Below are 57,671 nucleotides of genomic sequence, written 5' to 3'. Positions count from 1 at the left end.
GGTCGGCGCAGAAGATCCCGGCGTGGTTGACGGTGGTCAGTCCCGAGACGGGGCCCACGTCGGCGGGCAGCTCGTAGCGGTACGGCCACGGGCTCGGCGTACGGGGCAGCCCGGGGTCCGGGGCGCAGAAGATCAGCCGCGCCTTGCGGACCGCGAGGGAGGTGCGGGTCGGGCCGATGATCCGCTCGAAGAGCTTCAGCGTGGAGGTGTGGATCTCCTTGACCATCCCGGTTCCGATGATCACGGTCCCGGCGTGGACGGCGGGGGCGATCCGGTGGAGCTGGTCCTCCAGGAAGGCCAGCGACTTGGGCACCCGGACGATCAGGACGTCGATCCGGTCCGGCGGGGTGTCACGGGAGGACAGCAGCCGCACCGCGTCCCGGTCGATGCCGTTGCGGGCGAGATTCGCGAGGGTGGCGCGCCGGGCCAGGTAGGAGTCGCTGATCTGGACGGGCCGGTGCGCGGCCAGCGCGGTGGCGAGGGCGCCCCAGCGGTCCCCCACGACGGCGACCGTCCCCGAGAGGTCGACGGGCCCCGCCTCGGGGTCCGCCAGCTGCCGGAGCAGGTACGCGTCTGCGGCGTCCCAGGCCCGGAAGGGGTCGCGCGGGTGTTCGGGGAAGCGGGCGAGGTCGAACGTGCCCTGGGGGATCGTCAAGCGGTTCATAGGGGAATCAGGCTAGCCGAGGAAGCCGGGGGCGCCCCACACGCTCCCCGGCTCACTCGGCCGCTGTGACCTCGGCGTACGGCTCCGCACATCCGGCCCCGGGCGCCCCCGCGGACGCCCCGGCGGGTGTCATGGCAGTTGTTTGTCGATGGCCGACCGCCCCTCGGCGGCCAGCTTGCGCCGGGCCCATTCCAGGGTCTGCGGAGTCAGGTCCCGCCCGGAGGCCAGCACCAGGTCCTCCGCGCTCGGCCGGTCGCTCGCGCCCGTGTGCAGGAGCCGGTCGGGCGTGACGCCCCCCGGCCCGGCCAGGGCCTCGGATACGGATTCGGACTCTTCGCTCATGCCGCCTCCTCGTCCTTGCGGCAATTCTCACCCTCCGGGGACCCGGCCGCATCCGAGGGGCACGCGCCCCCTACCCGGGAGGGTGAATAAGCCCTTGACGGGTCCGGGGAGTGGGCAGGGAACGGAGGTCGTTGCCCCACACTCCCGAGGCGGGTGCCCATGCTCCACGGTGTCGACGTCAGCGCCTATCAGCCCTCCTACGACACGGACGGTCTCGATTTCGTCCTCATCAAGTCCACCGAAGGCCGCACCTACGTCAATCCGCGCATGGAGGCCCAGGTGAAGCGGGCCAGGGACGCCGAGTGCGTCGTCGGGTTCTACCACTTCCTCTGGCCGGGGGACGTGGCGGACCAGGTGGCGTACTTCCTCGGCAGGACCCCCGAGCGGGCGGGCGATCTGCTCGCGGTCGACTGGGAGCAGACCGGCGGCGGGACGCGGGCGAGCACCGCGGACAAGGACCGGTTCATCCGCGCGGTCAAGAAGGAGCGGCCCGGTCACCGGGTCCTGCTGTACTGCAACCGCTCGTTCTGGCTCAGCCACGACACCAGCGGCTACGCGGGCGACGGGCTGTGGATCGCCGACTACGTCTCCGCGGGCCGGCCCCGCATCGAGGCGGACTGGCGCATCCACCAGTACACCGACGATCCGCTCGACAGGAACGTGGCCGACTTCGCCTCGGTGCGGGCGCTGCGCGACTGGGCGGCCGGATAGCACCGGGGCGTCGCCCCTCGTGGAAGGCCGTCCGCGAGGGGCGACGCCCAAGCAACTCTTGACCTGCACATGATAGATACAGGGCGTTCACACCTGGGCCACGGTGCGTGTGGAAGGCTCCCCGCTGACCACCCACCGCACGGCCGCCGCGCGAGCCCCCACCCAGGGCCTTGCCGCGGCGTCCGCCGTTCCGGAGAGGACACCCCACATGTCCCGTCGTCACTCACTCTACGCGCGTCCACTGCTGGCAGCGGCGGCCACCGTCACGGTGCTGGCCGGCACCGCGGCCGCGGCTCCCGCGGACTTCCCGCCCGACCGGTACAGCGCCACCGCCGCCCTCGACGACACCTACTACCAGGACGCCGTCGGCAAGACCGGCGCCGAGCTCAAGGCGGCCCTGCACACGATCATCAGCAACCAGACCAAGCTCTCCTACAGCCAGGTATGGAACGCACTGAAGGCGACCGACGAGGATCCCGCCAACTCCTCCAACGTCGTCCTGCTGTACACCGGACGCTCCCAGTCCAAGAACGACAACGGCGGCAACGTGGGCCAGTGGAACCGGGAGCACGTCTGGGCCAAGTCGCACGGGGACTTCGGTACGGCGACGGGTCCGGGCACCGACATCCACCACCTGCGGCCCACGGACGTCCAGGTCAACTCGGCCCGGGGCAACAAGGACTTCGACAACGGCGGCGGCGAACTCGGCTCCGCACCCGGCAACTTCACCGACAGTGATTCCTTCGAGCCGCGCGACGAGGTCAAGGGCGACGTCGCCCGCATGATCCTCTACATGGCTGTGCGCTACGAGGGCGGCGACTCCTTCGCCGACCTCGAACCCAACGACCAGGTGAACAACGGATCCGCGCCGAAGATGGGCAGGCTGTCCGTCCTGGAGCAGTGGAGCCGACAGGACCCGCCGGACACCTTCGAGAAGCGCCGCAACGACGTCATATTCGAGCAGTTCCAGCACAACAGGAACCCGTTCGTCGACCACCCCGAGTGGGTCGGCGCCATCTGGTAGACCCGGCTCAGCCCTCCCCGGCCAGGGCCCGCGCGCAGCCTTCCACCGCTTCCTCACGGGTGGCGTGGCGCGGCAGGTCCTGGCCGGTGCCCTCCCGGACGACGTCGGGCGGGCCCAGCAGGTCGCGGGGGTCGACGACGGCCGCGCGCCGCCCGTCGGACAGGAGCCGCGCGAGGCCGGTGTGCAGCATGGCCAGGGCCACGGAGTCGACGGCGGTGACGTCGTGCAGGTCGAGCACGACGGAACCGCCGTTCGGCCCCGACTCGTCCAGCGCGTACAGCACGCGTTCGGCGGCCGTGAAGTCGATGGACCCCTGGGCGGCGACGACGCCGACCTGTTCGTGGAGGACCCGTTCGTGCTCGGCGGACGGCGCCGACGGCAGATCGTCCGCGGTCGTGACCAGGGTGACGGTGGAGCCCGGCAGGGCCGGGTTCAGCATCAGGTGGAGTCCGTAGCGCTGCGACATCGCCTCCAGCGCGGCATGGCCGCGCACCGAACCGCCGGTGGCGTCCAGCGGCGGGCTGTACGTGGCGACCCCGAAGCGGGCGGGTCCCACCGCGATGAGACCGCCGGACACCCCGCTCTTGGCGGGCAGTCCGACGCGCAGCAGCCAGTCGCCGGATCCGTCGTACATCCCGCAGGTGGCCATGACGGCGAGGACCCGGGCGGCGACCTCGGCCGAGACGACCCGCTCGCCGGTGACCGGGTTCACGCCGCCGTAGGCGAGCGTCGCGGCCATCGTGGCGAGGTCGATCGCGGTGACGCGGACCGCGCACTGGCGGAAGTAGCGGTCGACGGCCAGGACCGGGTCGACGGGCATGGTGCCGGTGGAGCGGATCAGGTAGGCAAGCGCCCGGTTGCGGTCCCCGGTCACCGATTCGGAGCTGAACACCTCTTCGTCGACGTCCAGTTCCCGTCCGGCGAACCGGCCGAGGCAGCGCAGGATCCGGTCGAAGGCGGGCTCGTCGGCGGTGTCGGGGATCAGGGCGGTGGTCACGATCGCGCCGGCGTTGACCATGGCGTTGGCGGGCCGGCCGGTGCCGGGTTCGAGGCTGATGGCGTTGAACGCCTCGCCGCTCGGCTCCGCCCCCACCCAGCGGCTCACCTCGTCCAGGCCGAGCGCGGAGAGCGCGAGGGCGTAGACGAACGGTTTCGAGACGGACTGGAGGGTGAAGGCGGTGTCGGCCTCGCCCGCGCTGTAGCGGTGTCCGTCCATGCTGACCAGGGCGAGCCCGAAGGCGTCCGGGTCGGCCAGGGCCAGCTGGGGGATGTAGTCGGCCGGCTTCCCGTCCCGTACGGCGGCGAACCGGGCGCGCAGGGTCTCCAGCGAGTCGGTCACCGCGTCGGCGGCGCTCATGGACCGCGCCCTCCTCAGCCGCGCTCGGCCTGGGCCACCCGGGGGAAGGTCTTCACCCCGGCGGCCTCGCGGCTGTTGGCCTGGGCGTCGACCGTACGGTCCGGCGGAGCGTCCTCGATGCCGACGACGACGGTGTCCAGGACCTTGTCCTCGGCGTCGACGAACTCCACCTTCACGGCGTAGAACGCGGCCTCGTCGGTGGGGTTGGTGACCCGGACGCGCGCACTGCGGACCTCCTCGGAGCCGCTCAGCGGCAGCCCGGTGACCGAGACGTCGGCGACGGCGTTGCCCCGCCCCTCCACCTCGTCGAGGCGTTGCGTCGCCTCCTGCCGTACGCGTTCGGACTCGGCGGACACCGAGGCGGCGAAGCTCTCCTGGGTACGCGGGCTCGGGGACCCGCCCGGCGACTCCTCCGGCTCGGGCGTCAGGGTGTGGACGCCCCGGTCGGTGCCTTCGCTGCTGGTGTCGGAGTCGCAGGCCGCCGTACCGGCGAGCAGCAGGGCCGCGGCCGCGACGGGGGCCAGGGCGCGCGCGGTGCGGGCCCGGCGCGCGGGGTGGTTCGCTTTCACGGACGGTCCGTCCAATCCAAGAGGGGGCCTGCGTACGGAGGTCGGAGGGCGGGCGGGGGTGCGGGGTCAGGAGTCCGGGTCGTCGCCGAAGATGTTCCGGAGTTTCGCCTCGCGCTCGGTGTCGAGATTGCTGTGGAGGAGCTCGGCGCCGTCGCCGGGCAGCTGTGCGCCGATCCGCTCGGGCACCTCGTTCATGGTCAGCAGGAAGAGCGCGGAGGTTCCGGGCGTCACCTTCTCCTTGACCTCATTGATGAAGTCGTCGTCGATGCCGACGTCCGCGAGTTTCCCGCCGAGCGCCCCGGCGGCCGCTCCGATGGCCGCGCCCAGCAGCGGCATGAGGAAGATCAGCCCGAAGAGCATGCCCCAGAACGTGCCGCTGAGAGCCCCGGCGCCGACGAGGTTGAGCAGCTGCTTCGTACGCGGCTTGGCCCGGTCGGCGGGCCAGCTGACCACGGCGGCGTCGAGGATCCTGACCAGCCCTTCCTTCTGAAGGGACGTCAAGGCCTCCTCGACGTTCTCCGCGCCGTCGGCCGTCCGGAACTTCCACACCGTGAGCGTGGACATCGCGCGCCCTCCTGCACTCCCGCTCCTGAACTCCCAAGGAACAACTCGCCCATATTAGGATCAAAAGGTATGAATTGACTCGTCGAAGCATCCGCTTCATACGGGAGCGGGTCGAGCCCTGGGAGGGAACGATGGATACGGACGCCCTGACCGCCGACCTGTTGCGGGAGCTGCGGGCGACCCGGCCCTATCCGGCGCTGTCCCTGACCATGCCGACCCACCGCAGGGCCCCGGACAACGCCCAGGACCCGGTCCGGCTGCGGAACCTGGTGGCGGAGGCCGGGCACCGCCTGGACGCCGATCCGGAGGTCAGCCGTGAGGTCGCGGCCGCCCTGCGGGCCCAGGTGGAGCGGGCGGCGGACGAGGTGGACCCGCGCGGGGCGCTGGACTCCCTGGTGCTCCTGGTCACCACCGACGAGTACGGGATCTGGCAGCTGCCGCGCACCGCACCCGAACGGGTGGTCCTGAGCGACACCTTCCTCACCCGCAACCTCGTCGCGGCCAAGGCCCAGACGCGGCCGTTCCGGGTGCTGACCGTGGCCGCCGACCACGCCACGCTGTGGATCGGGACCGGTGACGGCATCCGGCCGGAGCAGACCGGCGGCTTCCCGCTGACCGCGCCGAAGGAGCCGCCGAACCCGCAGCGCGAGGAGCGGATCGGGGACACCCCGAGCACCTTCACCGACGAGGAGACCCGCACCTTCTTCCGTACGGTCGACGAGAAGCTGCGCACGGTGCTCGCCGACGATCCGCGCCCGCTGTATCTGATGGGACTGGCCCCCGCTCTCGCCCTGCTGGACGAGGTCGGTGAGAGCTCGCGGTCGGCGGCCGGCCGGGTCACCAAGGGGGCGCCGGCCGACCTGCCGCCGGCCGAGGTCCTCAGGGAACTGCGGCCCGCCCTGGAAGAGGGTGCGCAGCGGGCGGCGGCCGAGGTGGAGAACCGGCTGGACAACGCCCGCAGCGCCCACGCCTTCGCCGGCGGGCTCGACGAGGTGTGGGCCGCCGTCCGGGAGGGGCGGGCGGGTCTCGTCGCCGTCGAGGAGCACTTCCAGGCGACCGTGCGGGTGGCCGACGAGCATCTGGAGCCGGTGCCCGAGGGTACGGCGCAGAGCGCGGACGGCGCCATCCGCGAGGACATCGTCGACGAACTGGTCGAAGCGGCGCTGGACAGCGGCGCCGACGTCGTGTTCGTGGAGGACGACTCACTGGCGGAGCACGGCCGGATCGCCGCGGCCCTGCGCTACTGAGCGGCCCCGGCGGAGCCGGTCCGCCGTCAGCCCAGGCGGCGGACCGGCCGCCCGTCGAGGAACGCCCTGATGTCCTCCACCGCCTGGCCGTAGTACGTCTCGTAGTTGGCGCGCGACACATAGCCCAGGTGCGGGGTGGCCAGCAGACGCGGGGCCGTCCGCACCGGGTCGTCGGCCGGCAGCGGCTCGACGTCGAACACATCGATCGCCGCCCCGGCGATCTCGCCGTCGCGCAGGGCGGTCAGCAGGGCGGCCGTGTCGACGATGGCCGCCCTGGAGGTGTTGACCAGGTACGCGGTCGGGCGCATCAGGGCGAGTTCGGCCGCACCGATCAGCCCCCGGGTCCGCTCGCCGAGCGCCAGGTGCACGGAGACGAAGTCGCTGGAGGCCAGCAGGTCCTCCTTGGAGGCGGCCAGTTGCACCCCGGCCTCGTCGGCACGCTCCTTCGTGAGGTTCCGGCTCCAGGCCACCACGTCCATGCCGAAGGCCAGGCCCACCTGCGCCACCCGGGCGCCGATCTTCCCCAGGCCCAGCAGACCGAGCCGCCGCCCGTGCAGATCGGCCCCGAGGGTGGACTGCCAGGCCCCGCCCGTGCGCAGCGCCGTCGCCTCGGGGACGATCCCGCGCGCCAGGCCCAGCAGCAGGGCCCAGGTGAGCTCGACGGGCGGGGTGGAGGAGCTGGCGGTGCCGCAGACCTCCACGCCGTGCCGCCGGGCGGCGTCGAAGTCGATGACGGAGTTGCGCATGCCGGAGGCGACGAGCAGCCGCAACCGGGGCAGCCGGTCGAACAGTTCGGCCGGGAAGGGCACCCGCTCGCGCAGGGTGACCACGATGTCGAAGCCGTCGAGGGCGGCGGCCGCCTCGTCCACGGTCGCCAGGTGCCCGGTGAACGTGACGATCTCGACGTCGTCGGTGACGGGCGACCAGTCGACGACGGTGGTGGCCACGGACTGGAAGTCCTCGATGACGGCGCAGCGCAGCTTCATGACAGCCTCTCTCCGGCCGGGCAGGTCGCCGTCCATGATCGCGCATCACCCCGGCGGGCCGTACGGGGCCCCCGCGAACAGGCCGGTCAGCCACCCCACTTCCAGTCCGCGACCTCCGGCAGGTCCGTGCCGTGCTCGCGGATCCAGTCGTGGTGGCGGCCGCGGATGTCCCCCATCTCCTGGCGTACGGCGACGGCGCGGACGCCGAGGCCCGGGACCCGGTCGATGACGTCCATGACCAGCCGGTAGCGGTCGAGGTCGTTGCGGACGACCATGTCGAAGGGTGTGGTCGTGGTGCCTTCCTCCTTGTAGCCGCGCACATGGAGGTTGGCGTGGCCGGTGCGGCGGTAGGCGAGCCGGTGGATCAGCCAGGGATAGCCGTGGTAGGCGAAGATCACCGGCTTGTCGCGCGTGAACAGGGCGTCGAACTCGGAGTCCGGCATGCCGTGCGGGTGTTCCGCCTCCGGCAGCAGCCGGGCGATGTCGACGACGTTGACCACGCGTACCGCGAGCTCCGGCAGGTGGCGGCGGATCAGGTCGGCGGCGGCCAGGATCTCCTGGGTGGGTACGTCCCCGGCGCAGGCGAGGACCACGTCGGGTTCCCGGCTGCCGTCCTCGGTCCCGGCCCACTCCCAGGCCCCGGCCCCGCGCGCGCAGTGGGCGCGGGCCTCGTCCAGGGTGAGCCAGTCGAAGGTCGGCTGCTTCCCGGCGACGACGACGTTGACGTAGTCCCGGCTGCGCAGCGCGTGGTCGGCGACCGAGAGCAGGGTGTTGGCGTCCGGCGGGAGGTAGACGCGGACGACTTCGGGGCTCTTGTTGAGGATGTGGTCGACGAATCCGGGGTCCTGGTGGGAGAAGCCGTTGTGGTCCTGCCGCCAGACGTGCGAGGTCAGCAGGTAGTTGAGCGAGGCGATGGGACGCCGCCAGGGCAGCCGCCGCGAGGTGCGCAGCCACTTGATGTGCTGGTTGACCATGGAGTCGACGATGTGGGCGAACGCCTCGTAGCTGGAGAAGAGTCCGTGCCGGCCGGTGAGGAGATACCCCTCCAGCCAGCCCTGGCAGAGGTGTTCGGAGAGCACCTCCATCACCCGGCCGTCGTGGGCGAGGTGTTCGTCCGTGGCGAGGGTCTGCGCCTGCCAGGCCTTGCCGGTGGCACGGTAGAGCGCGTCGAGCCGGTTGGAGGCCGTCTCGTCGGGCCCGACCACCCGGAAGTCCCTGCGGTCCGCGGTGGCGGCCATGACGCTCTCCAGGAAGCCGCCGAGGACCTTGGTCGGCTCGTGGAGGGCGGTGCCGGGCTGGTCGACCCGTACGGCGTGGTCGGCGAGGTCGGGCAGCGGCAGGCCGCGCAGGAGCAGCCCGCCGTTGGCGTACGGGGTGGAGCCGAGGCGGGCCTCTCCCCCGGGCACGCAGGCGAGGACCTGTTCGGTGGGGCGGCCGTCGGCGTCGAAGAGTTCGGCGGGCCGGTAGGACATCAGCCAGTCCTCCAGCTGCCGGAGGTGGCGGGGGTTGTCCCGGACGCCGGAGAGCGGGACCTGGTGGGAGCGCCAGGTGTTCTCCACGGGCTGCCCGTCGACCTCTTCGGGGCCGGTCCACCCCTTGGGGGTGCGCAGCACGATCATGGGCCAGCCGGGGCGCTCGGTGACGCCGTCCTCGCGGGCCGCCCGCTGGTGGGCGGCGATGCGGTCGAGGGCGGTGTCCATGGCCGCGGCCAGGGCACGGTGTACGGCGGCCGGGTCGTCGCCGCCGACGAACAGCGGGTCGTGGCCGTAACCGCGCAGCAGTTGGTCGAGCTCCTCCTCGGGGATGCGGGCCAGGACCGTCGGGTTGGCGATCTTGTAGCCGTTGAGGTGGAGGATGGGCAGGACGGCCCCGTCGTGGACCGGGTCGAGGAACTTGTCGGCGTGCCAGGAGGCGGCGAGCGGACCCGTCTCGGCCTCGCCGTCGCCGACCACGCACGCCACGAGCAGACCGGGGTGATCGAAGGCGGCCCCGTAGGCGTGGCTGAGGGCGTAGCCGAGTTCGCCGCCCTCGTGGATGGAGCCGGGGGTCTCGGGGGCGACGTGGCTGGGCACGCCGCCGGGGAACGAGAACTGCCTGAACAGCGCGCCCATGCCCTCGGCGTTCCGGCCGACGTCCGGATAGGTGTCGGAGTAACTGCCCTCCAGCCAGGAGTTGGCGAGGACGGCGGGTCCGCCGTGGCCGGGCCCCCAGACGCACAGGGCGCTGAGGCCGCGGGCCTTGATCACCCGGTTGAGGTGGGTGTGGACGAGGTTGAGCCCCGGCGAGGTGCCCCAGTGGCCCAGCAGCCGGGGCTTGATGTCCTCGGGGACGAGCGGCCGGGTCAGCAGGGGGTTGGCCATCAGGTAGATCTGGCCGACGGCGAGGTAGTTGGCCGCGCGCCAGTGCGCGTCGAGCGCGGCGAGTTCGTCGTCGGTGAGGGCGGCGGGGCTGGGGGTTTCGCTCACGGGGCGGGTCTCCTCGTCGGGTGACGGCACACGGGCGATGGGCAGGCGTGTCAGGAGGCTTCGGGGCCGTACCAGAGCGTGGTGGTGTTGCAGAACTCGTGGATGCCGTGTCCGGCCAGCTCACGGCCGTAGCCGGAGCGCTTGACGCCGCCGAAGGGGAGGGCCGGGTGCGAGGCGGTCATCCCGTTGAAGAAGACGCCGCCCGCCTCCAGATCGCGGGCGCAGCGTTCCTGCTCGCCCGGGTCGCGGGTCCAGACGTTGGAGCTGAGGCCGAAGGGGGTGTCGTTGGCCAGGTGGATCGCCTCGTCGAGGTCGGCGACCCGGTAGAGAGTGGCGACCGGGCCGAAGGTCTCCTCGCGGTGGACGCGCATGGCGGTGGTGATACCGGCGAGCACGGTGGGTTCGTAGAACCAGCCGTTCTCCAGGCCGCCGCCGAGCCCCGCAGGACGGCGGCCGCCGCACAGCGCCTCGGCACCTCGCCCGACGGCGTCGTCGACGAGTTCCTCCAGGTCGGTGCGGCCCTGTTCGGTGGAGAGCGGCCCGATGTCGGTGGCTTCCTCCAGGGGGTCCCCGACGGTCAGGGCCCGCATGCCCGCGGTGAAGCGCTCGGCGAACGCCTCGTACACGTCGGCGTGGACGATGAAGCGCTTGGCGGCGATGCAGGACTGGCCGTTGTTCTGGACGCGCGCGGTGACGGCGGTGGCGGCGGCCTTCTCCACGTCCGCCGAGGGCAGGACGAGGTAGGGGTCGCTGCCGCCGAGTTCCAGCACGGTCTTCTTGATCTCGTCACCGGCGGTGGCGGCGACGGAGCGCCCGGCCGGTTCGCTGCCGGTGAGCGTGGCGGCGGCGACACGCGGGTCGCGCAGGACGGCCTCGACGGCGCCCGAGCCGATCAGCAGGGTACGGAAGCAGCCGGCCGGGAATCCGGCCCGGTGGAAGAGGTCCTCCAGGTAGAGGGCGGTCTGCGGGACGTTCGACGCGTGCTTGAGGAGCCCGGCGTTGCCCGCCATCAGGGCGGGTGCGGCGAAGCGCACCACCTGCCAGAGCGGGAAGTTCCACGGCATGACGGCGAGAACCACGCCGAGCGGCCGGTAGCGGACCAGCGCGCGGGAGGCGCCGGAGTCGCGCACGTCGGCGGGGTCCGGGTGTTCGTCGGCGAGCAGGCCCTCGGCGCGGTCGGCGTACCAGCGCATCGCCTTCGCGCACTTGGCCGCCTCCGCGCGGGCCGCGGTGACGGGCTTGCCCATTTCGAGGGTCATCGTGCGGGCGATGGTGTCGCGGTCCTCGTCGAGGAGGTCGGCGGCCCGCTTCAGCCAGGCGGCGCGCTGCTCGAAGGGGGTGGTGCGGTACTGGCGGAAGGTCTCCGCCGCGGCGGCGATCCGGCGTTCGGTCTCCTCTTCCCCGTGGGCGTCGAATGACCTGATCAGTTCGCCGTTCGCGGGGTTGACCGTCGCGATGGGCATGGCAGTGGCCTCCTTGCATCGGTAGTCCGACCGTGCCGCGCCGCACCGGTCCGCGCAACGCGGCCCTCCCCTCCCCCGCACGTACCCGGCCGACGCGGATCATGCGTGCCGGGGGGCACGACCCGCGTCGGCCGGTGTGCGGGCCGCCCGGTCCGGGGCGGTTACACGAGCGCCGCCACGGGGACGGCGCGGGCGGTGCGGACGCCGGGCAGCGGGGCGTACGGGAGCAGCCCCGAGGCCTTCGGCGCCTCTGCGTAGCGGGTGAACCAGACCACTTTGCCGTCCGTGGTCCGGCAGGTGCCCCAGCTGTCGCTGAGGGCCATGACCCGGCTCAGCCCGCCGCCGGCCGGCAGCAGCCGGGGCATGCGGGCGCTGTTGTCGGCGACGGACACGGTCACGTGCCGTCCGGTCCAGCGGAGTTCGAGGACGCAGGTGTTGCCGTCGCCGACATGCCGGTGGACGTTGGTCAGGAGCTCGTCCAGAGCCCGGCACACCGGCCGGACGTGCAGATCGAGACTCCAGTGGCGCAGGTGTGCGGCGACGATCCGCCGCAGCTGGGAAACGCGCTCTGCCGACACCTGCAGTTCGACCGCATAGCGCCGGTCGAGTGGAACGGTCATCGTCGAGGCTCCTCACCACGAGGCCCACGTGCTTCACCCCGTCGTACGAACGACCCCCGAACACGAAGCGTGAGCATCCATCACTTCTGGGTCACTCCTCAGGGTGAGGCCGGTACGCCGGACGCGCAACAGCTGGGCCGTCCGTGCTGGTGAGGGGGCGTGCCCGGTCACAGCAGGTAGGGCAGCACGGTGTCCGGGGTCAGGGGCAGTCCGCGCAGCCGGGCGCCGGTGGCGTGGCGGACCGCGTTGCCGATGGCGGCGGCGGTGCCGACGATCCCGATCTCGCCGATGCCCTTGCTGCCCATGGGGTTGAGGTGGCGGTCGTCCTCCTCGATCCAGTGGGCCTGGATGTCGGCGGTGTCGGCGCAGACGGGCACGTGGTACGAGGCGAGGTCCTTGGCGGTGAAGTCACCGAAGACCGGGTCGGTGCCGCAGCCCTCGGTGAGGGCCATGCCGATGCCCATCACCATGCCGCCGGTGAACTGGGAGCGGGCGGTGCGGGCGTTGAGGATGCGTCCGGCGGCGTACACCCCGAGGAGCCGGCGCACGCGCACCTCGCCGGTGACGGTGTCGACGGCCGTCTCGGCGAAGTGGGCGCCGAAGGCGTGCCGGGCGTACGGGGACTCCTCGGCGGTCTCCTGCTCGGTGTCGGCGGTGGTGGTGATCCCCTCGGCGGGAAGCGGCCCGGAATGTCCGGTGAGGCGGGCGGCGAGGCCGGCTGCGGCCTTGTGCACGGCCCAGCCCCAGGAGGCGGTGCCGGAGGAGCCCCCGGCCAGCGGGGCGGTCGGCAGGTCGGTGGAGCCGATGTCGATGTGGACGGCGGCGGGGTCGACGCCGAGCGCGTCGGCGGCGATCTGGGCCAGCACGGTGCGGGCCCCGGTGCCGATGTCGGTGGCGTTGACCCGGACGGTCAGGGAGCCGTCTGGGGCGGCGTGGGCACTGGCGGTGGACCGGGAGACGAGGACGGGGTAGGTCGCGGAGGCCACGCCCGTACCGATGAGCCACCGGCCCTCCTGGCGGGCGGCGGGGCGGGGGTCCCGGTCGTGCCAGCCGAAGCGTGCCGCCCCGTCGCGCAGGCAGGCGGCGAGGCCGCGGCTGCTGAAGGGGCGGCCGCTGTCCGGTTCGGTCGCGGGGTCGTTGCGCAGCCTCAGCTCCACGGGATCGAGGCCGAGCGCGGAGGCGAGTTCGTCCATGGCGGACTCCAGGGCGTACATCCCCGATGCCTCCCCCGGGGCGCGCATCCAGGAGGGGCTGGGCACGTCCAGAGCCACCACCCGGTGCCCGGTGCGGGAGTTCGGCGAGGCGTACATGACGCGGGCGGGCACGGCGGCCTGCTCGACGAACTCCTTCACGGTGGAGGTCCGGGTGACCACCTCGTGGTTGACGGCGGTGAGCACGCCGTCGAGGTCGGCGCCGAGCCGGACCCGCTGGATGGTGGGGGCCCGGTGGCCGACGACCTCCGCGAGCTGGGCCCGGGGGAGGACGAGCTTGACGGGGTGTCCGGTGTGCCGGGCGGCCATGGCGGCCAGGACTGCCTGGGGCCGGGTGGTGCCCTTGGAGCCGAAGCCGCCGCCGACGTGCTCGGAGACCACGGTGATCCGTTCCCGGTCCAGTCCGAACGCCAGGGCCAGGCTCTCGCGGACCTTGGTGGAGCCCTGGCTGGAGTCGTGGACGGTGAGGTGGCCGTCGGCCCACACGGCGGTGGCGGCGTGCGGCTCCATGGGGTGGTTGTGCTGCGCGTCCATCCGGTACGTCGCGTCGACCTGGACGGGTGAGGCGGCCAGGGCCCGCTCCACGTCGCCGCGGTCGCGGACGGCGGGGAACCCGCCGTTGGCCTCCTCGGGCGTGTACAGGCCGGGGTGGTCCTCGGTGAGGGTGACGTCGTGCGGGTCGCGTTCGTACTCGATGTGGAGTTCCCCGGCTCCGGTCCGGGCGGCTTCGAGGGAGTCGGCGATCACGAGGGCGACCGGCGTGCCGTGGTGCGGGACGCGGTCGTCCTGGAGCACGGCGAGGATCGGGTCGTCGGGCTCCCGGAGCCGGGGAGCGTTGTCGTGGGTGAGGACGCAGTGGACTCCGGGGACGGCGAGGGCGTCGACGGCCCGTACGGCGGTGACGCGTCCGGCCGCGATCGCGGCCGGGACGGTCCAGGCGTACAGGCAGCCGGCGGGGGTCCGGTCGGCCGCGTAGCGGGCGGCGCCGGTGACCTTGTCCCGGGCCTCTCTGCGGACGACGGGCGCTCCGGGGAACTGCGGGGCTTGCGCGGTCATGGCGGGGGTCCTCGGGGGTCGGTGGTGCGGGCGGGCGGACGGCCGCTGTGCCGAAGGGGCAGCCGGTGGGCAGGACGTGGCCGGTCGATGGGACGAGGCCAGCCGGGCGGGCGGGGGCCGGCCGGGCCGGGCGAGGTCACCGGGTCCGGCCGGCTCGACCGGTCCGGGAAGGGGCGGCCACGCCGGGCGGGTCGACCGGTCCGGGCGGGTTGGCCATGCCGGGCGGTCCGGGCGGGTCCACCGGCCCACGAGGGGGCGACCGGTCCGGGCGTGCTCACCGGGTCCGGCCGGCTCGACCGGCCCGTGCGGGGCCGGCCGTGCCGGGCGGGGTCAGCCGGTGCGGGCGGGCTGCCGCTCGGTGAGCTCGCCGAGTACGTCCAGGGCGAGGCGGCGGGCGAGGTCCACCTTGAAGGCGTTGTCGCGCAGCGGCCGCGCCTCGGCCAGTTCGGCGATCAGGGCGTGCTGGAAGGCGGCCGGGGTGGCCGGGGCGTCGCGCAGTTCGGCCTCGGCCCTGCGGGCCCGCCACGGCCGGTGGGCGACGCCGCCGAACGCCAGCGTCGCGTGCTCCACCCGGCCCGCCGCCACCCGGAGCGTGGCGGCGACGGAGACCAGGGCGAAGGCGTAACTGGCCCGGTCGCGGGCCTTGCGGTAGCGGGAGGCCGTGCCGGGCGCCGGCGGCGGGAGTACCACCTCGGTGATCAGCTCGCCCGGCCTGATCACGGTGTCCTGGTCGGGGTTCTCCCCCGGCAGCCGGTGGAATCCGGTGAGCGGCACGGTCCGTTCGCCCTCGGGTCCGACGAGGAGCACGGTCGCGTCCAGCGCGGCGAGGGCCACGGCCATGTCGGAGGGGTTGGTGGCCACGCACTCCGGCGAGTGGCCGAGGATCGCCAGGTCACGGTGGGTTCCCTCGCGCGCGGGGCAGCCGGAGCCGGGAAGCCGTTTGTTGCAGGGCTTGGAGACGTCCTGGAAGTAGCGGCACCGGGTGCGCTGGAGCAGGTTGCCGCCGGTGGTGGCGGCGTTGCGGAGCTGTCCGGAGGCTCCGGCCAGTACCGCCTGGGACAGAGCCGGGTAGTTCTCCGTGACGTCGGGGTGGGCGGCCAGGTCGCTGTTGCGCACGGTGGCGCCGATGCTCAGGCCGCCCTCCGGGGTCCGGGTCACCCGGTCCAGGGGCAGCCCGGAGACGTCGATGAGGATCCGGGGCGTCTCCACGCCGAGCTTCATCAGGTCCACCAGATTGGTGCCGCCGCCCAGGAAGCGGGCGCCGGGACCGGCCGCGCAGAGCCGGACGGCCTCGTCGGCGGAGGCGGGGCGCGCATAGCCGAACGGTTTCACTCGATCACGTCCTCGATGGCTTCGACGATGCGGGGATAGGCCCCGCACCGGCAGAGGTTGCCGCTCATGCGTTCGCGGATCTCGTCGGCGTCGAGGGCGGCCGGCCCGGCCGCGGTGTCCGGCCCGGTGACGTGCGAGGGGTGCCCGTCGGCGGCCTCGCGGAGCATGCCCACGGCCGAGCAGATCTGGCCCGGGGTGCAGAAGCCGCACTGGAGGGCGTCGCGCTCGACGAACGCCTGCTGCACCGGGTGCAGGCTCTCGCCGTCGGCGAGCCCTTCCACCGTGGTGACCGTGGCGCCGTCCTGGGCGACGGCGAGCAGCAGGCAGCTGTTGACCCGCCGCCCGTCGACGAGGACCGTGCAGGCTCCGCACTGGCCGTGGTCGCAGCCCTTCTTGGCCCCGGTGAGGCCGAAGCTCTCCCGGAGGGTCTCCAGGACCGTGGCGCGGTGGTCGACGGTCAGCGTCGTCTCCGCGCCGTTGACGGACAGGGTCACGGTGGAGTGTTCGTCGACGACCGGTTCCGGTTCGAGGTCCGCTCCGAGAGCGAGGGAATCCATGCGTGCGCCTTTCGCTTCGCCGCCGGGCGCATCCCGCCCCGGACGTCTTCCGGTTGTTCTCCCGGTGTGTTGCGGGTGGGTCCGGGGCGGGCCCTCGCCCGGCCGGTCAGCGGCTCCGCAGCCGCAGCCGGACCTCCTGCTCCTGGTCCCCGGCGGCCGTGCCGACCACGCTCACCGCGAAGGCTCCGGTGAGGTGGGCACGCAGCCGGTCGACGGCCCAGTAGCCGCCCTGGGCGTCCACCGTGACCGGTGCGGTGAGGTGGGCGGGGGCGGCGTCGGCCTTCGGTTCGGACACGTCGACGGTGGTGACCCAGACGGTCGGGCGGGGGCCGGAGGCCTGCTCGGGGGTCTCGCCCATCGGGTGGTCGGAGGCGAAGCCGGTGGCGAGCACGTCGAACACGGTCCGGGCGTCCTCGGTGTCGCAGCGGCTCAGCGAGACCACCACCTCCCGGCCCGTCGGGTGCTCCTGGCCGCTCTGCTCGGGGGTGCTGTTCACCGTGGTTCCTTCCGGGGGTCTGGACTGTCCGGGGGCGGGCAGGAGGGCTGTCCCGACTCGCGGTCTTGAAACGCGTTTCCCCTGAGATACCCATAAAACATGAATTGCTGTGAATAGCTGACTGTCACCCTTCTCCCGGGGTATGCCGAAGACATGGATGTTTTGAAGGCAGTCAATGCGGTCGACGCGCCCGCCGAGGTCCCGCTCGCGGACGGCACGGGGGCTCTCGGGATCTTCATGGGCGTCGTGGCGGTGGCCGTCGTGGCACTGCTGATCGGCGGCTTCCTCCTGACCAAGCGCAAGCACGACGCCGAACCGCCGCCGCCCCGGCCTCATGAGCAACCGCGAAAGCCCGAACGGCGCAGCCATATCGAGCAGACCGACCCGCATTCCTCCGACCGTTTTCCCGAGGACGGTCACGCCCTGTCGCCGTACGAGCTGAAGGACCACGGCAACCACCCGATGCCCCCGGACGAGGAACAGCCCCGCAGCTGACCTGCCCGTCCCCCGGAGGGCGTCACGCCGGCCCCCTCCGTCCAGGAGGTTGTGATGGCCGGCTCGCCCGCCGACCGGCGTACGCGCCTGACGGTCCTGGTCGCGCTCGCGGCGAACCTCGTGATCGCGGTGGCCAAGACCCTGGGCGGACTGGCCTCCGGATCGCCCGCCCTGCTGTCGGAGGCGGCCCACTCGGTCGCCGACAGCCTCAACGAGGTGTTCCTCCTCGCCGCGCTCCGGCGCAGCCGCCGGCCGCCGGACGCCCGTCATCCCTTCGGATACGGCAAGGAGCGCTTCTTCTGGGCGCTGCTGGCCGCTGTCGGAATCTTCGTGATGGGCGGCTGCTTCTCCTTCTACCAAGGGCTCTCCTCACTCCGCCGGGACGACCACGACTCGCCCGAGAGCTACACGGCGGGGCTGATCGTCCTCGGCGTCGCCTTCGTCGCCGAGGCCACCTCCCTCACCCGGGCCCTGCACCAGGCGCGCGGCGAGCAGCGCGGGTCCCTGGACCCGGCTTTGCGCACCGTCATCGCCGAGGACGGCACGGCGGTTCTCGGCGTGACGCTCGCGATGACGGGCATGGGACTGCGTCTCGCCACCGGGAGTGTGGTGTGGGAGTCGGCGGCCTCGCTGGGGATCGGGCTGCTGCTCGTGTACGTCGCCTTCCGCCTCGGCCGGGACGCCCGCGACCAGCTGATCGGCGAGGCTGTGGATCCGGAGCTGCGCCGGGAGCTGGTGGCCTTCCTGCTGCACCAGAGCGAGATCGACGACGTCGCCGAGCTGCTGACGATGCGCCTCGGCATGGACTCGGTCCTGGTGGCCGCCCGTGTCGACCTCGCCCCCGGCATCGACAGCGAGCGCGTCGAGGAGGTCTCGATGCGCATCAGGGAGGCGATGGCCGACCGGTGGCCGCAGGCCGACCAGGTCTTCCTCGACGTCACGAACGCCCCGCCGCGCGCCGGGCCGTGACCCGGTCCGGTGCACGGCCCGCGTTGCGGGACCGGTCGGGCCGGTCAAGGCTGGTTGCTGGACCGCAGCGGCCCGGCAGAACGCCGCTCCCCGACGAAGGCAGTGGACCATGACCGGAAGCGATCCCCGTACGGCCTCCTCGGCAGCACCCCTGACGGGGCCGACCGCACCGTGCTGGGTCACCCTCATGACACGGCACCGGGAGACCGCCGAGCGGTTCTACTCCCAGGTCCTGGGCTGGTCCTTCCGCCCCGGGCGGCTCGGGTCCGACTTCTCGGTCGCCTACCGCGGCCAGGTCCCCGTGGCGGGTCTCTTCGCCGTCTCCTCGGCGTACCAGGTCGCGGTGGCCTGGACGCCGTACTTCGCGGTGGAGGACGCGAACGTGGCCGCCGCCCGGGTCCGCGAGCGCAGCGGGACCGTGGCGGTGGGACCGCTGACGCTGGGCAAGGGGCGCGGGGTGCTGGCCTCGGACCGGGACGGGGCGGCGTTCGGCCTGTGGGAGCGCACCGAACCCTCCACGTCGCCGCCGGCCCCGGCCGACCACGCGCACTCCTGGCTGCGGCTGCGGACCCGGAACGCCTTCGACGCGGCGATCTTCTACGGCGAGGTGCTCGACTGGGCGAGCGGGCGGCCGGGGGGCTGCGACGTCGCGTACGAGGGCGACGAGGTCATCGTGCGGTGCGAGGGCCATCCGCTGGCCCGGATCAGCTCCGGGGCCGTCGAGGCGGCGGCCGATCCGCTGGTGCGCCCGCACTGGCAGGTCCAGTTCCCGGTGGCGGACCTCGCGGAGACGGTCTCCGCGGCCGAGCGGCACGGCGGCGCCCTCGTCGAGGACCGCACCGGTTTCGAAGGCACCGAGGTCACGCTGCGCGACCCGGACGGCGCGCTGTTCGCGGTGACCGATGTGCGCAGCCCCGCCTGACAGGCCCTACGCGGTGTCCGGGTCGTTCTCGCGGGGCCCGGAGCGCCCCTTGGCGATGGCCCACAGCGGGAAGACGAACCAGCAGGCCAGGAACCACAAGGCCATCCCGCCGACCAGCCACAGGGCCGTCGCGTCGTGCAGGGCCACCCGCAGGATCAGCAGCAGCGCCGAGCACATCGTGCAGAAGAGGAGCACGAGGCCGAGGACGGTCATCCGCGAGGCCCAGATCACCGTCTCGGGCTTCATCCGGCGGCCGGTGAGCAGCCGGTGGTACGAGACGGGGCCGATGAGCGTGGCGGCGGTCGCGGAGCCCAGCATCACGGTCACCACGTAGATGTCGCGGTCGACGTCCCCCAGGTCCTCGAACCGTGACTGGAAGACCACCGCGAGCAGGAAGCCGAACAGGATCTGTACCCCGGTCTGCGCGACGCGCAGTTCCTGGAGGAGTTCGGACCACTGCCGGTCCGCCCGCTCCTCCTGGGTCTCCTCCCGGCCTGTGCCGGTGGTCTGCGACATCGGTGCTCTCCTCGTCTCGACGCGACCTGAGGCGCGCATCCACCTGTGCGACGCGGGCTACAGGTGCCCCGCCGGCGCGGGCCCAACCCCTGCCCGGTCGACCTTGCCGTGCGACGCGTCTAAGATCGCCGCAGGGCATCGCGCGTCGGTCACCGGCCGGGTGAGGCGTGGAGGTGGCCCGTGAGATGCCCGTTGGAGGCATTCCACCGTGTCAGTCGAGTTGAACCACACCATCGTCCATTGCCGGGACAACCGCGAGTCCGCCGAATTCTTCGCGGATCTGCTGGATCTGACGGTCGGCGAGGAGTGGGGACCGTTCCTTCCCGTCGTCCTCGCGAACAGCGTCACGCTGGACTTCGCGACGGTTCCCGCCGCCTCGATCACCCCGCAGCACTACGCCTTCCTCGTTTCGGAGGCGGAGTTCGACTCCGCGTTCGCGAAGATCCGGGAGCGGGGAATCGAGTTCTACGCCGATCCCCAGCGGAAGCACCCCGGCGAGATCAACCGCAATGACGGCGGGCGGGGGGTGTACTTCCCCGATCCCGGCGGTCATTGGCTGGAGCTGATCACGCGCCCCTACGGCGGCTGACCAGCACGGACGGACATCACGTCAGGTGCCGGGGCCCGGCCGCACCCTGCGGCCGGGCCCCGGCCGTCGTTCCCGGTACGACGCGCGCCTCAGGGGCTGTCGACGGGGAGCAGGAGTTCGGGGCGGTCCCACATCACCGCCGGCGGGCGCGCCCGGACCGTGCCGACGGGTTCGGCGCCGATGCTCCGGTAGAAACCCTCGGCGGGCGGGTGGGAGACGATCCGGACGCCCGTGAGTCCGGCGCCGCGGGCCTCCTCGCGCAGATGTGCGGCGAGCAGTCGGCCGATGCCGAGCCCCTGGGCGGCGTCGGCGACGAACATCAGGTCCAGTTCGGGCGGGTCCAGGAGCAGCGCGTAGAAGCCGAGCACCTGGCCCGTGGCCCCGTCCGCGGCGACGAAGACCCGGTGCGCCTCGATGTAGTCCGGTCCGACCCGGTAGCCCGCGACCATCGGGGCGTACGGGCCCTCGTAGGCGCGTGACGTGCGGACCAGCCGGGTCAGCCGGGCGGCGTCGCGTGCCACGGCCCGGCGGATCACCGCTTCGGTACGCCGCGGGGCACGCCCCCGGCGTCCTGTGCTGCCTGGTTCCATAGACCGATTGTCCCGCACCGCCGCGGGCCGGCGGCTCTCAGGCGGGGCGCCGCTCCTCGCGCCAGTGGCGGACGGCCGCCTCGATGTCGAAGGGCTTCAGCTGCAGCGGCGGGCCCTCGGGGGGCATCCGGACGGCCTGCTCGATCTTCTCGTTCACCTCGGTCAGGATGCGCCGCACCTCGGCCTCGGTCCGGGCGGCGGCCACCGCGCCGGGGACGTCCTCCACCTCTTTGCGCAGGGCCAGGGCGGGCGGCAGCATCGACACGCCCTCCCGCTGCATCTTCTGCTTGATCCACCAGGCCTCGTCGTACGGGCGTTCCAGGCCGGCGATCGGTTTGCCGAAGCCGGGGAGCCGGGAGAAGTCGCCACGCTCCTGCGCCTCGTGGATCTGCCGGTCGACCCAGGACTCGAAACTGACTCCCGGTGGTTTGCGCTCCGTCATCGCATGTCCCTCCGACTCGCCGCCGATCCGACACGTTCACCCTACACAGGGCGCCGCGCGAAGCCTTCGGGCACGGGGCTGCCTTGAACAGCCATCCGGGGGTACACGGACTCCAGCACGCCGTCCGGCGATTGCCGCCGGGCCCGGACCGAGAGGGGTTGACCACTGTGGGACAGCAGAGCTGCGTACCGGCCGATGAACGGTGGGGGCGGTAGCCGTGACGACAGCGATCATCATCATCGCCGTGGTCGCCGTGGCGGCCATCGCCGCGTTCGTCCTGCTCCGTGGCCGCGTCGCCACCGGCGGCCGGGACCTGCGCAGCCGCTTCGGACCGGAGTACGACCGGGTGGTCGCCCGGCACGGCGGCGACCGGGAGGCGGCCGAACGCGAGCTCGACGACCGGGTGAAGCGGCACGGCGCCATCGAGCAGCGCCCGCTGACCGAGGAGGCCCGCGCGCGGTACGCCGCACGCTGGGCGAGCGCCCAGGAGCTGTTCGTCGAATCGCCCGAGCGCTCCCTCGACGAGGCCGACGCGCTGCTGGCCGATCTGTCGCGCGAGCGCGGCTTCCCGGACGGGGACGACTTCGAGGACCGTACGGACGCGCTCTCCGTCCACCACGCCGCGCACGTCGACGGATACCGCCGGGTGCACACCGCCCGGAGCGAGGACAGGAGCACCGAGGAGAGGCGGGAGGCGCTGATCGAGGGGCGCAAGCTCTTCGACGCCCTTCTCGCGGACGGCGGGGCGGGACGCGAACACGGCCATCGGCATCTGGTGAAGGGACGGGGTACATCATGACGCGCACACCGAACGAGGAAACGGGCACGGCCGCGGGCACCGGCCTCCCGAAGGGCGCCGGTCCCATCGACACGGGTACGCCCGTGCGGCGCCCGGGCACGCCCGCCCCGGAGACGAGGACGGTCACGGGCAAGGAGGCGGATCCGGTCCGGCCGCCCGCGCAGGCTCCGGGCACCGGCGGGCGCCCCGAGGAGGCTCCGGGGGACTTCGCCGGCGACCCCGCGCAGGCCCCGCACACCACCGCCGCGAGGCCCGCGGAGGCCCCGGGCGCCGCACCGGGTCCCACAGCCCCGGACCCGGCCCTCGACGCGCCCGAGGATCCTCGCGCCACGCACGGGCTTGCGGCCCCGGAGCACGGCTCCGCGGGTGCGGAGCGGTCCTCCGGGGACACCCCGGGTCTCGGCAAGCCGCTGTTCGCCCCCGCCGAACAGGACGCTTTCGCCGCCCGGATCCAGCAGGCGGTGACCGGATTCGTGGAGGATCCGCACCGGGCGGTACGGGACGCCGACGCCACGTTCGAGGAGGTCGTCGCGGACCTCGGCGCCGCCCTGGCGGAACGCGGACGGCGGCTGCGGTCGGGGAAGGACGCGGACGGCGCGGACTCCGGCCCGGACACCGAGGACCTGCGGATCGCCCTGCAGCACTACCGCGATCTGACGGAACGCCTCGTACGCCTGTGACCGGACCTCGTGGGACCGGGTGAGGGGGCCGGTGCGGCCGAAGGCTCTTCGGCCGCACCGGCCCCCTCACGCGTGGCGACGGCCTGGTCGTCCGCTTCAGCCGCGGACGACCAGGCCGTCGCGCAACCGCTCCACGACGGCGTCGGGCACGCGCAGTCCGTTGCGGACATAGCCGTCGAGGCCGCCCCACCGCTCGTCCATGGCGTCGAGCGCCATGTCGAGGTAGCGGGGGCGGACCTCGATGATCGCCGCGGCGACCGCGGGGTCGCCGCCCCCGTCGAGGAACTTGGCCACCTGCGGGGCGAAAGCGGCCCGGACGGCGGGGTTGACCGCGAGGAAGTCACAGCGCACGGTCGCGCGGGGCGCTCCGAGGATCATCAGCAGGACGGCCGCCGCCCAGCCGGTTCGGTCCTTGCCCGCCGTGCAGTGGAAGAGCACCGGCCGGGCGGAGGCGTCGGCCGCCGTCTCCAGGAAGGCCCGGTAGGCGGCTGCGGCGCCGGGCGAGAGGACCATCTTGCGGTAGGTCTCGGCGAAGAGTTCCTCGGCCCGGCCTCCCCCGAGTGTCCGCTCGGCCTCGCCCGGATCGGCGAGCAGGGAGCGGAGCCGGGCGGGAGCCACGCCCGGGTGGTCCCCCAGTACGTCGGCGACGAAAAGCCTGGCCCGGTCCGGCAGCCGGTCCGGGGACCACTGGCGCTCGTCCGCGGTGCGCAGGTCCACGACGGTGCGGATGCCGAGCGCGGCCACCGCGCGGTCGCGCGCGGGATCGAGTTCGCTCAGCTGCCCCGAGCGGAACAGGACCCCCTGCCGTACCCGGCGGTCACGCCCGAGGGCGATGCCTCCCAGGTCGCGCAGATTGACGACGGTGGCGGCCGGAACGGTCCGGGCGGTCTGCACGATGAACTGCCTCTTTCCCTGATGGGTTCCGGGAATGCCCCGTACCGGGATCGACGCCGCGTCACCGGGAGCGGCGTCGTGTGCGTCAGTCCGACAGGAGCCTGGTCTTCTGCTCCGCGAACTCGGCGTCGGTGAGGATGTCGCGCTTCCACAGTTCGCCGAGCCGCTCCAGCCGGTCGATGATGTCGTCGCCCGCGGCCTCGGCCGCCCCGGAACCGTCGGCGCCGAGGCGCTCGTGCGCGACGAACGTGCCGCCCGCCTCACGCGCCGTACGGGCGAGCTCCGTGGTCCACAGGTCCTCCCGGACGACGACGGCGACGACATCGCCCGCCGGCAGGCCCCGGTCGAGCCGGTCGATGTCCCGTGCGCTCAGCACCGCGGCCGCCCCGCCCTCCGCCGTATCGGCGGGGACCACTCCCCCGGGGTCCAGCTCCCGCAGGTCCACGGGGACCGGGGGGCCGCCTTCGGTACGCCGGACGAAGGCCAGGTCACCGGTGCGTACGGCACCGGACGACACGGCGGCGGCCAGGGCGGGGGCGACCGCCCCGGTGAAGCGACTGCCGGGGAAGGCGATGACGAGGTGTTCCACAGGTCCGACGGCCACGGTCGCGTCCTCTCCGTGTCCCGGCGGCCGCGGGGGCACCGGGGTGGATACGGCATTCCAGGGATGACAGAAGAAAGCAGGAAACTTCGCACATAATATGCATCAGTGTCCGTATTCATACCGATATCAGTGATCGCCGTGTTGCCCCGGGCACCCGGTCGCCGGGCCGATTACGCGACCGTATGTAAAGGATCAAGTGCATCCCCGCGAGGGCAAGGTCACAGCACGTGCCCCTGCTGCTCATTCCACGCACTGGCCTAGCATCTGAGCATGACGGTCCAGCCTGCTGACGGGCTCTCTCCGGCCGCCGCGTTCCCCGACCCTTCCCACGACCAGTGGCAGAGCCTCGTCGAAGGCGTACTGCGCAAGTCGGGCAAGGAAGTCTCGGGCCCGGCCGCCGAGGAAGCCCTGTCCACCACACTGGAGGACGGGCTCATCACCCGCCCCCTCTACACCGCGAGCGACGAGTCGCCGGACACCGGCTTCCCCGGCTTCGCCCCCTTCACCCGGGGCAGCAGGGCCGAGGGGAACGCGGCGGGCGGCTGGGACGTGCGCCAGCGCCACGCCCTGACCGACCCCGCCCGGCTCAACGAGGCGCTGCTCGGCGACCTGGAGAACGGGGTCACCTCGCTCTGGCTCACGGTGGGCGGCCCGGCGGGCGTCCCCGTCGACGGGCTCGCACGGGCGCTGGAGGGTGTGTACCTCGATCTCGCGCCCGTCGCCCTCGACGCCCCGTCCGGCCTGGACGCCGCCGCGACGGAGCTGCTGCGCCTGTACGCGGAGCGCGGCGTCGCCCGGGCGCGGCGCGCGGCACGCTGGGCGCCGACCCGCTCGGCCACGAGGCGCGGACGGGCGTCGAGGCGGACCTCGCCCCCGCCGTGCGCTGGGCCCGGCGGTGCGACGCCGACTACCCGGGGCTGCGGGCGATCGTCGTGGACGGTCTGCCGTACCACGAGGCGGGCGGTTCGGCCGGCGAGGAGCTGGGGCTCTCCCTGGCCACCGGTGTCGCCTACCTGCGGGCCCTGACCACTGCCGGAATGAGCGTGGAGGCGGCCTGCGGGCAGCTGGAGTTCCGTTACGCGGCCACCGCCGACCAGTTCCTGACCATCGCCAAGCTGCGCGCAGCGCGCAGGCTGTGGGCGCGGGTCGCCGAGGCGTCCGGCGCTCCCGCCGCCGGGGCGCAGCGGCAGCACGCCGTCACCTCGCCGGTGATGATGACGCGCCGCGACCCGTGGGTGAACATGCTGCGCACCACGCTCGCCACGCTGGGCGCGGGCGTGGGCGGCGCGGACTCCGTGACCGTGCTGCCGTTCGATCACGCACTGGGCCTGCCCGACGCGTTCGCGCGGCGGATCGCCCGCAACACCTCGACGATCCTGATGGAGGAGTCGCATCTGGCGCGGGTCATCGACCCGGCGGGCGGCTCCTGGTACGTGGAGCGGCTGACCGAGGACCTCGCGGCGGCCGCCTGGGCGTTCTTCCAGGAGACCGAGCGGGCGGGCGGTCTGCCCGCGGCCCTGCGTTCGGGGCAGGTCGCCCAGCGGCTCGCCGCCACCTGGGCGGCGCGGAGCGCGAAGCTGGCGCGCCGCAAGGAGCCGATCACCGGGGTCAGCGAGTTCCCGATGCCCGGCGAGCGTCCGGTGGAGCGCGAGCCCGCGCCCGACAGCTACGCCGGCGCCCCGGGCGGTCTGCCCCGGGTCCGCCGTGACGAGGCGTTCGAGGCGCTGCGTGCCCGGTCGGACGCCCACCTCGCGGCGACCGGAAGCCGGCCGAAGGTGTTCGTCGCGGCGCTGGGCCCGGCCGCCGCGCACACCGCACGGGCCTCCTTCGCCGTCAACCTCTTCGGGGCGGGCGGGATCGAGGCGGTGCACGACCCGGTGTCGGTCGACGCCGACACGGTCGCCGGAGCGCTGACGGCCTCCGGGGCACCGGTCGCCGTGCTGTGCTCCTCGGACGCGCTCTACGCCGAGCAGGCGGACGCGGTGGCCGGTGCGCTGAAGTCGGCGGGCGCCGCGCGGGTGTTCCTCGCGGGGCGCCCCGGGGACTACGCCGACGTGGACGATCATGTCTTCGCGGGCTGCGACGCGGTCGCCGTTCTCACCTCCGTTCTCGACCGCATGGGAGTGGCGTGATGCCGACCTCGCCCACGGACCGCACGTCCTCCGTACCCGACTTCTCCGACGTACCGCTCACGGCCCCCGCGTCCGCCGGCTCCGCCGCTTCGGCCGCTTCCGCCGGTGAGTGGCAGGCGGCCGTGGCGAAGGCCGCCGACGGCGCGGAGGCTCCGGCCTGGGAGACGCCCGAGGGGATCACGGTCAAGCCGCTCTACACCGGTGAGGACCTGGAGGGCCTGGACGCGCTGCACAGCTACCCGGGCATCGCCCCGTATCTGCGCGGCCCCTACCCGACGATGTACGTCAACCAGCCCTGGACGATCCGTCAGTACGCCGGGTTCTCCACGGCCGAGGAGTCGAACGCCTTCTACCGGCGCAACCTCGCGGCCGGCCAGAAGGGCCTCTCGGTCGCCTTCGACCTGCCGACCCACCGCGGGTACGACAGCGACCACCCCCGGGTGACGGGGGACGTCGGCATGGCCGGGGTGGCGATCGACTCCATCTACGACATGCGCCAGTTGTTCGACGGTATTCCGCTGGACCGGATGTCGGTGTCGATGACGATGAACGGCGCTGTGCTTCCCGTGCTGGCGCTCTACATCGTGGCCGCCGAGGAACAGGGCGTACCGCCCGAGAAGTTGGCGGGGACCATCCAGAACGACATTCTCAAGGAGTTCATGGTCCGCAACACCTACATCTATCCGCCGTCGCCCTCGATGCGGATCATCTCCGACATCTTCGCGTTCACCTCGCAGAAGATGCCGCGCTACAACTCCATCTCGATCTCGGGCTATCACATCCAGGAGGCCGGGGCGACGGCAGACCTGGAGCTGGCGTACACGCTCGCCGACGGCGTGGAGTACCTGCGCGCCGGACAGGAAGCGGGCCTGGACGTCGACGCGTTCGCGCCGCGCCTGTCGTTCTTCTGGGCGATCGGGATGAACTTCTTCATGGAGGTCGCCAAGTTGCGGGCGGCCCGGCTCCTGTGGGCCCGCCTGGTGAAGCAGTTCGACCCGAAGAACCCCAAGTCACTCTCGCTGCGCACCCATTCGCAGACCTCGGGGTGGTCGCTGACCGCGCAGGACGTGTTCAACAACGTGACGCGTACGTGCGTGGAGGCGATGGCCGCGACCCAGGGCCACACCCAGTCGCTGCACACCAACGCTCTCGACGAGGCCCTGGCGCTGCCCACCGACTTCTCGGCGCGGATCGCCCGCAACACGCAGCTGCTGCTCCAGCAGGAGTCCGGCACCTGCCGCGTCATCGACCCGTGGGGCGGCAGCGCGTACGTGGAGAAGCTGACGCGCGACCTCGCGGAGCGGGCCTGGCAGCACATCGAGGAGGTCGAGGCGGCCGGCGGCATGGCGAAGGCCATCGACGCGGGCATTCCCAAGCTCCGGGTGGAGGAGGCGGCCGCGCGGACACAGGCGCGGATCGACTCCGGGCGGCAGCCGGTGATCGGCGTGAACAAGTACCGGGTGGAGACCGACGAGCAGATCGACGTGCTCAAGGTCGACAACTCCTCGGTGCGCACGCAGCAGATCGAGAAGCTGCGCCGGCTGCGCGAGGAGCGCGACGAGGCGGCGTGCCAGGCGGCGCTGCGGGCGCTGACGGCCGCGGCCGGGCGCGACCCGGGTCCGGGCCTGGAGGGCAATCTGCTGGCGCTGGCGGTCGACGCGGCGCGCGCGATGGCCACGGTCGGGGAGATCTCGGACGCGCTGGAGAAGGTGTACGGCAGGCACGCGGGTCAGATCCGTACGATCTCCGGTGTGTACCGCAAAGAGGCAGGAGAGTCCCCTTCCGTGGACCGCACCCGCGCGCTGGTCGACGCGTTCGAGGAGGCGGAGGGGCGCCGGCCGCGCATCCTGGTCGCCAAGATGGGCCAGGACGGCCATGACCGGGGCCAGAAGGTGATCGCCACGGCCTTCGCCGACCTGGGCTTCGACGTGGACGTCGGCCCGCTGTTCCAGACGCCGGGCGAGGTGGCGCGGCAGGCGGTGGAGGCGGACGTGCACATCGTGGGCGTCTCCTCGCTGGCGGCGGGACACCTGACGCTGGTGCCCGCGCTGCGCGAGGAGCTGGCCGCCGAGGGCCGCGAGGACATCATGATCGTGGTGGGCGGCGTCATTCCGCCGCAGGACATCGAGGCCCTGCACGAGGCGGGCGCCGCCTCGGTCTTCCCGCCGGGGACGGTGATCCCGGACGCGGCCCACGACCTGGTCACACGGCTGGGCGCCGCGCTCGGCCACGAGCTGTGAGCCGCTGACCGGATGGCTGCGAAGATCGACATCGACGCGTATGTGCGCGGAGTGCTCGACGGGAAGCGGGCGTTCGTGGCGCGCGCGATCACCCTCGTCGAGTCGACGCGGGCCGAACACCGCGTGCTGGCACAGCAGTTGCTGAGCCGGTTGCTGCCGCACGCGGGGACGGCCCGGCGGATCGGGATCAGCGGGGTGCCGGGCGTGGGCAAGTCCACGTTCATCGACGCGCTCGGCACGATGCTCACCGGACTCGGCCATCGGGTGGCGGTGCTCGCGGTCGACCCGTCCTCCAGCCGTACCGGCGGTTCCATCCTGGGCGACAAGACCCGGATGGAGCGCCTCGCGGTGGACCCGGCCGCCTTCGTCCGCCCCTCCCCCACGGCGGGCACGCTGGGCGGGGTGGCCAAGGCGACCCGGGAGTCCATCGTGGTGATGGAGGCGGCGGGTTACGACGTGGTGCTGGTGGAGACGGTGGGTGTCGGGCAGTCGGAGACGGCGGTGGCCAACATGGTCGACACGTTCCTGCTGCTGACCCTGGCCCGTACCGGCGACCAGTTGCAGGGCATCAAGAAGGGTGTCCTGGAGCTGGCGGACGCCATCGCGGTGAACAAGGCGGACGGCCCGCACGAGCGCGACGCCCGCTCGGCGGCACGCGAACTGGCGGGCGCGCTGAGGCTGATGCATCCGGCGGACGCGGCCTGGACTCCCCCGGTGCTCACGTGCAGCGCGCGCGAGTCGACCGGGCTCGACACCCTGTGGGACCGGCTGGAGCAGCACCGCACGGTCCTGGAGTCCACGGGCAGGCTGGCGGCCAAGCGCCGCGACCAGCAGGTGGACTGGACCTGGGCCATGGTCCGGGACGAGCTGCTGGAGAGCCTGTACAGCCATCCGTCGGTGCGGAAGCTCGCTCCGGAACTCGAACAGCGGGTCCGGGAGGGCACGTTGACGGCGACGCTGGCAGCCGAGGAGATTCTCGGCGCGTTCCGGGGCGGCGCGCTTCCCGGGGGCGGGTCGCCGCCGGGCGAAGGCGGTACGGGAACGTCTGCCTGAACACGTCGGCGCGGGGCGCGGACGAGTCCGGCGACGGTGACCGCTTCACGGAGGGGCCCGGTGGACCGGCCTGCGGCAACCGGGCCGGCAGGCCGGTGCGGTGGGCGCCGCCGGGCCAGTCCGGCGCCGGGCCGGTCCGACGCCCGGCCGCCGGGCGGATTCCGCCCGGCGGCGCCGCGGCACCCGACGCGGCGACCGGGGCCGGCAGCCGGACGCCCGCCGGGCCGCGGCGCCCGGACTCAGGCGCCGCCCAGCGCTTCGGACACCAGCGCCCGGGCCTCCTCCTGGACCCGGGCGAGGTGGCCGGGACCCTGGAAGCTCTCCGCGTACACCTTGTAGACGTCCTCGGTGCCCGACGGGCGGGCCGCGAACCAGGCGCTGTCGGTGCAGACCTTGAGGCCGCCGATCGGGGCTCCGTTGCCGGGGGCCTCGGTCAGGACGGCGGTGACGGGCTCCCCGGCCAGGGTGTCGGCCTTGACCTGCTGCGGCGAGAGCCTGGCCAGGACGGCCTTCTCCTCCCGGGTCGCGGGGGCGTCAATACGGGCGTACGCCGGGTCGCCGAAGCGGCCGGTGAGGCGGGCGTAGTGCTCGGAGGGGGTGGAACCGGTGACGGCGGTGATCTCGGAGGCGAGGAGGGCCAGCAGGATGCCGTCCTTGTCCGTCGTCCAGACCCGGCCGTCGCGGCGCAGGAAGGAGGCGCCGGCGGACTCCTCGCCGCCGAAGCCGAGGCTCCCTCCGTAGAGGCCCTCCACGAACCACTTGAAGCCGACGGGGACCTCCACCAGCGTCCGGCCGAGGTCCTGGGCGACCCGGTCGATCATGGACGAGGAGACGAGGGTCTTGCCGATGCCGGTTCCGGCGGCCCAGGCGTCGCGGTGGGTGTAGAGGTAGTCGATGGCGACGGCCAGATAGTGGTTGGGGTTCATCAGCCCGCCGTCGGGGGTGACGATGCCGTGCCGGTCGGCGTCCGCGTCGTTGCCGGTGGCGATGGCGTACCTGTCGCGCTGTTCGATGAGCGAGGCCATGGCGTGCGGGGACGAGCAGTCCATGCGGATTCTGCCGTCCCAGTCGAGCGACATGAACCGCCAGGTGGGATCGGCCAGCGGGTTCACCACCGTGAGGTCGATCCGGTGGCGCTCGGCGATCCGTGCCCAGTAGGCGACGGACGCGCCGCCGAGCGGGTCGGCCCCGATGCGGATGCCCGCGTCCCGTACGGCGTCGAGGTCGAGGACGGAGGGCAGGTCGTCGACGTACGCGGTCAGGAAGTCGTGGCGGTGCGTGGTGTCGGCGGCCAGGGCGCGGGCGTACGGAATCCGGCGGACCTCCCCGAGTCCGGCCTCGATGAGGGCGTTCGCCCGGTCCTGGATCCAGGAGGTGGCGCCGGAGGCGGCCGGGCCCCCGTTCGGCGGGTTGTACTTGAAACCGCCGTCGGCGGGCGGGTTGTGCGACGGGGTGACCACGATGCCGTCGGCCTGATGCCCGGTGCGCCCCTCGTTGTGCGTGAGGATGGCGTGTGAGACGGCCGGTGTCGGGGTGTAGCCGTCCTCGCTGTCGATGAGGACGGTGGCCCCGTTGGCCGCGAGCACCTCCAGGGCGGTCACCCGGGCGGGTTCGGAGAGCGCGTGGGTGTCCGCGCCGAGGAACACGGGCCCGTCGGTGCCCTGGCGGGTGCGGTAGTCGCAGATCGCCTGGGTGGTGGCGGCGATGTGGTCGTCGTTGAACGCGGCGGCGAACGCGGAGCCCCGGTGGCCGGAGGTGCCGAAGGCGACGCGCTGGGCGGCGTCGGCCGGGTCGGGGTGGAGGGCGTAATAGGCCGTCACCAGCCGCGCCACGTCGACCAGGTCTGCGGGCTGTGCCGGGTGACCGGCCCGTTCGTGCGCCATCGGGTCTCCTCGTACGTCTTCGTCATCGGCCGGCCCGCGGGGAGACGGGCCCGTCGCACCGGGAACGATCACCCCGGTCCGTACCCGATTCTGCTCTCTCGACCGCCGCGGTGCGCGACCGGTTCACGCCTTCCTCGTGTCGCCCCCGGCCGGAGCGGTTCCGCGCCCCCGGCCATCGGCGGACCGGGGGCGCGGCATCCGTACGGACACGGGCCCTTCACGGGCGCGGCCCCATGACGGGGACGGGGGCCGTACGGGCGGGGAGACCGCAGGGGCACGGACTCGTACGGGCGGGGAGACCGTGCGGACACGGAGACCGTACGGGCGGGGTCAACGGCGCTGGAGTGCCTTGACGTTGTCGCCGAAGGTCCAGCCCTTCGAGCCGTCCCAGTTCAGCGACCAGGTCATCAGCCCCTTCAGTGAGCCGTTGTAGTGGTTCCAGGACTGCGAGACGAGCGAGGTGGACATGTGACCGCCGCCGGCGCCGGGCTGGGCGGGCAGGCCGGGGACCTGCTTGTCGTAGGGCACCCTGATGGTGGTGCCCTGGATGACGAGCCCCCTGTCGAGGCAGTCGGTCTGGGCGGTGAAGCCCGCGACGGTGCCGGCGGAGTAGGAGTCACCGGAGCAGCCGTACATGCTGCCGTTGTAGTACTGCATGTTCAGCCACCACAGGCGGCCGTTGTCGGCGTACTTCTTGATGACCGGGAGGTACGCGCCCCAGATCGAGCCGTAGACGACGCTGCCGCCGGTGACGTACGCCGTCTCGGGGGCCATGGTGAGACCGAAGTTCGACGGCATGGCGGCGAGCACGCCGTCGATGATGCGGATGAGGTTGGCCTGCGAGGGGGACGGCTGGTTGATGTTTCCGCTGCCGACGAGGCCGGTCTCGATGTCGATGTCGATGCCGTCGAAGTTGTACTTCTTCAGGATCGGGACGATCGTCTCGACGAACCGGTCGGCCACCGTCCTGGAGCTGAGGTCGATTCCGGCCGTCGCTCCGCCGATCGACATGAGGAGGGTCAGGCCGGAGGCCTTGGCCCGGCACATCTCGGCGGGGGTGGCGACCTTGACGGTGTTGTCCATGCCGTCCTCCCAGAGGACGGTGCCGTCGGAGCGGATGACGGGGAAGGCCGCGTTGACGACGTTGTAACCGTGCTGGGTGATGCGGGAGTCGGTGATCGGGATCCAGCCGAGCGGCGGGTGTACGCCGTTGGCCGCGCCGTCCCAGTTCTCCCAGTAGCCCTGGAGCACCTTGCCCGTGGGCTTCGACTTGACCGCACAGGTCTCGGCGGCCGCCCGGGTGTTCTGCGCGGGCTCCGGCGGCGCGGCCGCGGCGAGCATCGGTACGACGAGCGCCGCGGCCAGGCCGAGACCCAGCAGTCGTGTTGTACGCCCCATGATCCGGATGTCCTTCCTGCCCGGGTCAGTCGCCGTCGGTGCGAAGGGTTCGCCCCGACCCGCCCTATGTCGTGACCCCGTCAAAACGTAGAATGGTCCAGACCTTCGGTCAAGAGGTCTGGACCAGGCCGCCGGTCAGGAGCCGTCCGCCCTCATCCTCCGGATCTCCCGGCAGACGGCAGACGGCTCAAGGGATGCGCGGTCGCCCCCGAGTCCTTCGGGCACCCGGGACGGCAGGGGAACGGTGCCCCGGACGCCGGGGCGGGCCCACGACGAGGGCGCGCGGGGCCCTCGCCGCGGATCCGGAGTCTCAGTCGGCGGCCGGCCCCCTCCGGGGCGTGGAGGCCGCGCCGTCGCCGACCCACTGCGCCATGATCACGGGGGCGTTGTAGTGGCCGCCGCTGATCGTGTTGTGGTTGATCGCCACGCCGGGGCCGGCGTCCTGCCGCGGCGCCAGGTCGTCCAGGATGGCCCGAAGCTCCGCCTCGGCCTCGGGATCGTCGCGCAGGGCCCGGCGGATCCTGATCCGCCACTCGGCCGTGACGTCCGCGGCCCCGTCCTCGTCGCCGCTGCGGCGTGCGGCGATCAGCTCCTCGCGGGACTCCTCCAACTCGGCGTCGACCGCCTCGTCGTCCTCGCCCCGGCCCAGGAAGCGGGCCAGCCGCCCGCGCACCTGGGTCCACGCCTCCGTCGCCATCAGCCCCACGAAGGTCGTCGCACCCGATGCCGCCAGTGCCGTCAACTCGGCTTCCACCGAACCCCCCTCTGCCTCGTCCGTCGCCTCGTACGGGCACGAGAGCCCGTCACTGGTGCAACCGTAGAGAGCGAGCGGCACGTCCGGAAGGCGAACCGGAGGCTCGGGGCGCTTCCGGCCGCGCGGCAGCCGTCCGGGCCGGGCACGGCCTCCCGTGCGGTCGCGGGCGCGCCGGACACCCGATGGTGGATGATGGACGAGGGGCAGCGGTACGGCGACGCTCCGCAGACGTGGCCGGCGGCGCCCCGGAAGGGGCGGTCGCCATGTCCGCAACCGGAGTGAAGAACCGGGCCGCCGCGCTGTTCGCCGTGCTCGTGCTGGCCGTGACCGCCGCGTGCACGGGCGGCGGCGGTTCGTCGTCCTCGCCGAGCAGTTCCTCCGCCCGCACGGGAGGGGACCGGGACGTACTCGCGGTGAAGATCGACAATGTGGCGCCCGCACGCCCCCACACCGGGCTGGAGGAGGCCGACGTCGTCTATGTCGAGCAGGTGGAGGCGGGCCTGAGCCGCATCCTCGCCGTGTACTCCTCCGGCCTGCCGCCGGTCATCGGCCCGGTCCGCAGCGCGCGGGAGACCGATCTGGAGCTGCTGCGCCAGTTCGACCGGCCGACGCTCGCCTTCTCGGGGGCCCAGAGCAAGCTGCTGCCGGCCATCGAGCGGGCGCCGATCGACGCCGTACCGCCTTCGAAGGCGCCGCGGGCGTACTTCCGGGACCCGGACCGGCCCGCGCCGCACAACCTGTATCTGCGGCCCGAGCGGATCCCGTTCACGGCCTCCGGGGTGGATGCCGTGGCGGAGCTGGGGCTCCGTTTCGGCGCGCCGCCGCCCGGCGGGGAGCCGGAGGACAGCCGTACGGTCCGCTATCCCTCCGCGTCGGTGACGTTCACCTGGTCCGCCGGGGGCGAGCGATGGCTCGTCTCGCTGGACGGCGCCCCCGCCCGCACGGCCGGGGGCGATCGGATCGGGGCCGGTACGGTCGTCGTCCAGGACGTGGACGTACGGGAGTCGGACTTCCGTGACCGGTCGGGGAACAACAGCCCGTTCACCGAGACCGTGGGGGCGGGGGACGCGGTCGTCCTGCGGGACGGCCGGGCGTACGAGGCGCGGTGGTCCCGGAGCTCCGCCGGTGCGGACACGGTCTTCAGCACCCCCGACGGGCGCCGCGTCGATCTCGCCGAGGGGCCGCTGTGGATCCTGTACGCGCCGCGCGGCTGAAGCCCGCCCGGGCGTTCGCGCGGTGCGGTCCCCGCACCGCGCGAACGCCCGTTACCCGCGGGTTTCCTACTGCCAGACCTTGACGTAGTCGATGCTCATCTTCTGCGGGAAGCGGGTGGTGGCGTCGGGCGGGCCCGGCCAGTCACCGCCGACCGCGTTGTTGAGGATGAGGAAGAAGTCGTGGTCGAACACCCAGGGTCCGCGGGTGCTCTCCAGCTCCTCCCTGTCGACCGTGTGCGTGACGTTGCCGTCGACCCGGAACGTCATGCCCTCGCTGTTCCAGTCCACCGCGAAGGTGTGGAAGTCGTCGGCGAAGTCCGCCCCGCCCGGCAGGGAGTACGGGGCCCCGTATCCGGCCGCACCGTTGTACGCGGGTGCGTGCAGGGTGGAGTACGTGGTGTCCGGCTCCTTGCCGACGTGCTCCATGATGTCGATCTCACCGGTGTAGGGCCACGGGCGCCCCCGGTCGAAGTAGTCCGCGCCCAGCATCCAGAACGCCGGCCAGAGCCCCTGCCTACCGGAGACCTTGATGCGCGCCTCGACCCGGCCGTAGGTGAACTGGAACGTCCCGTAGGTGTTGAGCCGTGCCGAGGTGTACTGGCACGTGGTGCTGCCGCTCAGCGGATCGGGCGGGCAGGCGGAGCCGGGAGTCTCCTCGCGGCGGGCCTCCAGGACGAGGCTGCCGTTCCCGTCCTGCGCGGCGTTCTTGTTGTTCGTGTAGTACTCCAGCTCGTTGTTGGGTCCCGTGCCCGTTTCCGGGACCCACTTGGCCGGGTCGGGCGCCGCGCCGGCGGGGCCGTTGAACTCGTCGCTGAACACCAGCCGGTCGTACGTCGGGTCCGCCGGCAGCGGCGGCGCGGGGATCGGGGCACCGCCGGTGCCCCAGACCTGGAACTCCCAGAGCGAGTAGCCGTATTCACCGCTGCGCCGGGTGGCGTACAGACGCACGTGCCGGCCGGTGCCACTGACGTCCAGCGTCTCCTTGAAACCGGTGCCGGTGGTCGTGGAGTGGATCGTGGTCCAGTCGGTCCCGTTGTCGGAGACCTCGATGCGGTAGGCCCGGGCGTACGCCGGGTCCCACTGGAGGACCACCCGGTGGATCTCCGCCCTCGCGCCGAGGTCCACGGCGATCCAGCCCGGGTCGGTCCAGCCGCCCTCGGGACTGGTGGCCCAGCGGCTGGCGGGGTCGCGGTCGAACGCCTTGTCCGGGGAGCACTCCCAGCAGGTGCCGTCGTGCTGGGAGGTCGAGGCCGTTCCGGTCCTGCCGTAGGAGAGCAGGACGTCGCCGCCGGGGGCGGGGCCGCCGGTGGTGGAGTAGACCTGGAACTCGTGGAGGGAGTAGCCCCAGTCAGTGGCGCGCTCGACGCCGTGCATGCGGATGTAGCGGCCGGTCCCGGAGACCGTGAGGGTCTCGACGCCCCCGGAGCCGGTGGTGGTGGAGTGGACGGTCCGCCAGTCGGTTCCGTTGTCGGAGACCTCCAGACGGTAGCTCCTGGCGTACGCGGCCTCCCAGTCGAGGACGACCTGTCCGACGGAGGTGCTCGTGCCGAGGTCGATACGGATCCACTCGTCGTCGGTGAAGGCGCTGGACCAGCGGGTGGAGAGGTCGCCGTCGACGGCGGACGGGGCCGTGAAGGGGCCTTCCGTGCTGGAGGCGGTGGCCGGCTTTCCCTGGGAGACCGGAGCGGCCGCGGCTGCGGCGCGTTGCGGGGTGACGGCCACCGAGAGGGTGAACAGGAGGGCCACGGCGGCCACGACCGCCAGGGCGCCGCGCAACCGCGGTGTTCCACGGGCTTCCATGCGAACTCCTTGCTCTGTGAGGGGACAAGGCCGAGAGAGCGCTCCCCGCCGGGGAGCGTGGCGGGAGCGGGGTGAACCGTCAAGGGGTGCGGCCGGGTTGATTCCAGATGCCGATGCGAAAGCGTCCGACTTGTCACGCCGATTCCCGGTCAACTGCATCTGGTCTTACAGGAGATGAAACATCCGCCCCATCGGAGGCACCGAAGCGTCAATCCCGTGCACAACTCTTGACGCGACGGAAACACGGGAGAATCATTCCGGCTATCGAGAGAGCGCTCTCTCCCTCTGTAGGGAGCAGGCGCCCGCAGCTGAACCGCCCCCGCCCACCTGACCTTTCAGGAGATCAGACATGTCCGTTGCCCTCGTCAGACCGTCGCGGCCTCCGGCGGCCGCATCCCGTCGACGGCGCACGCCGGCCCTCGCGGTGATCGTCACCCTGGTCGCGACCCTGCTCGCGGCCATGCAGGCGGCTCCGGCACAGGCCGCGCCGGTCCTGCTCTCCCAGGGGAGCACGGTGACCGCCTCCAGTCAGGAGAACGGCGGCACCGCGGCGGGCAACGCCGTCGACGGGGACAGCGGGACCCGCTGGTCCAGCGCGTTCGCCGACCCTCAGTGGATCCGGATCGACCTCGGCTCCCCGGCCGCGCTCAGCCGGATCGAACTCGCCTGGGAGACCGCGCACGCCAAGAGCTACCGCATCGAACTCTCGACCGACGGCGACGCCTGGACGACCGCCTACAGCACCACCACGTCGGCAGGCGGCAACGAGACGCTGAACGTCTCGGGCGACGCCCGGTACGTGCGCCTGACCGGCACCGAGCGGGCGACCGGCTACGGTTACTCGCTGTGGGAGTTCAAGGTGTTCGGCACGCGTGACGGCGGCGGACCGCAGATCCCCGGCGGAGGCGACCTCGGACCGAACGTCCACGTCTTCGACCCGTCCACGCCGGACATCCAGGGCAAGGTCGACGCGATCTTCCAGCAGCAGGAGGAGGCCCAGTTCGGCAGCGGCCGGCACGCGCTCCTGTTCAAGCCGGGCACGTACGACGACATCAACGCGCAGATCGGCTTCTACACGCAGATCGCCGGCCTCGGCCTGAACCCGAACGACACCACGTTCAACGGTGATGTGACGGTCGACGCGGGCTGGTTCGACGGCAACGCGACCCAGAACTTCTGGCGTTCGGCGGAGAACCTGACGCTCAACCCGGTCTCCGGCACCAACCGCTGGGCGGTCTCCCAGGCGGCCCCCTTCCGCCGGATGCACGTCAAGGGCGGGCTGAACCTCGCCCCCGACGGCTACGGCTGGGCCAGCGGCGGCTACATCGCCGACTCCAAGATCGACGGCACGGTCGGCCCGTACTCCCAGCAGCAGTGGTACACCCGCGACAGCTCCGTCGGCGGCTGGACCAACGCCGTGTGGAACATGACGTTCTCCGGTGTCCAGGGCGCGCCCGCGGCGAGCTACCCGAACCCGCCGTACACCACGCTCGACACCACTCCGATCTCGCGCGAGAAGCCCTTCCTCTACCTCGACGGCAACGCGTACAAGGTCTTCGTCCCCGCGAAGCGCGAGAACGCGCGCGGCGTCTCGTGGGACGGCGGAACCCAGCCGGGCCAGTCCATCCCGCTGGACCGCTTCTACGTCGTCAAGGAGGGCGCCACGGCCGCGACGATCAACGCCGCCCTCGCGCAGGGCCTCAACCTGCTGTTCACGCCCGGAGTTTACCACATCGACCGCACGATCGACGTGAACCGGGCGAACACCGTCGTCCTGGGCCTCGGTCTGGCCACGATCATCCCGGACAACGGGGTGACGGCGATGAAGGTCGCCGATGTCGACGGGGTGAAGCTGGCGGGCTTCCTCATCGACGCCGGTCCGGTCAACTCGCCCACGCTGCTGGAGGTCGGGCCGCAGGGCGCGTCCGCCGACCACGCGGCCAACCCCACGTCGCTGCAGGACGTGTTCGTACGGATCGGCGGGGCGGGCCCCGGCAAGGCGACCACGAGCATCGTCGTGAACAGCGACGACACGATCATCGACCACACCTGGGTGTGGCGGGCGGACCACGGTGAGGGCTGGGGCTGGGAGACCAACCGGGCCGACTACGGAGTCCGCGTGAACGGCGACGACGTCCTCGCGACCGGGCTGTTCGTGGAGCACTTCAACAAGTACGACGTGGAGTGGTACGGCGAGCGCGGCCGCACCGTCTTCTTCCAGAACGAGAAGGCCTACGACGCGCCCGACCAGGCCGCCATCCAGAACGGCGACACGAAGGGCTACGCCGCCTACCGGGTCGACGACTCGGTCGAGCAGCACGAGGGCTGGGGCATGGGCAGCTACTGCTACTACAACGTCGACCCCACCATCGTGCAGGAACACGGCTTCAAGGCACCCGTGAAGCCCGGCGTGAAGTTCCACAACCTGCTGGTCGTCTCGCTCGGCGGCAACGGCCAGTACCAGCACGTCATCAACAACGTCGGCTCCCCCACGTCGGGAACGTCGACGGTCCCTTCGACAGTCACCAACTTCCCCTAGATCCGGTCCCCTTCGGACCGGACCCGGTGCCCCGGGAGCGGTGAGCAGGACCGGTGTCCGGCGGCCCGGGGCTGCCCGCCGTGCCCGGAGGGCTTCCTTCGGCGGACGTAACCGTCCGCCGGAGGAAGCCCGTTCGGCGCTGCCGGGGCCGGGAGCACCGGAGGTGCGTCCGGCCCGGCGGTCAGGAGCGGGACAGAGTCGCCCCGCCCGCGTAGCGCGCGGACTCGCCCAGCTCCTCCTCGATCCGGATCAGCTGGTTGTACTTGGCCGTGCGGTCGGAGCGGGAGAGTGAGCCGGTCTTGATCTGGCCGCACCCCGTCGCGACGGCGAGGTCCGCGATCGTGGTGTCCTCCGTCTCACCGGAGCGGTGGGACATCACGGCGCTCCAGCCGGCCCGACGCGCGGTGGCGACCGTGGCGAGCGCTTCGGTCAGGGTGCCGATCTGGTTGACCTTGACCAGGACCGAGTTGCCGACGCCGGCACGGATGCCCTCACGCACCTGCGCCTCGTCGGTGCAGAAGACGTCGTCGCCGGTGAGCTGGCAGCGGCGGCCGAGGCGGGCGGTCAGCTCCCGCCAGCCGTCCAGGTCGTCCTCGGCCATCGGGTCCTCGATGGAGACGACCGGATACGCGTCGATCAGCTTGGCCAGGTAGTCCACCTGCTCGGAGGGCGTGCGACGGACGCCCTCGCCCGCGTACACGTAAGCGCCGTCGCGGAAGAACTCCGACGACGCCGGGTCCATGATGAGGCCGATGTCCTCGCCGGGACGGTACCCGGTGCGTTCGACGGCGCTCAGGACGAAGTCGAGGGCCTCCTCGGCGGTGCGCAGGGCGGGGGCGAAGCCGCCTTCGTCGCCGACGCCCGTGGCGTGGCCGGCGGCGAGCAGGTCGCGGCGCAGGGTGTGGAAGACCTCGGAGCCCATGCGGACGGCTTCCGCGAAGGTCTTCGCCCCGACCGGCGCGATCATGAACTCCTGGAAGTCCAGCGGATTGTCGGCGTGGGCGCCGCCGTTGATGATGTTCATCATCGGCAGCGGGAGCAGCCGGGCGTCGGCGCCGCCGAGATAGCGGTAGAGCGGCTGCCGGTGGGCCGCCGCCGCGGCCTTCGCGGCGGCGAGCGAGACCCCGAGGACGGCGTTCGCGCCGAGCCGGGACTTGCCGGGCGTGCCGTCGAGCGCGACGAGCGCGGCGTCCAGGCCCGCCTGGTCGTCCGCGTCGCGGCCCACGACCGCCGCCGCGATCTCCCCGTTGACGTGGCCCACCGCGCGGTCGACCCCCTTGCCGTGCCACTGCCCGGCGTCCCCGTCACGCAGTTCCACGGCCTCCCGGGCGCCGGTGGAGGCGCCGGACGGGACCGCGGCGCGCCCGAGCGACCCGTCGGCGAGGCGGACGTCGGCCTCGACGGTGGGGTTGCCGCGACTGTCGATGATCCGGCGGGCGGTGACCGAGCGGATGGCGGTGGGCTCAGCTGTCGTGCGGGACATGCGAGGTCCTTCCGTAGGCGCTTGCCGCGGCACTGGTGCGGCAGCGCCGGCGCGAGCCGCGACGGCCAAACTCTACAGCAATGCTGTTCAGATGTGCTGTTTAGCTTGGCTGTGCAGTTGTGCTGCCGAGTCTCTTCGGGGCCCTCCGGGCCGGCCACCTGGGCGGACGTGCCCGCGAGTGCGGGTTAAAGTGCCCTATGCCCACCCCGGAACCCGCCGCCGTCGCCGCCGATCTGCGCACCGCCATGGGCAAGCTCGCGCGGCGGGTGAAGCACGAGGACCGGATTCCGCACGGCCAGGTCGCCGTGCTGGGCGTCCTGGACCGGGACGGCGCGATGACCACCAGCGACCTCGCCGCGGACCAGCGCGTACGCCCCCAGTCGATGGCCCGCGCGGTCGGCCTCCTGATGGAGCAGGGTCTCGTCGTCCGCCGCGCGCACCCGACGGACGGCCGCAAGTCGCTCGTCGGCCTCTCCGAGGCCGGCCGGGCGGCGCTGAAGGCGGAACGCGACCGGCGGGCCGACTGGCTGGCCCGGGCCATCGACCTCGAACTCACCGCCGAGGAGCAGCGGCAGCTCGCGCACAGCGTGGCCCTGCTGGAGCGGCTCGCCGCGTACTGACCCACGGCACCCGCACGCACCGAAGCACGGCCGTCGCCGAATCCGGCCACGAGCCGCCCTGGGGGCCGGATCGCCAACAGCCGCCCCCCGTCATTGAGTTAGGCTCCCCTTACACAGCCGGAGCCCGCCTCGGCGCGCCCCGGTCCTCACCCCTTCCCAGAAGGAGACGGTCATGCGTCCGGTGGACGCCGAGAGCCCCTTCGCCGCCTTCGGGCTGCCGGACCGCCCCGGCACCGAAGCGTTCTGGGCGGCGGCGCGCACACCCGCGCCGGTGGCCGCGGACGACGGCTGGCGGGTCCTGTTCCTGTGGCGCGGCTCCGAGGCCGTGCTCGACTTCGAGAGCTGGTCGCCGCCCGTGCCGTTGCGGCGCTGGGAGGACACCGACTGCTGGTACGCGGTGATGTCCATGCCCGCGCGGCTGCGGGTGACCTACCGCCTCCTCGTGGCGGGCGAGGCCCGTGCCGATCCGTTCAATCCGGCCGGCGCGGGGGCCGACCGCTCCGTCGCCGCGACGCCGGACGCCCCGCCCCAGCCGCACTGGCCCGCCCTCGGCCCGGACGATGTGCCGCCCGTCCCCCGTACCCGGATCCGCTGGAGCAGCGACCGGCTCGGCGGGCGGCGTACCGTGCGGGTCCATCCGGTGGGCGGTGGCGGCCCGGTGGTACTGCTGCTCGACGGGGACGACTGGCTGTATCTGCACCCGGCCGCGACCGCCTTCGACGCGGCCTTCGGGGCGGGCGACCTGCCCCCGGCCACCCTGGTGTTCCTGCCGGCCAAGGACCGCGAGGCCGAGTTCACCTGCCGCCCGGAGCTGTGGGAGGCGGTCCGGGACGAGGTGCTGCCGCTGGTGGCCGACTGCGGGGTGCCGGCCGACCTGGACCGGCTGGTGGTGGCGGGGCAGAGCCTGGGCGGGCTGAGCGCGCTGTACGCGGCGCTGGAGTTCCCGGAGCTGGTCTCACGGGTCGCCTGCCAGTCGGGGTCCTTCTGGTGGGCGCCCGGGGCGGCCGGCCTGCCGGATCCGCTGGGCGGGTCGGTCGGCGGCGCCCTCGTCGAGCGGCTGCGCCGGGGCGCCGACCTGTCGCGGCTGCGGTGCGCGTTCGACGTGGGGGAGCACGAGAGCCGGATGCTGCCTCACTGCGAGCTGACCGAGTCGCTCACCAAGCGGGCCGGTGCGACCGTACGGGTCTCGCGGTCCGCCTCGGACCACGACCGGGCGGGCTGGCGGCACGCCCTGCTCAGGGATGTCGCCTGGGCCCTGGGCTGAGCGACGAGCAGGGGGCGGCCGAGCCGCGAGCAGGGGCCGTCCGGTGGCCGAGCCCCCTGCGTCCGGCGGCCGAGCCGCCTTCCCTGGAGGTGGCTCACCGGGCCACGGCCAGGCAGTACGCCGCGTCCCCGGCGAGGAGGTTGCGGTGGGTGTCCTCGGCGGTGATGACGCCCCCGTCCAGCACGAGCACCCGGTCGGCCGCGTCCAGGAGCGCCGGGCTGCTGGTGAGGACGAGTGTGGTGCGGCCCCGGCGCAGCTTGGCGACGTTGCGCGCGATGAGCTGTTCGGTGACGGCGTCCACGGCCGTGGTGGGGTCGTGCAGGACGAGCACATCGGCCCCGGCGGCCAACGCGCGCGCCAGCGAGAGCCGTTGGCGCTGACCGCCCGAGAGGTTCGCCCCCCGGTCCCGTACCGGGTGGTCGAGCCCCTCGCGGTGGAGCGCGACGACGTCAGTGAGCATGGACGCCTCCACCGCCTCCGCGATCTCCCGCCCCCGGCCCGACGGGTCGATGTTCGTGCGGAGGGTGCCGGCGAAGATCTCCCCGTCGTAGGGGTTCACGAGCAGGTGTTCGCGGACCGCATCGATCGACAGGTCACCGATCTCCCGGCCGCCGACCCGGACCACTCCCCCGTACGCCCCGGGGGCGACGTTCACCGCGAGGACGGCGGCGAGCTCCGCCGCAGCCCGCGGCTGGTAGGCGGCGATCGCCACGAACTCCCCGGCGGCCACGGAGAAGGAGACCCCCTGGAGGGTCCCGTGACGGACGCCGTCGACCTCCAGGGCTCCGCCGGGTTCGGGGCGTTCGGGGCCCGGCGTCGACACCGGGGGCGCGTTCAGGACGAGGGCCATGCGCTCGGCCGAGGCGCGGGCCATCATCACGTACTTGGGCATCTCGGAGAACATCTTGAGCGGTTCCATGATGAACTGCGCGAGCCCCACGGCCATGACGAGCTCGCCGATGGTGATCCGGCCCTCGAACGCCAGCCAGCCGGCGGTCAGCGAGACGGCCGTGGCGAGGGCCGCGTTGAGGGCCAGCGCGGTGCCCGCGTAGGTGCCGTTCACCCGGGCGACGGTAATCGCCTGGCGCTTCGCGTCCGTGCTGACCTCGCGGTAGGCACCGAAGGCGGCGTGGTTGCCGCCGAAGCCGTGCAACGGGCGCAGCCCGATGATGAGGTCGGCGACCTTCGCTCCCGCCCGGGCCACCCTGGCCTGCTGTTCCTGTGTACCGGCCCCGATCCTCCTCGACATCACGGCCAGGACCGACAGGATCGCGGCGGTGCCGGCCACCACGAGCAGACCGAGCCGGAGGTCGGCGAGGCTCAGCGCGACGGCCGCGACGACGACCGCGACCAGGGAGCTGACCAGCAGCGGCACCACCTCGATGATGTCGGCGGTCTGGTCGGCGTCCTCGGTGGCGATGGTCAGGATCTCGCCGGACTTCAGTTCCGTGTCCCTGGCCACCGGCTGGAGCCCGCAGGCGGCCACCCGGACCCGCCAGCGGTGCGCCTCGGTCGTGTTGGCCTTCTGCAGCACGCGCATGCCGAACCGCCACGAGAGGGACACCGTCGTGATGATCACGGCGAGCGAGCCGATCGACACGCCGAGCGAACCGAGGGTGCGGTCGCGCATCGTGTGCTCGACGATGAGCCCGAGCGCGATGGGGAACGCGGTCTCCGCCGCCTGGTAGAGGCCCATCAGGACGGTGCCCGCGACCATGGCGCCGATGTTGCGGCGCAGTGCCGTCTTCAGGATGGCGGTCCCCTGGCGGGGACGCTCGGTGTCAGCAGTCTTCATCAGGGTCAGGAGTTCTCGTCGAGGTGGCGGGCCATCGCTTCGGGGGTGCGCAGCGTGAACAGATCGCGGATGGTGATGACAGGACCGTACTCGCGGCGCAGGAGTCCGATCAGCCGTACGGCCAGCATGGAGTGCCCGCCGAGCGACACGAAGTCGCTGACGGCGCTGACCTCGTCGTCGTCGAGGTCGAGCGCCTCGGCGTAGAAAGCGCAGACGACGCGCTCCGTGTCGGTCCGCGGGCCGCGCTCCCCCGCCGTGGTGAGGGCGCCGAGCGGCCTGGCCTCGGGCAGTGCCTTGGTGTCGGCCTTCCCGTTGACGGTCAGCGGGATGCCGTCGACCTGGGCGTAGTGCGTCGGGCGCAGGAAGTCCGGCAGCGCGGCACCCACCTCGTGCGCGACCTGGGCGAGGTCGGCGGGGTCCGTGAGGACGAGGTAGGCGGCCAATCGGTACGCGCCGTCCACCCCCGGGTCGGGCTGGGCGACGGCGGCGGCGAAGCGCACCGCCGGGTGCGCGGCGAAGACGGCCTCGACCTCGCCGAGTTCGACCCGGTGTCCGCGGATCTTGACCTGCTGGTCGGTGCGGCCGAGGTAGGCGATGTTCCCGTCGGGCCGGCGGATCACCAGGTCCCCGGTGCGGTACATGCGCTCCCCCGGTTCACCGAAGGGGCAGGCGACGAAGCGCAGCGCGGTCTGGGCGCTGCGGCCCAGGTAGCCGCGGGCGATGCCGATGCCGGACACGTACAGCTCGCCGGGGACGCCGTCGGGCAGCGGTCGCAGCCAGGGGTCCAGGACGTACACCTCGGTGTTGTCGATGGCGACGCCGACCACCGGGTCCTGGCACTCGAAGGTGCCGACGCCGAGGGTGTTGATGGTGTACTCGGTGGGCCCGTACAGGTTGTAGCCGACGGTGCCCTCGGTCTCGGCGAGGCGCCGCCACAGCGTCGGGGTGACGGCCTCGCCGCCCAGCAGGACGAGCGCGGGACGCCTCTGCGGGTCGTCCAGCAGCCCCTCGGCGGCCAACTGCTGGGCGTAGGTGGGGGTCACGTTGACGACGTCGATGCCGTACCTCAGGCAGTAGTCGACGAGCCGGGGCGCGTCGCGGCGCAACTCCTCGTCGCAGATGTGCACTTCATGGCCGTCGGCGAGCCACAGCAGCTCCTCCCACGACATGTCGAAGGCGAACGACACGGTGTGCGCGATGCGGAAGGTCCGGTGGCCGTGCTCGGCGAGGACCGGTTCGAAGATGCGACGCTGATGGTTGATCAGCATGTTGGTGAGACCGGCGTATTCGGTCACCACACCCTTGGGCTTTCCGGTCGAGCCGGAGGTGTAGATGGTGTACGCGGGATGGCGCAGCCGGTCCGGATCGTCCGGCGCGAACGTCGTGTACGGCTCGGCCCGGGGCAACGGCCTGTCCAGCTCGATGAGTTCGCCCTTCAGCCGGGGCGACACCGTACTCACGGTGAGGATCACCTCCGGCCGGGCGTCGTCGAGGATCGCGGTGATCCGCTCGTCGGGGTGGTCCAGCTCCAGCGGTACGTAGGCGGCCCCGACGCGCAGCACCGCGAACAGCGCGGCGATCCAGTCGAGGGAGCGCGGGATCGCCAGGCCCACCGTCGTCTCGGGCCCGATGCCCCGTGCGGCGAGGACGCCCGCCACGGCCCGGCTGCGCTCCTGGAGTTCGGCGAAGGTCAGGGTCGCGCGGCCGGCGACGAGCGCGGTCCGGTCCGGGGCGCGGTCGGCCGCGAGGTCGAAGCGGTCGACCACGGTGTCGGTGCCGACCTCGGTGCGGGCGGCGGGTGCGGGGTGGGGGCCGAGTCCGGGCAGCGCGCCCACCGGACCGGTGGTGCGGGCCAGGTCCTCCAGGACGCGCAGGTAGTCGTCGAGGAGGCGGCGGGCGCTCTCGGCGTCGCCGTGGCGGTGCTCCAGCTTGACCGTGAGCCGGTCGCCGGGCGTGACGACCCAGGTGTAGGGGTAGTGGGTGGAGTCGTCGGCCCGGACCTCGGTGATGCCGTGGCGGGCGTTCATCGCGTCGAACGCGTCCGCGTCCAGGAAGTTCTGCAGCACGAACAGGTTGTCGAACAGGGTGTCGTGTCCGGCGGCCCGCTGGATCTCGCCGAGGCCCAGGTGCTCGTGGTCCATCGCCGCGACGCGCGCCACCTGCACGGAGGCGAGGTAGGCGTCGACCGAGTCGGCGGGCCCGGCCCGCGTCCACAGGGGGACGGTGTTGAGCAGGACGCCGACGATGTCGCCGTGCCCCTCGCCCTCGCGCCCGGAGACGGTGACGCCGAACACGGCGTCGCTCCGGCCGGTGCGGGCCCCGAGGAAGAGGCCGAAGGCTCCGGTCAGCACCGAGTTGAGCGTCACGCCCCGGGCGCGGGCCGCTTCGCGCAGCAGCTCCGACAGCTCGGCGGAGAGGGTGTGCACGAGCGGCCGGGGCAGCTCCCCGGACAGGGCCGGGGCGGGCCCGGCGAGAAGTGTCGGCCCCGGCAGGCCCGCCAGGTGCTCCGCCCAGAAGCGCTCCGCACCGGCCGGGTCCTTGGCCGCGAGCTCGCGGGCGTACTCCTCGAAGCCCGGCACGGCGGGCGTCGCGTCCCACGGCTCGCCGGCGAGGACGGCCTCGTACGCGTCGAAGAGGTCGCGCAGCAGGATCTCGCGGGACCAGCCGTCCCAGAGCAGCAGGTGGTAGCTGAGCAGCAGGCCGTCGCGGCCGTCGGGCCGCCGGACCACGGTCATCCGCACGAGCGGCGGCTCCCCCGGGTCGAAGCCCTGCTCGCGGTCCCGGGTGCGCAGGGCCTCGGCCTCGGCGTCGGAGGCCAGGTCGAGGGTGCGGACGGGGACCCGGCGGCCCGCCGAGAGGACCTGGACGGGGTTTCCGTCCGCGTCGGTGGTGAAGCCCGCGCCGACGACGGGGTGGCGGCCGATGACGTACGCCATCGCCTCGGCCAGCGCGTCGGGGTCCAGGCGCCGGTCGAAGGCGAACCAGCTCTGCGCGACGTAGTGACCGGCCGTGGCCGCCCCTTCCACGCCCCCTGCCTCCGCGCTCGCCGCCCCCGTGCCTGTCAGCTGGGCCTGGAAGTACAGGCCGCGCTGGAGCGGGGTGACGGGTGCCGTGCGCTCGGCCGTCGCGCACGCGTCCGCGATCTGCTCCAGGGCGGTCAGCCAGTGGCCGGTGATCGCGTCGGGGACCGCGTCGGCGAGGGTGAAGGCCGCGTGGAGGGAGCCGGTGGCCACGTCGGTCCAGGCGTTGACCTCGACGGCGTACGGGCTGGGCCCCTGGTCGGCTCCGGTGATGCGCAGAGCTTCCGATTCGCTGCCGCGGCCGAGGTAGTTGAACAGGATCTGCGGCCGGGCGGTCAGCAGCGGGGCCGTCTGCGGGTTGAGGTAGCGGAGCCGGCCGTAGGCGATGTGGCCGTCCTCGTCCGGGCGGCGTGCGTCGGCCTCGCGGGCCGCGGCGACGGGGTCGGTGTGGGCGGTCAGCCGTACGGGAGCGATGGAGGTGAACCAGCCCACGGTGCGGGAGTAGTCGTGGTCGTCCCGGGCCGGGACGCGTCCGTGCCGCTCCAGGTCGACCGCGAGGTCGGCGGGTTCGGCCTGGATCCGGGTCAGCGCGGTGCGCAGGGCCCCGCACAGCAGCTCGGTGAGGCCGAGGCCGAGCGCGCCCGGCGCGTCGCGGGTCACCCGGTCACTGGCGCCGGGCGGCAGGACGACGGTGGCCTCCCGGGCGCCCCGGACCGTGGGCACGAGTGGCGGGGCGTTCAGGGTGGTGATCCAGTGGCCGAGGCCGTCGGCCGCCTCGGCGGACCGCAGGGCCAGCGCCTCGGCGTACGCGGCGTAGGAGGTGGTCGGCGGTGGCAGAGCGGCATCGCTGCTCAGGGCGGTGGTCAGGTCGTCGAGGAGGACGAGCCAGGACACCGCGTCCACGGCGATGTGGTGGACGGTGACGACCAGGGTGCGGGTCGCGGCGAGCCAGGAGAACGCGACGACGTCCCCGGTGGCCGGGTCGAGCCGTCCGGCCGCCTCGTTCGCCGCGGCGGTCGCGTCGGCGGTGTCCTCGGTGACGACACAGGCTTGACGGGCCGGTTCGGTGCGCAGGGACCAGACACCGTGCTCGACGTGCAGTCGCAGCCGCAGGGCCGGGTGGGCCGCCACGACGGCGTCGGCGGCGCGCCGGATGTCCGCGAGGCCGGCGCCCGCGGGCACGGTGAGGGCCCTGGCCTGGGCGAACCGGTCGAGCGGGCCGCCCAGTTCGCGTCGGCGCAGGATGATCGGGGTGAGGGGCAGGGGGCCGTCCTCGCGGGGGGAGGGCACCGGCGGCACGGGGTCCGGGGCGTGCGTCGCGAGGTGGGCGGCGAGGGCGCGCGGCGTCTTGAACAGGAACACGTCCCGGGGTGCGATCGGCAGGCCCAGTACCCGGGCGCGGTTGATCACGGTGATGGCGATGATGCTGTCGCCCCCGGCGCCGAAGAAGTCGGTGTCGGCGTCGACGGTGGCACCGGGCAGCGACTCGGCGAAGATGCCGGTCAGGGCGGTGAGCGCGGAGCCGTCGGAGCACGGTGGGGCCGCGTTCCCGGTGATGTCCGGCTGTGCGGCTCGCTCGGCCAGGGCCTTGCGGTCCAGCTTTCCGTTGACCGTCAGCGGCAGCGCGTCGAGCGGCAGGACCCGGCCCGGCACCATGTGTGCGGGAAGCTTGGCGGCGACGTGGGCCAGGAGGTCGGCGGGCGGCTCCCCGACGACATGGGCGACGAGGTGATCGCCGCCGTCCGCGACGGTGACGGCCGCGTCGACGACGCCCGGCACCTCCCTGACCGCACCCTCCACTTCACCCGGTTCGATACGGAAGCCCTTGAGCTGCACCTGGTCGTCGGCGCGGCCCGCGAACTCCAGCTCGCCGTCGAGTGTCCGGCGGGCGAGGTCGCCCGTGTGGTACATCCGGGAGCCGTCCGCGGCGAACGGGTTCGCCACGAAGCGCCCGGCGGTGAGCCCGGGGCGGCCCAGGTAGCCGAGGGAGACCTGGTCGCCCGCGACGTAGATCGCGCCCACCCGGCCCGGTGGCACCGGCCGCAGCCGGTCGTCGAGCAGATGCACGGTCAGGCCCGGGAGCGGACCGCCGATGGGGCCGGCGTCGCCGTCCCGGCCGACGTCCTCGCGGGTGAGCACCCGGTGGGTGACATGGACGGTGGTCTCGGTGATGCCGTACATGTTGACCAGCTCGGGCGTACGGGTGCCGTACCGCTCGACCCAGCCGCGCAGCCGCCCGGGGTCGAGCGCCTCGCCGCCGAAGACGATGCGGCGCAGCGCCGTGACCGGCTCATCGGCGTGCAGGTCGGCTTCGATGAACCGGTGGAAGGCGGAGGGGGTCTGGTTGAGGACGGTCACACCGCGTTCGCGGACCAGCCGGTGGAAGTCGACCGGTGAGCGGGTCAGTGCGTAGTCCGGTACGAGCAGTTCGCCTCCGTGGGCCAGTGCTCCCCACATCTCCCAGACGGCGAAGTCGAAGGAGAAGGAGTGGAACTGGACCCAGACGTCGTCGGGGCCGAAGTCCATGTCGGGCCGGGTGCCGGCGATCAGCGCCGTCACCGCGGAGTGCGGGACGACGACGCCCTTGGGCCGGCCGGTCGACCCCGAGGTGTAGATGACGTACGCCGGGTCCCCCGGGCGGACGCCGGGCGCGGCGGGTCCGTCGGCCCGCGGGAGGTCCTCGCCCTGGACGAGCACGCGGGCCGCCACCCCGGCCCTCTCCAGGAGCCGGGCGAACCGGCCCTGCTGGTCGCGGTCCACGAGGACGACCTGCGGGGCGGCGTCGGCGAGGACGTACTCCAGCCGCTCGTCCGGGTAGGCCAGGTCCAGCGGTACGTACGCGCCCCGGGCCGTGACGACGGCGACCAGGGCGACGACCTGCTCCAGGGAGCGCGGGACGGCGACGGCGACCCGCTGCCCGGCGCGGACCCCGGCCGCACGGAGGGCGGACGCCAGCCTGTCCTTCTCCGCCGCCAGTTCGCCGTAGGTGAGCGAGCGGGTGGTGCCGTCCATCGCGCACTGGGTGACGGCGGTGGCCGCCGGGTCGCGGTGCGCGGCGGCGTCGAACAGCTCGCCCAGGGTCGCCGGGACCTCCTGCGCCGGGGCCCTGCCGGGCGCGGGAAGCAGTGCGTCGACCGGAGCGTCCGGGCGGTCGAGCAGTTCGGTGAGGGTCCGGGTGAAGGTGTCGAGGATCGCCTCGGCACCCGCGGGGCGCAGGAGTTCAGTGTCGTGGATCAGGTGGAAGCGCGCCCGGCCGTTCGGTGCGCGTCCGACGACGAGCGTCAACGGGTAGTGCGGTGCCCCCTCGTTGACGATGTCGGTGATGACGAGGGTGTCGTCGGGTCCGCGCAGGGCGGTCACGTCGGTGGCGACGTCGAAGACGACCAAGGTGTCGAAGAGGGTGCCGGTGCCGCTCTGCCGGCCGGTCCGGGCCAGGGAGACGTGCTGGTGCGGCAGGACCGCGCCCTGGTGCCGCTTGACGGCGTCCAGCAGGTCGTACGCGGTGTCGGTGGCGGACCAACGGGCGCGGAGCGGGATGGTGTTGATGAAGAGGCCCACCATGTCGCGGATGCCGGGGACGTCGGCGTCGCGTCCGGAGACGGTGGAGCCGAAGACGACGTCCCTGCTGTGCAGCAGCCCGCCCAGGGTCGCCGCCCACGCGCTGTGCACGGCCACGCTCAGGGAGACCCCGGCGGTGCGTGCGGCCACCTCGATGTCCTCGTCGGGCTCCGCCGTGACGTCGGCGAAGTGCTCGGAGGGGGTGTGGCCCTCGGCGACCAGGGAGGGGCCGGGCAGTCCGGCGAGTTCCTCGCGCCATACCCGGTCGCTCTCGTCCCGGTCGCGTGCGGCGAGCCAGGCCAGGTAGGCGCGGTGGTCGCCGTGCGCGTACACCGATCCCGGTGCGTGGTACTCGGCGAGCAGGGTGCGGAGCATCGGCGGGACCGACCAGCCGTCCGCGATGATGTGGTGCACGGTCTGGACGAGGACCGAGCGGCCCGCGCCGGCGGGGATCAGCGTGTAGCGCATCAGGGGGCCGGTGGCGAGGTCGAACCCGGCCCGCCGGTCCTGCTCGGCGAGTTCGCGGATCTCCTCACCGGTCCGGGCGGGGCCGTCCAGGGTGGTGAAGGGCGGGCGGGCGCCGCTCTCGACGACGGAGACGACCCGGCCGTCCGCGAGGGCCGTGAAGCGCGCGGACAGGCTGGGGTGGAGGGTGAGCAGCCGGGTGGCCGCCGCCGCCAGCCGGTCGGTGTCGACGTCGCCGTCCAGCGTCATCACCTGCTGCTCGACGTAGCTTCCCGTGGCGTCGTCGTCGAACACGGAGTGGAAGTAGAGGCCCTCCTGCAGCGGGGTCAGCGGCAGGATGTCGTGCAGGGCCGGGCCGTCCAGGGCGTCGACGTCGGCCTGGGTCAGCGGCACGAGGGGGAAGTCGCTGGGCGTGTGGCCGCCGCTCTCGAGCGCGGCCAGGGCGGTGAGGGCGGCGCGGTAGTGGTCACCGAGGGTGGTGATGTCGTCCTCGGTGAACACTCCTTCGGGCCAGGAGATGGTGGTGGCCAGCTCGAAGGCCCCGGTGGTGCCGGGTTCGGCGATCGCGTTGAACTCCAGGGCGCGCGGCAGCCGCATGCGCGGGTCCCGCCTCTCGCCCAGCTGCCCGGACGTGCCCGCGAGCTGCCAGTCGTCCGCGCCGCCCGCGTCGAAGCGGCCCAGGTAGTTGAAGAGCACCTGGGGCGCGGGGCCCCCGGCCGGTGCGCCGTCGGCGAGGTAGCGCAGGGCCCCGTGGGAGAGGCCGCCCGCCGGTACGCGGGCGAGGTCCTCCTTCACCGCTTTGAGGGCGGCGGCGAGGTGGCCGGGTGCGGTGAGGTCGCTCGCCGTGCCGGGGTCCACGGTGACCGGGTAGAGAGTGGTGAACCATCCGACTGTACGCGACAGTTCGGGTTCGAATCCGGCCGAGGGCGCGACGAAGCGGCCTTCGCGGCCATGCCCTTCCAGTTCGATGTGGGCGAAGGTCTGCTCCTGGCCGCGGTCCCGTCGCCAGCGGGCGAGGGCGAGGGCGAGGGCGGTCAGCAGGACGTCGTTGACGCCCGCGTGGAACAGGGCGGGGATCTTCCCGAGCAGCGCGGCCGTGGTCGCGGGGCCGACCAGGACCGTCCGGGTCCGTTCGCGTGCCACGGTGTCGGCGGCGGTGAGGGCCCGCCTGCCGATCGGCGCGTCGGCGGCGGGGAGCGTGGCGGCGTGGTGCGTACGGTCCGCGTCGAACGGGGTACGGCTCAGGAGCTGGGTCCAGCGCCGGAACGATGTGCCCACCGGCGGCAGTTCGACGCTCTCGCCCGCGGAGTGCTGCCGCCAGGCGGTGGCGAGGTCGTCCATCAGGATGCGCCAGGACACGCCGTCGATGACCACGTGGTGGGCGACCAGCACGAGCTGGCGTGCCGCGCGGCGCCAGACGGCGCGCAGCATGATGCCGTGGTCCGGGTCGAGCGCGGCGGTCGCGCGGGCGACGCAGTCCTCGACCGGGGCGTCGCTCTGTTCCCAGCAGCGGGCGGTGGCGCCGGACTCGGGGATGTCGAAGCCCCAGCGCTCCCCGCGCACCAGCCGGGCGCGGAGCATGTCGTGGCGGTCGAGCACGGCGGTGAGGAGGTCGTCGAGGGCGTCGGGGGTCAGGCCGGCCGGTGCGGTGAGGACGATCGACTGCACGAAGCCGTCGATGGCGTCGGTGGTCTCGCCGAGCCACTGCACGATGGGCGATCCGACGACGGTGCCGGTCGGGACATCGCCGTGGTCCACGGTGGTGACGGATTCGCGGCTCGCCACCGCCGCCAGTGCTCCCACGACGGTATGGGTGAAGATCTGGCGTGCGCTGACATGGAGGCCGGCCTCGCGCAGGGCGCTGAGCAGGGAGATCGCCAGGATGCTGTCGCCGCCGAGCTGGAAGAAGTCCTGGTCCGTGCCGACGGCGTCCAGACGCAGCACCGTCGCGACGGCCTCGCACACCAGCCGTTCGTTCTCGGTGGCGGGCGCCTGGAGGGTGCCGGTGGCCGCGGTGGGCTCGGGCAGTGCGTTCCGGTCGACCTTGCCGTTCGCGGTGAGCGGGAACTCCGGCAGGACGACGACGTGGGTGGGCACCATGTGCTCCACCATGTTCGCCGCGGCCCACGCCTTGACGTCGTCGCCGCTCAGATCCTCGTCGCGGCCCGCGGGGATGACGTAGCCGACCAGGTACGTGCCGCCCGCCGTGTTCTTCTTCGCGACGACGCAGGTGTGCCGGACCCCGGGGTGCTCGGCGAGGGAGGCTTCGACGTCCTCCAGTTCCAGCCGCATGCCCCGGATCTTGATCTGGTGGTCGGCGCGGCCCAGGAAGTCCAGCGATCCGTCCGGGGCGTAGCGCGCCAGGTCTCCGGTGCGGTAGAGCCGGGACCCGTCGGTGGCGAAGGGGTTGGCGACGAAGCGGGTCGAGGTGAGACCGGGCGCGCCCACGTAGCCGCGTCCCAACAGGAGTCCGCCGACGTACAGTTCGCCGCCGACGCCGACCGGGACGGGGCGCAGTTCGTCGTCGAGGACGTAGAGCTGGGTGTTGGGGTTGGCCTTGCCGATCGACGTGGACAGACGCGTCGCCGCTCCCCGGTAGACGACGTGGGAGACGCCGATGGTCGTCTCGGCCGGGCCGTAGCCGTGGTACAGCGGGATGCCGAGGCGGGCGCGGAAGCGCTCGTACAGCTCCGGGGTGAGGACCTCGCCGCCGCACCACACGTGCCGCAGGGTGTCGAGCCGCCCGGAGTCGCCCGCCATCTCCAGGAGGACGTCCAGCATGGAGGAGACGAGGTAGGTGAAGGTGACGCGCTGTTCGGCGATGACGCCGAGGAGGTGCTGCGGGTCGCGTTCGCCGCCGGGCCGCAGGACGACGAGCCGGCCGCCGGTGGTGAGCGGCAGGAAGATCTCGTTGACGGAGATGTCGAAGGAGAGCGGGGCCTTGAAGAGGGAGGCGTCGTCGTGACCGAAGCCGAGGATCTCGCGGGACTGCCACAGCAGGCGCTCGCTGATCGCCTCGTGCCGGATCATGGCGCCCTTGGGCCGCCCGGTCGAGCCGGACGTGAAGATGACGTAGGCCAGCGCGTCGCCGGGGACGGTCGCGTCGGGCGCGTTGGCCGGACGGTCCGCGTACGTCCAGTCGGCGAGGTCGACGGCGACGGCGTCCGGTTCCCCGGCGTCGGCCTTGCCGGTGGCGTTGAGCTGGAGGACGATCCGGGCGTCCTCGGCGACGGCGGACCTGCGGGCGGCGGGCCACGCGGGGTCGAGCGGGACGAACGCGCCCCGGGCCTGGAGAACGGCGAGGAGGCCGACGACCATCTCGGCGGACCGGCCGAGGGAGATGCCGACGGTCTGCTCGGGTGCGAGGCCGCGCTCGATCAGATGGTGGGCCAACTGGGCGGACAGCTGGGCTGCTTCGCGGTACGTCAGCGACCGGTGCTCGTCGGTGATCGCGACGGCGTCCGGCCGCAGGCGCGCCTGCTCGGCGAACAGTTCCATGACGGTCGGGCGGGCCCGGTCGGCCCGGGTGCTGTTCCACCGGGCCAGTTCCTCGGCGCGCGTGCGGGGGTCCGACGGGCCGATGGTGCCGAGGGGCCGGTCGGGGAAGTCGGCCAGGTCGTCCAGGGCCCGCTGGGCTTCGGCCCGGTCGACGCCGGGCGGCACGGTGATACCGAGGGCCCGGACGTCGGTCTCCCATCCTCCGGCGCCGTTCACGGCGTCGACCCGGGCGAGGAGGTCGGGGAAGGAGGTGGCGGGGGTGAGGTCCATACCGTCGGGGACCGCACCGGTCGCCCAGTACGCGAGTGAGACGGCGCACGCCTCGACGACGGTCCGGTCGCTGTGGTCGCCGACCCGCCGGCGCACGGCGTCCAGCCGGGAGGGGGAGAGCAGTATGCGAGAAGCACCCGGTTGCGACATCGAGATCTCCGTTTCCTTTCGAGGCGTGCGATGTGGACGACCGTCGGCCTGGTTCTGCGCTAGCTCCCCTCGCGCCAGGCGTGCCACAGCCGGGCGTACTGCCCTCCCAGCTCGACCAGTTCGCTGTGCGTCCCTTCCTCCACCACCCGTCCCGCCGAGAGCACGGCGATCCGGTCCGCGGCCATCGCCTGGGTGAGCCGGTGGGCCACGAGGAGGGTGGTCCGGCCGGAGCAGGCGGCCAGCACGGCGCGTTCCAGCTCGGCGGCGCCCTCGCTGCCCGCCTCGGCGGTCGACTCGTCGAGCACGACGACCGGGGACCGGCCGAGCACCAGCCGGGCCAGGGCCAGTTGGGCGACCCTGGTGACGTCCAGGCGTTCGCCTCCCTCGCCCACGGGGGTGTCCAGGCCGCCGGGGAGGGAGCCGGCCCACTCACCGGCGCCGACCGTGCGCAGGGCGTCCATCAGCGCGTCGTCGCTCGCGAGGGGTGCGGCGAGCCGCAGGTCGTCGGCGAGCGGGCCGGCGAACACGTGGGTCTCCTGGGTGAGGATGCTCACCAGGGCACGGGCCCCGGCCTCGTCCATGCCCGCGAGGTCGTGGGTACCGATGTGCACCGAGCCGGCCTGTGGTCTGCCGATGCCGGCGACGAGTGCGGCCAGGGTCGACTTTCCCGCGCCGGTCGCCCCGACGAGGGCGAGGGAGCCGCCGGCCGGGATGGACAGGGAGACGTCCCGCAGCACCGGGTCCTCGGACCCGGGGTAGCTGAACGTCAGGTCCCGGACCGTGACCGGGCAGGGTGCTACGCCGACGTCCGGGGCGTCACCCACCAGGCGCGCCTCCGAGGGCTCCGAGAAGACGCCGACCAGGCGGGTGAGGCTCGCGCCCGACTTCTGGGCCTCGTCGAAGGTGAACATGATGGCGCCCAGCGGGGTGAACAGGCGGTGGAACATCAGCGGGGCCGCCGACACCTCGCCGAGGGTGGCGGCGTCCGCCTCCAGCAGGGCGTAACCGACGCCCAGGATCAGCACGAGTCCGATGAACTCGGCCCGGTTCTCCCGGCCGACGAACCGGCCGAAGAAGCGGAACACCTCGATACCGAGGTTGCGCACCCGCCAGGACTCGTCCGTGACCTTCTCGCGTACGGCGCCCTCCAGTCGGTAGGCCCGGACCGTGTCGATCCCGTTGAGCCCGCTGATCAGGGCCTGGGCGCGGTCGGCCTGGGCCGTCCGCTGCTCGCGGTAGAGGGGCGCGGAGCGGGGCAGGTACCAGCGCAGCGCCAGCGCGTACGCGGGCAGCGCGCAGGCCCCGGCCAGGCCGAGCCGCCAGTCGAGGCCGAACATGCCGATCGTCGCGATGGCGACGAGGACACCCGCCGAGAACACGGTGGGGACGGCCGTCCGGATGCCCTTGGAGATGACGGCCACGTCGTCTCCGACCCGGGAGAGCACGTCCCCCCGGCCGACCTCCTCGACCCGTTGGCTGGGCATGCCGAGCACGGCGCGTACGGCTTCCTCGCGGAGCCGGGCGAGCAGTTCGGCCCCGAGCTTCCCGATCAGGAAGGTGGAGGCCGCGGTGGCCGCCGCGCCGAACAGCGCGGCGGCGGCCATCAGGATGCCGACGGTGAGGAGTATCGAGCGGGACCCGCCCCAGACGACTCCGTCGACGACCCGGCCGAGCAGCAGCACCGGGAGGACTTGGAGCGCGGCACCGGCCACCGTGGTGAGGACGGTGGAGGCCGTGAGCCAGGGGGTCCGCCGGCAGTGCCGGGCCACCCAGCGGGCGGCTTCCCGCCCGGTCGCGGTGCGCAGGGCCGTCGGGGCGGCGGGGGTGTCGGTAACCGTCACGCGGGGACCGGTCCTCGCCGGGGGACGGGCCGTCGAGCCGGCCTCACTTGGCCGACTCGACGAGCTCGTCGATCGCGTACGGGAGGGAGAGCAGAGTGCCCTGGGACATGGCGGCGCCGACCGCGGGGCCTTCGCTGTCCAGGAGGTAGGAGACCTGGCCGTTCTTGACGGCCGGCAGGTTGGCGAACAACTCGGACTTCTTGAGCGCCTCCGTGTCGGCCTTGTCGTTGATGACGAAGATGCGGTCGACATCGATCAGGTCGATGCGCTCGGGCGAGAGCTCGGTGGAGAAGCCGCCGTCGGCGATCTCGTCGATCTCGCTCTGGTAGGTGAATCCGGTGCCCGTGACGAGCCGTCCGCGTACGTCGGTGGAGGTGAAGGCCGAGATGGAGTCCTTGTACCAGGAGAGGGCGACGGCCTTCTGCCCGCCGAAGCCGGGGTTGGCCTTCTTGGCGGCGTCCAGCCGGTTCTGGATGCCCTTGATCAGTTCGGCGCCCTCCTTCTCCTTGCCGAGTGCCTTGGCGATGTGC

General features: G+C 72.9%; 42 protein-coding genes and 1 pseudogene (2 of these 43 only partly in view). 16 read left to right on the top strand and 27 right to left on the bottom strand.

Going from position 1 to position 57,671, the window contains the following annotated elements:
- Positions 1–664: the 5' portion of a methyltransferase gene (locus KME66_RS33015; protein ID WP_216328815.1), read on the bottom strand. The gene continues 491 nt to the left of window position 1, outside the view; the window shows 664 of its 1,155 coding nt (coding positions 1–664); it begins with the start codon at positions 662–664; its stop codon lies beyond the left edge, outside the window.
- A 129-nt stretch (positions 665–793) separates the two neighbouring features.
- Positions 794–1,006 (bottom strand): hypothetical protein, encoded by a 213-nt coding sequence (locus KME66_RS33010; RefSeq protein WP_073223968.1) that lies wholly within the window; start codon positions 1,004–1,006, stop codon positions 794–796.
- A 159-nt stretch (positions 1,007–1,165) separates the two neighbouring features.
- Here KME66_RS33010 and KME66_RS33005 point away from each other — a divergent pair, with 159 nt between their 5' ends.
- Together KME66_RS33005 and KME66_RS33000 are read left to right on the top strand one after the other, a co-directional pair.
- Positions 1,166–1,717, top strand: a complete 552-nt coding sequence (locus KME66_RS33005; protein WP_073223969.1) for a GH25 family lysozyme — start codon at positions 1,166–1,168, stop codon at positions 1,715–1,717.
- A gap of 208 nt (positions 1,718–1,925) precedes the next feature.
- Positions 1,926–2,741: an endonuclease gene (locus KME66_RS33000; protein WP_073223970.1), complete on the top strand. Its 816-nt coding sequence runs from the start codon at positions 1,926–1,928 to the stop codon at positions 2,739–2,741.
- Between the two features lie 7 nt (positions 2,742–2,748).
- Here KME66_RS33000 and glsA read toward each other — a convergent pair whose 3' ends face one another.
- From glsA to KME66_RS32985, 3 genes are all read right to left on the bottom strand, one after another.
- Positions 2,749–4,098, bottom strand: a complete 1,350-nt coding sequence (glsA, locus tag KME66_RS32995) for a glutaminase A (protein ID WP_216328813.1) — start codon at positions 4,096–4,098, stop codon at positions 2,749–2,751.
- Between the two features lie 14 nt (positions 4,099–4,112).
- Complete coding sequence (locus KME66_RS32990; RefSeq protein WP_216328803.1) at positions 4,113–4,667, bottom strand: hypothetical protein; 555 nt, start codon at positions 4,665–4,667, stop codon at positions 4,113–4,115.
- 66 nt (positions 4,668–4,733) lie between these two features.
- The gene (locus KME66_RS32985) at positions 4,734–5,231 is read right to left on the bottom strand and encodes a DUF1269 domain-containing protein (RefSeq protein ID WP_073223973.1); all 498 of its coding nucleotides are present in this window, start codon (positions 5,229–5,231) and stop codon (positions 4,734–4,736) included.
- A gap of 131 nt (positions 5,232–5,362) precedes the next feature.
- Between KME66_RS32985 and KME66_RS32980 the strand changes: the two genes are divergently transcribed.
- On the top strand, positions 5,363–6,478 hold the full coding sequence (locus KME66_RS32980) for a chemotaxis protein (RefSeq protein ID WP_216328794.1): 1,116 nt from the start codon (positions 5,363–5,365) through the stop codon (positions 6,476–6,478).
- A 26-nt stretch (positions 6,479–6,504) separates the two neighbouring features.
- Here KME66_RS32980 and KME66_RS32975 read toward each other — a convergent pair whose 3' ends face one another.
- From KME66_RS32975 to KME66_RS32940, 8 genes are all read right to left on the bottom strand, one after another.
- Positions 6,505–7,464: a D-2-hydroxyacid dehydrogenase family protein gene (locus KME66_RS32975; protein WP_216328792.1), complete on the bottom strand. Its 960-nt coding sequence runs from the start codon at positions 7,462–7,464 to the stop codon at positions 6,505–6,507.
- Between the two features lie 86 nt (positions 7,465–7,550).
- Positions 7,551–9,929 carry a phosphoketolase gene (locus KME66_RS32970; RefSeq protein ID WP_216328790.1) on the bottom strand — a complete coding sequence of 793 codons (2,379 nt, stop codon included), beginning with the start codon at positions 9,927–9,929 and terminating at the stop codon, positions 7,551–7,553.
- A 50-nt stretch (positions 9,930–9,979) separates the two neighbouring features.
- Complete coding sequence (locus KME66_RS32965; protein WP_216328788.1) at positions 9,980–11,392, bottom strand: NADP-dependent succinic semialdehyde dehydrogenase; 1,413 nt, start codon at positions 11,390–11,392, stop codon at positions 9,980–9,982.
- 161 nt (positions 11,393–11,553) lie between these two features.
- Entirely contained in the window at positions 11,554–12,012 is a 459-nt protein-coding gene (locus tag KME66_RS32960; RefSeq protein ID WP_073223977.1) for an ATP-binding protein, read from the bottom strand.
- 167 nt (positions 12,013–12,179) lie between these two features.
- Positions 12,180–14,279 (bottom strand): xanthine dehydrogenase family protein molybdopterin-binding subunit, encoded by a 2,100-nt coding sequence (locus tag KME66_RS32955; protein WP_216328786.1) that lies wholly within the window; start codon positions 14,277–14,279, stop codon positions 12,180–12,182.
- 330 nt (positions 14,280–14,609) lie between these two features.
- Positions 14,610–15,611: a xanthine dehydrogenase family protein subunit M gene (locus KME66_RS32950; protein ID WP_073223979.1), complete on the bottom strand. Its 1,002-nt coding sequence runs from the start codon at positions 15,609–15,611 to the stop codon at positions 14,610–14,612.
- A complete protein-coding gene (locus KME66_RS32945) occupies positions 15,608–16,168 on the bottom strand; it encodes a 2Fe-2S iron-sulfur cluster-binding protein (RefSeq protein WP_073223980.1) in 561 nt (186 codons plus the stop codon). The genes KME66_RS32950 and KME66_RS32945 overlap by 4 nt, the downstream gene beginning before the upstream one ends.
- A 106-nt stretch (positions 16,169–16,274) precedes the next feature.
- A complete protein-coding gene (locus KME66_RS32940) occupies positions 16,275–16,664 on the bottom strand; it encodes a hypothetical protein (protein WP_216328784.1) in 390 nt (129 codons plus the stop codon).
- A gap of 153 nt (positions 16,665–16,817) precedes the next feature.
- Here KME66_RS32940 and KME66_RS32935 point away from each other — a divergent pair, with 153 nt between their 5' ends.
- From KME66_RS32935 to KME66_RS32925, 3 genes are all read left to right on the top strand, one after another.
- Positions 16,818–17,159, top strand: a complete 342-nt coding sequence (locus KME66_RS32935; RefSeq protein ID WP_073223982.1) for a DUF6479 family protein — start codon at positions 16,818–16,820, stop codon at positions 17,157–17,159.
- 54 nt (positions 17,160–17,213) lie between these two features.
- On the top strand, positions 17,214–18,128 hold the full coding sequence (locus tag KME66_RS32930) for a cation diffusion facilitator family transporter (RefSeq protein ID WP_073223983.1): 915 nt from the start codon (positions 17,214–17,216) through the stop codon (positions 18,126–18,128).
- A gap of 109 nt (positions 18,129–18,237) precedes the next feature.
- Positions 18,238–19,050 (top strand): VOC family protein, encoded by an 813-nt coding sequence (locus KME66_RS32925; RefSeq protein WP_073223984.1) that lies wholly within the window; start codon positions 18,238–18,240, stop codon positions 19,048–19,050.
- Positions 19,051–19,056: 6 nt separating this feature from the next.
- Here the strand turns inward: KME66_RS32925 and KME66_RS32920 are convergent, their stop codons facing one another.
- Entirely contained in the window at positions 19,057–19,566 is a 510-nt protein-coding gene (locus tag KME66_RS32920) for a DUF6328 family protein (RefSeq protein WP_216328782.1), read from the bottom strand.
- Positions 19,567–19,774: 208 nt separating this feature from the next.
- Here KME66_RS32920 and KME66_RS32915 point away from each other — a divergent pair, with 208 nt between their 5' ends.
- Complete coding sequence (locus KME66_RS32915; protein WP_216328780.1) at positions 19,775–20,155, top strand: VOC family protein; 381 nt, start codon at positions 19,775–19,777, stop codon at positions 20,153–20,155.
- A gap of 89 nt (positions 20,156–20,244) precedes the next feature.
- On the opposite strand, the gene KME66_RS32910 is transcribed toward KME66_RS32915, so the two are convergent.
- Entirely contained in the window at positions 20,245–20,745 is a 501-nt protein-coding gene (locus KME66_RS32910; protein WP_073223987.1) for a GNAT family N-acetyltransferase, read from the bottom strand.
- Between the two features lie 37 nt (positions 20,746–20,782).
- Complete coding sequence (locus KME66_RS32905; protein WP_216328778.1) at positions 20,783–21,187, bottom strand: DUF1992 domain-containing protein; 405 nt, start codon at positions 21,185–21,187, stop codon at positions 20,783–20,785.
- Positions 21,188–21,404: 217 nt separating this feature from the next.
- Between KME66_RS32905 and KME66_RS32900 the strand changes: the two genes are divergently transcribed.
- Positions 21,405–21,986 carry a hypothetical protein gene (locus KME66_RS32900; protein ID WP_216328776.1) on the top strand — a complete coding sequence of 194 codons (582 nt, stop codon included), beginning with the start codon at positions 21,405–21,407 and terminating at the stop codon, positions 21,984–21,986.
- Positions 21,983–22,666 carry a hypothetical protein gene (locus KME66_RS32895; protein ID WP_216328774.1) on the top strand — a complete coding sequence of 228 codons (684 nt, stop codon included), beginning with the start codon at positions 21,983–21,985 and terminating at the stop codon, positions 22,664–22,666. Before KME66_RS32900 ends, KME66_RS32895 begins: the two co-directional genes overlap by 4 nt.
- 96 nt (positions 22,667–22,762) lie before the next feature.
- Here KME66_RS32895 and KME66_RS32890 read toward each other — a convergent pair whose 3' ends face one another.
- Both KME66_RS32890 and KME66_RS32885 read right to left on the bottom strand, forming a co-directional pair.
- Entirely contained in the window at positions 22,763–23,560 is a 798-nt protein-coding gene (locus KME66_RS32890; protein WP_073223991.1) for a tyrosine-protein phosphatase, read from the bottom strand.
- Between the two features lie 85 nt (positions 23,561–23,645).
- Complete coding sequence (locus tag KME66_RS32885) at positions 23,646–24,164, bottom strand: SHOCT domain-containing protein (protein ID WP_216328772.1); 519 nt, start codon at positions 24,162–24,164, stop codon at positions 23,646–23,648.
- A gap of 270 nt (positions 24,165–24,434) precedes the next feature.
- On the opposite strand from KME66_RS32885, the pseudogene KME66_RS32880 reads away from it, so the two are divergent.
- From KME66_RS32880 to meaB, 3 genes and pseudogenes are all read left to right on the top strand, one after another.
- Positions 24,435–26,296: pseudogene (locus KME66_RS32880) on the top strand (methylmalonyl-CoA mutase family protein).
- A complete protein-coding gene (scpA, locus tag KME66_RS32875; protein ID WP_216328770.1) occupies positions 26,296–28,536 on the top strand; it encodes a methylmalonyl-CoA mutase in 2,241 nt (746 codons plus the stop codon). The pseudogene KME66_RS32880 and the gene scpA overlap by 1 nt, the downstream one beginning before the upstream one ends.
- 12 nt (positions 28,537–28,548) lie before the next feature.
- Entirely contained in the window at positions 28,549–29,589 is a 1,041-nt protein-coding gene (meaB, locus tag KME66_RS32870; protein ID WP_216328768.1) for a methylmalonyl Co-A mutase-associated GTPase MeaB, read from the top strand.
- Between the two features lie 239 nt (positions 29,590–29,828).
- On the opposite strand, the gene pgm is transcribed toward meaB, so the two are convergent.
- The 3 genes from pgm to KME66_RS32855 all read right to left on the bottom strand — a co-directional run bounded on the left by pgm (position 29,829) and on the right by KME66_RS32855 (position 33,624).
- Positions 29,829–31,472 (bottom strand): phosphoglucomutase (alpha-D-glucose-1,6-bisphosphate-dependent), encoded by a 1,644-nt coding sequence (gene pgm, locus KME66_RS32865; RefSeq protein ID WP_216328766.1) that lies wholly within the window; start codon positions 31,470–31,472, stop codon positions 29,829–29,831.
- Between the two features lie 330 nt (positions 31,473–31,802).
- A complete protein-coding gene (locus tag KME66_RS32860; protein ID WP_073224009.1) occupies positions 31,803–32,870 on the bottom strand; it encodes a chitinase in 1,068 nt (355 codons plus the stop codon).
- Positions 32,871–33,180: 310 nt separating this feature from the next.
- Positions 33,181–33,624: a hypothetical protein gene (locus KME66_RS32855; RefSeq protein WP_073224171.1), complete on the bottom strand. Its 444-nt coding sequence runs from the start codon at positions 33,622–33,624 to the stop codon at positions 33,181–33,183.
- A gap of 263 nt (positions 33,625–33,887) precedes the next feature.
- On the opposite strand from KME66_RS32855, the gene KME66_RS32850 reads away from it, so the two are divergent.
- Positions 33,888–34,838 (top strand): DUF3048 domain-containing protein, encoded by a 951-nt coding sequence (locus KME66_RS32850; RefSeq protein ID WP_216328764.1) that lies wholly within the window; start codon positions 33,888–33,890, stop codon positions 34,836–34,838.
- Between the two features lie 66 nt (positions 34,839–34,904).
- Here KME66_RS32850 and KME66_RS32845 read toward each other — a convergent pair whose 3' ends face one another.
- Positions 34,905–36,638: a discoidin domain-containing protein gene (locus tag KME66_RS32845; protein ID WP_216328762.1), complete on the bottom strand. Its 1,734-nt coding sequence runs from the start codon at positions 36,636–36,638 to the stop codon at positions 34,905–34,907.
- Positions 36,639–36,987: 349 nt separating this feature from the next.
- Between KME66_RS32845 and KME66_RS32840 the strand changes: the two genes are divergently transcribed.
- The gene (locus tag KME66_RS32840; RefSeq protein ID WP_216328761.1) at positions 36,988–39,177 is read left to right on the top strand and encodes a discoidin domain-containing protein; all 2,190 of its coding nucleotides are present in this window, start codon (positions 36,988–36,990) and stop codon (positions 39,175–39,177) included.
- A 181-nt stretch (positions 39,178–39,358) separates the two neighbouring features.
- Here the strand turns inward: KME66_RS32840 and eno are convergent, their stop codons facing one another.
- Positions 39,359–40,660, bottom strand: coding sequence for a phosphopyruvate hydratase (gene eno, locus KME66_RS32835; RefSeq protein ID WP_216328759.1), 1,302 nt, complete (start codon positions 40,658–40,660; stop codon positions 39,359–39,361).
- Between the two features lie 197 nt (positions 40,661–40,857).
- Between eno and KME66_RS32830 the strand changes: the two genes are divergently transcribed.
- Together KME66_RS32830 and KME66_RS32825 are read left to right on the top strand one after the other, a co-directional pair.
- Positions 40,858–41,280: a MarR family transcriptional regulator gene (locus tag KME66_RS32830; RefSeq protein WP_073224013.1), complete on the top strand. Its 423-nt coding sequence runs from the start codon at positions 40,858–40,860 to the stop codon at positions 41,278–41,280.
- 172 nt (positions 41,281–41,452) lie between these two features.
- A complete protein-coding gene (locus KME66_RS32825; protein ID WP_216328757.1) occupies positions 41,453–42,544 on the top strand; it encodes an alpha/beta hydrolase-fold protein in 1,092 nt (363 codons plus the stop codon).
- Positions 42,545–42,638: 94 nt separating this feature from the next.
- Here the strand turns inward: KME66_RS32825 and KME66_RS32820 are convergent, their stop codons facing one another.
- The 4 genes in view from KME66_RS32820 to KME66_RS32805 are tightly spaced (at most 59 nt apart) and all read right to left on the bottom strand, a layout consistent with a single transcriptional unit that may run on beyond the window.
- Positions 42,639–44,339, bottom strand: coding sequence for an ABC transporter ATP-binding protein (locus KME66_RS32820; protein WP_216328755.1), 1,701 nt, complete (start codon positions 44,337–44,339; stop codon positions 42,639–42,641).
- A gap of 5 nt (positions 44,340–44,344) precedes the next feature.
- Positions 44,345–55,300: a non-ribosomal peptide synthetase gene (locus tag KME66_RS32815; RefSeq protein WP_216328752.1), complete on the bottom strand. Its 10,956-nt coding sequence runs from the start codon at positions 55,298–55,300 to the stop codon at positions 44,345–44,347.
- Positions 55,301–55,359: 59 nt separating this feature from the next.
- A complete protein-coding gene (locus KME66_RS32810) occupies positions 55,360–57,141 on the bottom strand; it encodes an ABC transporter ATP-binding protein (RefSeq protein WP_216328751.1) in 1,782 nt (593 codons plus the stop codon).
- A 43-nt stretch (positions 57,142–57,184) separates the two neighbouring features.
- Positions 57,185–57,671, bottom strand: the 3' end of a protein-coding gene (locus tag KME66_RS32805; protein WP_073224018.1) for an iron-siderophore ABC transporter substrate-binding protein. 566 nt of this gene lie beyond the right edge of the window; the window shows 487 of its 1,053 coding nt (coding positions 567–1,053); the start codon falls outside the window, past its right edge; the stop codon is at positions 57,185–57,187.

Origin of the sequence: Streptomyces sp. YPW6 (genome assembly GCF_018866325.1) — a bacterium.
Classification (GTDB): Bacteria; Actinomycetota; Actinomycetes; order Streptomycetales; family Streptomycetaceae; genus Streptomyces.
This window is presented reverse-complemented; position numbering and strand designations above follow the sequence as displayed.

What these genes read in the sequence shown, in the direction of transcription:
- KME66_RS33010 (WP_073223968.1), bottom strand. Translation starts at nt 1,006, where the DNA reads ATGAGCGAAGAGTCCGAATCCGTATCCGAGGCCCTGGCCGGGCCGGGG.
- KME66_RS33005 (WP_073223969.1), top strand. Translation starts at nt 1,166, where the DNA reads ATGCTCCACGGTGTCGACGTCAGCGCCTATCAGCCCTCCTACGACACG.
- KME66_RS33000 (WP_073223970.1), top strand. Translation starts at nt 1,926, where the DNA reads ATGTCCCGTCGTCACTCACTCTACGCGCGTCCACTGCTGGCAGCGGCG.
- glsA (WP_216328813.1), bottom strand. Translation starts at nt 4,098, where the DNA reads ATGAGCGCCGCCGACGCGGTGACCGACTCGCTGGAGACCCTGCGCGCC.
- KME66_RS32985 (WP_073223973.1), bottom strand. Translation starts at nt 5,231, where the DNA reads ATGTCCACGCTCACGGTGTGGAAGTTCCGGACGGCCGACGGCGCGGAG.
- KME66_RS32980 (WP_216328794.1), top strand. Translation starts at nt 5,363, where the DNA reads ATGGATACGGACGCCCTGACCGCCGACCTGTTGCGGGAGCTGCGGGCG.
- KME66_RS32975 (WP_216328792.1), bottom strand. Translation starts at nt 7,464, where the DNA reads ATGAAGCTGCGCTGCGCCGTCATCGAGGACTTCCAGTCCGTGGCCACC.
- KME66_RS32965 (WP_216328788.1), bottom strand. Translation starts at nt 11,392, where the DNA reads ATGCCCATCGCGACGGTCAACCCCGCGAACGGCGAACTGATCAGGTCA.
- KME66_RS32960 (WP_073223977.1), bottom strand. Translation starts at nt 12,012, where the DNA reads ATGACCGTTCCACTCGACCGGCGCTATGCGGTCGAACTGCAGGTGTCG.
- KME66_RS32955 (WP_216328786.1), bottom strand. Translation starts at nt 14,279, where the DNA reads ATGACCGCGCAAGCCCCGCAGTTCCCCGGAGCGCCCGTCGTCCGCAGA.
- KME66_RS32945 (WP_073223980.1), bottom strand. Translation starts at nt 16,168, where the DNA reads ATGGATTCCCTCGCTCTCGGAGCGGACCTCGAACCGGAACCGGTCGTC.
- KME66_RS32935 (WP_073223982.1), top strand. Translation starts at nt 16,818, where the DNA reads ATGGATGTTTTGAAGGCAGTCAATGCGGTCGACGCGCCCGCCGAGGTC.
- KME66_RS32930 (WP_073223983.1), top strand. Translation starts at nt 17,214, where the DNA reads ATGGCCGGCTCGCCCGCCGACCGGCGTACGCGCCTGACGGTCCTGGTC.
- KME66_RS32925 (WP_073223984.1), top strand. Translation starts at nt 18,238, where the DNA reads ATGACCGGAAGCGATCCCCGTACGGCCTCCTCGGCAGCACCCCTGACG.
- KME66_RS32920 (WP_216328782.1), bottom strand. Translation starts at nt 19,566, where the DNA reads ATGTCGCAGACCACCGGCACAGGCCGGGAGGAGACCCAGGAGGAGCGG.
- KME66_RS32910 (WP_073223987.1), bottom strand. Translation starts at nt 20,745, where the DNA reads ATGGAACCAGGCAGCACAGGACGCCGGGGGCGTGCCCCGCGGCGTACC.
- KME66_RS32905 (WP_216328778.1), bottom strand. Translation starts at nt 21,187, where the DNA reads ATGACGGAGCGCAAACCACCGGGAGTCAGTTTCGAGTCCTGGGTCGAC.
- KME66_RS32895 (WP_216328774.1), top strand. Translation starts at nt 21,983, where the DNA reads ATGACGCGCACACCGAACGAGGAAACGGGCACGGCCGCGGGCACCGGC.
- scpA (WP_216328770.1), top strand. Translation starts at nt 26,296, where the DNA reads ATGCCGACCTCGCCCACGGACCGCACGTCCTCCGTACCCGACTTCTCC.
- meaB (WP_216328768.1), top strand. Translation starts at nt 28,549, where the DNA reads ATGGCTGCGAAGATCGACATCGACGCGTATGTGCGCGGAGTGCTCGAC.
- pgm (WP_216328766.1), bottom strand. Translation starts at nt 31,472, where the DNA reads ATGGCGCACGAACGGGCCGGTCACCCGGCACAGCCCGCAGACCTGGTC.
- KME66_RS32860 (WP_073224009.1), bottom strand. Translation starts at nt 32,870, where the DNA reads ATGGGGCGTACAACACGACTGCTGGGTCTCGGCCTGGCCGCGGCGCTC.
- KME66_RS32850 (WP_216328764.1), top strand. Translation starts at nt 33,888, where the DNA reads ATGTCCGCAACCGGAGTGAAGAACCGGGCCGCCGCGCTGTTCGCCGTG.
- KME66_RS32845 (WP_216328762.1), bottom strand. Translation starts at nt 36,638, where the DNA reads ATGGAAGCCCGTGGAACACCGCGGTTGCGCGGCGCCCTGGCGGTCGTG.
- KME66_RS32840 (WP_216328761.1), top strand. Translation starts at nt 36,988, where the DNA reads ATGTCCGTTGCCCTCGTCAGACCGTCGCGGCCTCCGGCGGCCGCATCC.
- eno (WP_216328759.1), bottom strand. Translation starts at nt 40,660, where the DNA reads ATGTCCCGCACGACAGCTGAGCCCACCGCCATCCGCTCGGTCACCGCC.
- KME66_RS32830 (WP_073224013.1), top strand. Translation starts at nt 40,858, where the DNA reads ATGCCCACCCCGGAACCCGCCGCCGTCGCCGCCGATCTGCGCACCGCC.
- KME66_RS32825 (WP_216328757.1), top strand. Translation starts at nt 41,453, where the DNA reads ATGCGTCCGGTGGACGCCGAGAGCCCCTTCGCCGCCTTCGGGCTGCCG.
- KME66_RS32820 (WP_216328755.1), bottom strand. Translation starts at nt 44,339, where the DNA reads ATGAAGACTGCTGACACCGAGCGTCCCCGCCAGGGGACCGCCATCCTG.
- KME66_RS32815 (WP_216328752.1), bottom strand. Translation starts at nt 55,300, where the DNA reads ATGTCGCAACCGGGTGCTTCTCGCATACTGCTCTCCCCCTCCCGGCTG.